At 38.0% G+C, this 42,664-nt stretch carries 40 protein-coding genes, 1 tRNA gene, 1 pseudogene and 1 riboswitch; of the genes and pseudogenes, 26 read left to right on the top strand and 16 right to left on the bottom strand.

From position 1 onward, the window contains the following. Positions 1-350 precede the first annotated feature (350 nt). The 7 genes from ACR65M_RS15550 to ACR65M_RS15520 all read left to right on the top strand — a co-directional run bounded on the left by ACR65M_RS15550 (position 351) and on the right by ACR65M_RS15520 (position 9,460). Positions 351-1,619 (top strand): mechanosensitive ion channel family protein, encoded by a 1,269-nt coding sequence (locus ACR65M_RS15550; protein WP_341332649.1) that lies wholly within the window; start codon positions 351-353, stop codon positions 1,617-1,619. A 348-nt stretch (positions 1,620-1,967) separates the two neighbouring features. Beyond that, positions 1,968-3,149, top strand: coding sequence for an amidohydrolase (locus tag ACR65M_RS15545; protein WP_440273751.1), 1,182 nt, complete (start codon positions 1,968-1,970; stop codon positions 3,147-3,149). A gap of 31 nt (positions 3,150-3,180) precedes the next feature. Then, positions 3,181-4,707, top strand: a complete 1,527-nt coding sequence (locus ACR65M_RS15540; protein ID WP_440273750.1) for an AbgT family transporter — start codon at positions 3,181-3,183, stop codon at positions 4,705-4,707. A 198-nt stretch (positions 4,708-4,905) separates the two neighbouring features. Then, the gene (locus ACR65M_RS15535; RefSeq protein ID WP_440273749.1) at positions 4,906-5,784 is read left to right on the top strand and encodes a DMT family transporter; all 879 of its coding nucleotides are present in this window, start codon (positions 4,906-4,908) and stop codon (positions 5,782-5,784) included. 111 nt (positions 5,785-5,895) lie between these two features. After that, positions 5,896-5,997: riboswitch (SAM riboswitch) on the top strand. Positions 5,998-6,115: 118 nt separating this feature from the next. Continuing rightward, positions 6,116-7,219: a 5-methyltetrahydropteroyltriglutamate--homocysteine S-methyltransferase gene (locus ACR65M_RS15530; RefSeq protein ID WP_440273748.1), complete on the top strand. Its 1,104-nt coding sequence runs from the start codon at positions 6,116-6,118 to the stop codon at positions 7,217-7,219. A 126-nt stretch (positions 7,220-7,345) separates the two neighbouring features. Then, a complete protein-coding gene (locus ACR65M_RS15525; protein WP_440273747.1) occupies positions 7,346-8,110 on the top strand; it encodes an SDR family NAD(P)-dependent oxidoreductase in 765 nt (254 codons plus the stop codon). Between the two features lie 33 nt (positions 8,111-8,143). Beyond that, entirely contained in the window at positions 8,144-9,460 is a 1,317-nt protein-coding gene (locus ACR65M_RS15520) for a Na+/H+ antiporter NhaC family protein (protein WP_440273746.1), read from the top strand. Between the two features lie 68 nt (positions 9,461-9,528). Here ACR65M_RS15520 and clpP read toward each other — a convergent pair whose 3' ends face one another. Continuing rightward, positions 9,529-10,131, bottom strand: coding sequence for an ATP-dependent Clp endopeptidase proteolytic subunit ClpP (gene clpP / locus ACR65M_RS15515; RefSeq protein ID WP_440273745.1), 603 nt, complete (start codon positions 10,129-10,131; stop codon positions 9,529-9,531). 4 nt (positions 10,132-10,135) lie between these two features. Then, the gene (locus tag ACR65M_RS15510; RefSeq protein WP_440273744.1) at positions 10,136-10,852 is read right to left on the bottom strand and encodes a sigma-70 family RNA polymerase sigma factor; all 717 of its coding nucleotides are present in this window, start codon (positions 10,850-10,852) and stop codon (positions 10,136-10,138) included. 182 nt (positions 10,853-11,034) lie between these two features. Here ACR65M_RS15510 and ACR65M_RS15505 point away from each other — a divergent pair, with 182 nt between their 5' ends. After that, positions 11,035-11,772, top strand: coding sequence for a pirin family protein (locus tag ACR65M_RS15505; RefSeq protein WP_440273743.1), 738 nt, complete (start codon positions 11,035-11,037; stop codon positions 11,770-11,772). Positions 11,773-11,839: 67 nt separating this feature from the next. Here ACR65M_RS15505 and ACR65M_RS15500 read toward each other — a convergent pair. Further along, positions 11,840-12,759: pseudogene (locus ACR65M_RS15500) on the bottom strand (DsbA family protein). Positions 12,760-12,937: 178 nt separating this feature from the next. Here ACR65M_RS15500 and ACR65M_RS15495 point away from each other — a divergent pair. The 5 genes from ACR65M_RS15495 to ACR65M_RS15475 all read left to right on the top strand — a co-directional run bounded on the left by ACR65M_RS15495 (position 12,938) and on the right by ACR65M_RS15475 (position 16,981). Further along, on the top strand, positions 12,938-13,516 hold the full coding sequence (locus ACR65M_RS15495; RefSeq protein ID WP_440273742.1) for a TetR/AcrR family transcriptional regulator: 579 nt from the start codon (positions 12,938-12,940) through the stop codon (positions 13,514-13,516). A gap of 82 nt (positions 13,517-13,598) precedes the next feature. Further along, complete coding sequence (locus tag ACR65M_RS15490; protein ID WP_121448858.1) at positions 13,599-13,823, top strand: DUF378 domain-containing protein; 225 nt, start codon at positions 13,599-13,601, stop codon at positions 13,821-13,823. A gap of 175 nt (positions 13,824-13,998) precedes the next feature. Next, positions 13,999-15,054: a C45 family autoproteolytic acyltransferase/hydrolase gene (locus ACR65M_RS15485; protein WP_440273741.1), complete on the top strand. Its 1,056-nt coding sequence runs from the start codon at positions 13,999-14,001 to the stop codon at positions 15,052-15,054. 230 nt (positions 15,055-15,284) lie between these two features. Then, the gene (locus ACR65M_RS15480) at positions 15,285-15,833 is read left to right on the top strand and encodes an NADPH-dependent FMN reductase (protein ID WP_440273740.1); all 549 of its coding nucleotides are present in this window, start codon (positions 15,285-15,287) and stop codon (positions 15,831-15,833) included. A 152-nt stretch (positions 15,834-15,985) separates the two neighbouring features. Further along, positions 15,986-16,981: an MsnO8 family LLM class oxidoreductase gene (locus tag ACR65M_RS15475; protein WP_440273739.1), complete on the top strand. Its 996-nt coding sequence runs from the start codon at positions 15,986-15,988 to the stop codon at positions 16,979-16,981. Positions 16,982-17,062: 81 nt separating this feature from the next. On the opposite strand, the gene ACR65M_RS15470 is transcribed toward ACR65M_RS15475, so the two are convergent. Both ACR65M_RS15470 and ACR65M_RS15465 read right to left on the bottom strand, forming a co-directional pair. Next, positions 17,063-18,274 (bottom strand): amidohydrolase family protein, encoded by a 1,212-nt coding sequence (locus ACR65M_RS15470; protein WP_341332630.1) that lies wholly within the window; start codon positions 18,272-18,274, stop codon positions 17,063-17,065. 6 nt (positions 18,275-18,280) lie between these two features. Next, a complete protein-coding gene (locus ACR65M_RS15465) occupies positions 18,281-19,363 on the bottom strand; it encodes a hypothetical protein (protein WP_341332629.1) in 1,083 nt (360 codons plus the stop codon). A 139-nt stretch (positions 19,364-19,502) separates the two neighbouring features. Here ACR65M_RS15465 and ACR65M_RS15460 point away from each other — a divergent pair, with 139 nt between their 5' ends. After that, positions 19,503-19,937, top strand: coding sequence for a DUF2383 domain-containing protein (locus tag ACR65M_RS15460; RefSeq protein WP_341332628.1), 435 nt, complete (start codon positions 19,503-19,505; stop codon positions 19,935-19,937). 97 nt (positions 19,938-20,034) lie between these two features. Here the strand turns inward: ACR65M_RS15460 and ACR65M_RS15455 are convergent, their stop codons facing one another. The 4 genes from ACR65M_RS15455 to ACR65M_RS15440 all read right to left on the bottom strand — a co-directional run bounded on the left by ACR65M_RS15455 (position 20,035) and on the right by ACR65M_RS15440 (position 21,932). Then, positions 20,035-20,400: a carboxymuconolactone decarboxylase family protein gene (locus tag ACR65M_RS15455; RefSeq protein WP_341332627.1), complete on the bottom strand. Its 366-nt coding sequence runs from the start codon at positions 20,398-20,400 to the stop codon at positions 20,035-20,037. 25 nt (positions 20,401-20,425) lie between these two features. Next, a complete protein-coding gene (locus ACR65M_RS15450; RefSeq protein ID WP_165918263.1) occupies positions 20,426-20,572 on the bottom strand; it encodes a hypothetical protein in 147 nt (48 codons plus the stop codon). A gap of 89 nt (positions 20,573-20,661) precedes the next feature. Then, complete coding sequence (gene splB, locus ACR65M_RS15445; protein ID WP_341332626.1) at positions 20,662-21,687, bottom strand: spore photoproduct lyase; 1,026 nt, start codon at positions 21,685-21,687, stop codon at positions 20,662-20,664. Beyond that, the gene (locus ACR65M_RS15440) at positions 21,684-21,932 is read right to left on the bottom strand and encodes a transcriptional regulator SplA domain-containing protein (protein WP_099353271.1); all 249 of its coding nucleotides are present in this window, start codon (positions 21,930-21,932) and stop codon (positions 21,684-21,686) included. The genes splB and ACR65M_RS15440 overlap by 4 nt, the downstream gene beginning before the upstream one ends. A gap of 242 nt (positions 21,933-22,174) precedes the next feature. On the opposite strand from ACR65M_RS15440, the gene ACR65M_RS15435 reads away from it, so the two are divergent. After that, positions 22,175-22,600, top strand: coding sequence for a YugN family protein (locus ACR65M_RS15435; protein WP_440273738.1), 426 nt, complete (start codon positions 22,175-22,177; stop codon positions 22,598-22,600). Positions 22,601-22,666: 66 nt separating this feature from the next. Here ACR65M_RS15435 and uvsE (ACR65M_RS15430) read toward each other — a convergent pair whose 3' ends face one another. Both uvsE (ACR65M_RS15430) and uvsE (ACR65M_RS15425) read right to left on the bottom strand, forming a co-directional pair. Further along, positions 22,667-23,632, bottom strand: a complete 966-nt coding sequence (gene uvsE / locus ACR65M_RS15430) for a UV DNA damage repair endonuclease UvsE (protein WP_341332625.1) — start codon at positions 23,630-23,632, stop codon at positions 22,667-22,669. A 58-nt stretch (positions 23,633-23,690) separates the two neighbouring features. Beyond that, positions 23,691-24,644: a UV DNA damage repair endonuclease UvsE gene (uvsE, locus tag ACR65M_RS15425; RefSeq protein WP_341332624.1), complete on the bottom strand. Its 954-nt coding sequence runs from the start codon at positions 24,642-24,644 to the stop codon at positions 23,691-23,693. Positions 24,645-24,853: 209 nt separating this feature from the next. On the opposite strand from uvsE (ACR65M_RS15425), the gene ACR65M_RS15420 reads away from it, so the two are divergent. From ACR65M_RS15420 to aac(6'), 5 genes are all read left to right on the top strand, one after another. Further along, the gene (locus tag ACR65M_RS15420) at positions 24,854-25,687 is read left to right on the top strand and encodes a hypothetical protein (RefSeq protein ID WP_341332623.1); all 834 of its coding nucleotides are present in this window, start codon (positions 24,854-24,856) and stop codon (positions 25,685-25,687) included. A 182-nt stretch (positions 25,688-25,869) separates the two neighbouring features. Then, positions 25,870-29,112 carry a chondroitinase family polysaccharide lyase gene (locus tag ACR65M_RS15415; protein WP_440273737.1) on the top strand — a complete coding sequence of 1,081 codons (3,243 nt, stop codon included), beginning with the start codon at positions 25,870-25,872 and terminating at the stop codon, positions 29,110-29,112. A gap of 121 nt (positions 29,113-29,233) precedes the next feature. After that, a complete protein-coding gene (locus tag ACR65M_RS15410; RefSeq protein WP_341332621.1) occupies positions 29,234-30,247 on the top strand; it encodes a macro domain-containing protein in 1,014 nt (337 codons plus the stop codon). Positions 30,248-30,330: 83 nt separating this feature from the next. Next, positions 30,331-30,969, top strand: a complete 639-nt coding sequence (locus ACR65M_RS15405) for a vWA domain-containing protein (protein ID WP_341332620.1) — start codon at positions 30,331-30,333, stop codon at positions 30,967-30,969. 24 nt (positions 30,970-30,993) lie between these two features. Next, entirely contained in the window at positions 30,994-31,431 is a 438-nt protein-coding gene (gene aac(6') / locus ACR65M_RS15400) for an aminoglycoside 6'-N-acetyltransferase (protein WP_341332619.1), read from the top strand. Between the two features lie 54 nt (positions 31,432-31,485). On the opposite strand, the gene ACR65M_RS15395 is transcribed toward aac(6'), so the two are convergent. Further along, positions 31,486-31,935 (bottom strand): nucleoside deaminase, encoded by a 450-nt coding sequence (locus ACR65M_RS15395; protein ID WP_341332618.1) that lies wholly within the window; start codon positions 31,933-31,935, stop codon positions 31,486-31,488. 45 nt (positions 31,936-31,980) lie between these two features. Beyond that, a complete protein-coding gene (locus ACR65M_RS15390) occupies positions 31,981-32,811 on the bottom strand; it encodes a hypothetical protein (protein ID WP_341332617.1) in 831 nt (276 codons plus the stop codon). 165 nt (positions 32,812-32,976) lie between these two features. Here ACR65M_RS15390 and ACR65M_RS15385 point away from each other — a divergent pair, with 165 nt between their 5' ends. Continuing rightward, positions 32,977-33,507, top strand: coding sequence for a DUF6241 domain-containing protein (locus tag ACR65M_RS15385; protein WP_341332616.1), 531 nt, complete (start codon positions 32,977-32,979; stop codon positions 33,505-33,507). Positions 33,508-33,684: 177 nt separating this feature from the next. Here ACR65M_RS15385 and ACR65M_RS15380 read toward each other — a convergent pair whose 3' ends face one another. Both ACR65M_RS15380 and ACR65M_RS15375 read right to left on the bottom strand, forming a co-directional pair. Beyond that, the gene (locus tag ACR65M_RS15380) at positions 33,685-34,017 is read right to left on the bottom strand and encodes a metalloregulator ArsR/SmtB family transcription factor (RefSeq protein ID WP_121448829.1); all 333 of its coding nucleotides are present in this window, start codon (positions 34,015-34,017) and stop codon (positions 33,685-33,687) included. A gap of 21 nt (positions 34,018-34,038) precedes the next feature. Beyond that, entirely contained in the window at positions 34,039-35,796 is a 1,758-nt protein-coding gene (locus ACR65M_RS15375; RefSeq protein WP_341332615.1) for a SulP family inorganic anion transporter, read from the bottom strand. Positions 35,797-36,169: 373 nt separating this feature from the next. Here ACR65M_RS15375 and ACR65M_RS15370 point away from each other — a divergent pair. Then, positions 36,170-36,243, top strand: a tRNA-Gly gene (locus ACR65M_RS15370). A 70-nt stretch (positions 36,244-36,313) separates the two neighbouring features. On the opposite strand, the gene ACR65M_RS15365 is transcribed toward ACR65M_RS15370, so the two are convergent. Then, entirely contained in the window at positions 36,314-36,979 is a 666-nt protein-coding gene (locus ACR65M_RS15365) for a B3/B4 domain-containing protein (RefSeq protein WP_341332614.1), read from the bottom strand. Positions 36,980-37,079: 100 nt separating this feature from the next. Here ACR65M_RS15365 and queG point away from each other — a divergent pair, with 100 nt between their 5' ends. The 4 genes from queG (at position 37,080) to ACR65M_RS15345 (ending at position 42,500) form a co-directional block, all read left to right on the top strand. Further along, positions 37,080-38,213 (top strand): tRNA epoxyqueuosine(34) reductase QueG, encoded by a 1,134-nt coding sequence (gene queG / locus ACR65M_RS15360; RefSeq protein ID WP_341332613.1) that lies wholly within the window; start codon positions 37,080-37,082, stop codon positions 38,211-38,213. 500 nt (positions 38,214-38,713) lie between these two features. Further along, positions 38,714-39,598, top strand: coding sequence for an amidase domain-containing protein (locus ACR65M_RS15355; RefSeq protein ID WP_341332612.1), 885 nt, complete (start codon positions 38,714-38,716; stop codon positions 39,596-39,598). A 40-nt stretch (positions 39,599-39,638) separates the two neighbouring features. Further along, entirely contained in the window at positions 39,639-40,112 is a 474-nt protein-coding gene (trmL, locus tag ACR65M_RS15350) for a tRNA (uridine(34)/cytosine(34)/5-carboxymethylaminomethyluridine(34)-2'-O)-methyltransferase TrmL (protein WP_341332611.1), read from the top strand. A gap of 492 nt (positions 40,113-40,604) precedes the next feature. Further along, positions 40,605-42,500 carry a PrkA family serine protein kinase gene (locus ACR65M_RS15345; protein WP_121449546.1) on the top strand — a complete coding sequence of 632 codons (1,896 nt, stop codon included), beginning with the start codon at positions 40,605-40,607 and terminating at the stop codon, positions 42,498-42,500. Positions 42,501-42,664: the final 164 nt, after the last annotated feature.

Genomic DNA, 42,664 nt, shown 5'->3' with positions numbered 1-42,664 from the left:
TTGCCATACAGACACACCTCGTTATAGTTGATATATTTATTATAACAATCTGTGTCTACTTTTTAGTCTAGCATCAAGTATTTAAAAAGAGTTTAACCCACAATATCAAAAAGGGACTTGGCTACTTTTGTGGTCAGGTCTTTTTTTGAGAAAACAATTTAATATATATAGACGTAATTATTTGTTACAATCCGAATAATTTGTATGGTGATTGGTTTATCGAAATCTAATGTGTGTTTATGAAGGAAAGGGAGAAATTATTTGATATAATAAAAAGCATCTCACAATACGTGGTGAACTCATACACCTTAGAAGATAACAGAGAAATTTACATACCATGGAGGAGACAAATGAAATTAATTCAGAAATATCTTTTAGAATATGAATTGGACCCAACAGTAGTTAAGTATCTTTCAACGATAATAATGATTCTCTTTATCGCACTTCTTTGTATTATCGCTAATTTTATTACAAAAAAAGTGATCATTAGGATTATCACAAAAATCGTAACTAGTACAAAATTTACATGGGATAATATGCTTCTTGAGAGGAAGGTTTTCCGCAGACTATCCCATATTGTTCCAGCAATTATCATTCACTTCTTCGCTTCTACCTTTGAGCCGTATGATGATGTTATTAGAATGGCTGCAAATGTCTATATCATTATTGTGGCATTAATGGTTATTAATGGAATTTTAAATGCAATAAATGATATTTATCAAACATATGAAATTTCTAAAACTAGGCCAATAAAAGGATATGTTCAGGTTGTGAAAATTGTCGTAATAACCCTTGGATTCATCCTGGTTATTGCAAACTTAATGGGGAAGAGTCCTTTTATTCTTCTCAGTGGGATTGGTGCACTATCAGCTGTATTCTTGTTGGTATTTAAAGATTCATTATTAGGGCTTGTAGCAGGAATTCAGTTGACCTCCAATGATATGGTTCGGGTTGGTGACTGGATTGAAATGCCAAAGTACGGCGCAGATGGGGATATTATTGACATATCTCTAGTTACAGTTAAGGTGCAAAATTTTGATAAAACGATTACGACAATTCCAAGTTATGCTCTTATATCCGATTCATTCATCAATTGGAGAGGAATGCAAACATCCGGTGGACGACGAATCAAGCGATCATTATTTATTGATTCAACGAGTATTTCATTTTGTACGGAAGAGATGATTGAGAAATTTAAAAACATCCATTATCTAGCGGATTATATTACAAAAAGAGAACATGAAATTGAAGAATACAACATGAAGCATGATATTAATCGTAGTAATCCAGTAAACGGCAGGGCTTTGACAAATGTCGGTGTATTTAGGGCTTATATTAGCAATTATCTTCAAAAACATCCCGGTATCAATCAGGATATGACATTGATGGTACGGCAATTGGCACCTACGGAGAACGGATTACCACTGGAGATATATGCCTTTACTAATGATGTAAGATGGGACGTATACGAAACGACTCAGGCTGATATTTTTGACCATCTTTTTGCAGTTGCTCCAGAGTTTGGAATACGCTTATTCCAAAATCCATCCGGTCATGATTTTAAGTCGATTGTGGCTGAAAATGGAGAGGATACAATGTTCAGAGAACGGGAAAATTGATATATTACAATAATTGAAAAAAAGGTAATATATTAAGTTAGGTATAACGCACATAAATAGAATTCTAACAAAAGATATAGTTATTAAAGGTAATATCCTATAGGGTATTGCCTTTTTGTTTTTTGAAATAGGATTTATTCCGCAAAACACAGGGTAATTCAGGCGCTGTGTACTCGTATTAAGACGAAAAACAAAATGAAACTATTAATTCAGAAAAATATTAATATAATTTTCCATTGAAATAGTTTGTATATTCTTATATCATATTAACGTACTAAAGTATTTTTCTAAGAAACTATATATCAGATCTGCTCTATAAAAATTACTTAAGAAATGGGAGATGTTACTATGAAAAAGAATGAGATCCTTCTACAATTAGATGATGTTTACCAGGATGTAATCGAATGGTGTCGTTATTTACATCAAAACCCGGAACTTTCTTTTCAAGAGGATCATACCTCTCAATTTGTATATGACCTTCTTGAAAGCTTTGGTGGTTTTGAATTATCAAGACCGACAAAAACAAGTGTAGTAGCCCGTTTAAAGGGATCTAAGCCAGGAAAAGTCATTGCTCTCCGTGCAGATATGGATGCTTTGCCTATTAGAGAAGAAACTGGGCTTCCGTTTACTTCAACGAAAGATGGTGTCATGCATGCTTGTGGACACGATGGTCATACATCGATGTTGTTAGGAGCAGCTAAGATTTTAACGGAGCATAAAGAAGATTTAAGTGGAGAAATCGTCTTTCTTTTCCAACACGCAGAGGAACTACCTCCTGGAGGCGCACAAGAGATGGTTGCCGCTGGGGTACTTAACGGAGTTGATGAGGTTGTCGGTGTCCATTTATTTTCAACAGTTCCCTTTGGTACGATTCACATCCGTTATGGAGCTTTAACAGCAGCAAGTGATGTGTTTGAGATTTCATTACAAGGTAAAGGGGGACATGCTTCAACTCCTCAATTAACAATTGACCCTCTTGCGACTGGTGCACAAATTGTTACTGGCCTTAATCATATAGTCTCACGGTCCATTGACCCACTACAACCGAGTGTAGTGTCTGTGACTAAATTCAAAGCTGGTGGGTTAGCGTTGAATGTCATCCCAGATACTGTTGAAATTGGTGGATCCGTTCGAACATTAAGTCCTGAAGTACGTGAACTTGTAAAAAATCGTATCATTGAAATTACTGAAGGGATTGCAAAAGCAAACGGTGTTGAAGCAAAGGTAAACTATACGTATGGATATAGTTCGGTAATGAATGACAAACACGTAACAGATGAAGTTGTACAGGTTCTTGAAGAGTTCTTACCTGATCGAACACTTGAGTGGGTTGATCCTCTTCTTGGTGGAGAAGATTTCTCTGCATTCAGTAATGAAAAGCCTGGTTGCTTTGTCATTATTGGTGCAGGGAACGAAGAAAAGGGAATCACGTATCCACACCATCATCCGAAGTTTGATATTGATGAACAAGCATTGAAAGACGGATTACGATTCCATGTCTTTACAGCATTAACTTTAACCCAACAATAAATAAGCATATGCACCAATGAAGGGAGATAGTATGTCGCAAACTACAACGAAAAAAAATAATACCTTTTTTAATCGAATGCTAGATTCGATTGAGTACGCAGGGAATAAGTTACCTGATCCAATCGTATTGTTCATTATTCTTTGTGCCATTACTTTGATTTCATCTTATATTGCATCGTTATTCAATGTATCAGCAACACATCCCACGACAGGGGAAGCAGTGGAGGCAATTAATCTCGTAACTGGTGATGGTCTAGTTGCAATTTTACTAAATTCAGTAACGAACTTTACCTCTTTTGCTCCACTTGGTATGGTTCTTGTTATGATGATTGGGATTGGAATGGCTGAAAATAGTGGATTCTTCTCAACGATTATGAAGCGTGCGGTCTTAACGACTCCCAAAAAGCTAATTATTCCAATCATAATTTTAATTGCGATTGTAGGGAACGCAGCAGGGGATGCAGGTCCAATCGTATTGCCGCCACTTGCAGCAAGTGTATTGATGGCTTTTGGATATCATCCGCTTGTCGGACTCGTTATGGCGTATGCCTCTACTCTTGGGGCTTTTGCTGCGAACTTCATTATCGGGATGTCAGATACACTAGTTGCTGGCTTTACTGGTCCAGCGGCTCAAACTGTAGATCCTAATTATGCGGCAAATCCTGCAATGAACTATTATTTTATAGTGGTATCTGCCATTGTCCTTTTATTTATTTCTTTATGGGTTACACATAAGTTCACGATTCCAAGATTCGGGGAATATACAGGTGAAATTGAGGCAATTGAATCAATTTCACAAGAAGAAAGTCGTGGACTAAAATGGGCAGGAATATCAACAGCTGTCTATGTGATTGTTTTATTGGCATTAATTATTCCTGAAAATGGCATTTTACGAAATCCGGAAACTGGTTCAATCATCGATGGTTCACCATTAATTTCAGGGATTGTACCAATTTTAACAATCTTCTTCTTTATTCCTGGTTTCTTCTATGGACTGGGTGCCAAGACAATTACTAGTTCAAGAGATTTTGGAAATATCTTAGGTAAATCGATGAGTACGATGGGACCATACATTGTTTTAGTGTTCTTTGCTGCACAATTACTTTCATTCTTTAGCGAGAGTAATCTAGGTCCAATCATTGCGATTAAAGGGGCTAATTTCCTGAATGATATAGGAATAACAGGTGTTCCATTAATTGTTCTGTTCATTATTTTTGTTGCTTTTGTAAATCTACTAATTGGAAGTGCATCAGCAAAGTGGGCGATCCTTGCTCCAATCTTTGTACCGATGTTTATGTATTTGGATTACCACCCGGCGTTTACACAAGCCATTTACCGAGTTGGGGATTCCATTACAAATCCTATTACACCGATGCTTCCTTATTTAGTACTGCTATTATCTTTTGCGAAAAAATACGATAAAAATATCGGGTTAGGTACATTGATTTCTGGACTGTTTCCATACACAGTATTCTTCGGTATATTCTGGATCATAATTGCTGTGGTTTGGTACCTAATCGGTGTTCCAGTTGGACCACAGGGACCGATTCATTTATAGAGGAAAAGATTACGAGACTTTTTACGTAATAGATTCCGAAAATGAAAATATAGGCTGACAATTTAAATAAAGCAATGTAACATGTGAAACAGAGAATCTCATAAATTGAGGTTTTCTGTTTCATTTAGTTTTAGGACATTTTGCGCCTGCCCTCGTGTCCTATAGGAAGAGGGAGAGGCCTATAATAGGAGAAGGGTAATGAAGGCAAAGTTTATTTTTATAGTAGTGATGCTGATTTTTGGCAGTATAGGGTTATTTGTGAAGAATATTGATCTTTCTTCGAGCGAAATGGCTTTATTTCGTGGAACAATTGGAAGTTTGTTTTTAATTGGTGCTAGTTTTTTAGTTAAGCAGAAGTTTTCATTGAAAATGTCAAAACGGAACCTTATCTTACTACTTTTATCAGGGGCCGCGTTGGGCTTTAACTGGATTTTTTTATTTGAATCTTATCGGTATACAACTATTTCAAATGCTACGCTAAGCTATTATTTTGCCCCAGTGTTTGTTATGATTTTGGCTCCATTATTACTGAAGGAAAAATGGACATGGATGAAGGGGATTAGCATTGTATTCGCCTTTGTAGGTTTACTTTTAGTTGTTAATCCAGGTGCTGAAACAACGGTTGGAACATACAATCATCCTGTAGGCATATTGAACGGATTATTGGCTGCGGCGTTTTACGCAAGTATGATTCTCATTAATAAGTTTATCAAGGGCCTATCAGATTTTGAAACTACAATTATGCAACTTTCAATGGCCTCAATTGTATTGTTTCCTTACGTTCTAGCAACGCAAAGCCTGAATTACTCAGGACTTGATCTACAGTCAATCAGTCTATTATTGATGGTGGGGATCATTCATACAGGGGTAGCGTACCTTTTATATTTTTCTGCAATAAAAAAATTAAAGGGCCAAACCATTGCCGTGTTAAGCTATATTGACCCCATTTCCGCCGTAATCATGGCGGCCATTATCTTAAATGAAAGTATGAACCTAATACAAATTGTGGGTGGCATCTTAATCTTGGGATCTACCTTTATAAGTGAGATTAATTGGAAAAACGCTAGAAAGTCATAGGGAGTAAGAAGAACACAAAAGGTCGATACTATAATTATTTATTTAAAAATTAGTGTTGACAATTTTTACAAATGAGCGTAAAGTTTAATTCATAATTTAATATTTTGAATTTTCTTATCCAGAGAGGTGGAGGGACTGGCCCTTTGAAGCCTCGGCAACAGACTTTTTAAAGTACTGTGCCAATTCCAGTAGCAACAAGCTAGAAGATAAGAAGAGCGGGACTTCATATGTCTTTCCAACCCTCTTCTTATTTCCAAGAAGAGGGTTTTTTGTGTGGGATGGAGGGACAGGTCCCTTGTCCCAAATTTTAAAAGGTAGGAGAGGTTTTAAAATGACAAAAACGTTAGTAAAGGCTCCATTTCGTTCAGATCATGTAGGAAGTTTATTACGTCCAGAAGTAATTCATCAGGCAAGAAAGGATTTTCAAGCAGGAGCAATTTCAGCACAAGAACTTCATGACATTGAAACAGAAGAAATTAAAAAGATTGTGGATAAACAAATTGAAATCGGCTTACAAGCCGTTACAGATGGTGAGTTCCGCCGCAGATTTTGGCACACAGATTTCTTAGAGCATTTAAATGGAGTAGAGGGCTACGTTCCAAACCATGGTTTTAAGTTCAAGGGAGAAGAGACCGAGAGATACGACGTGCGAGTTATTGGGAAGATTTCCTTTAATCCTGATCACCCACATGTTAAAGATTTCATTGAATTTAAAGAAATCGTGGGTGACCGTGCGGTAGCAAAACAAACCATTCCAAGTCCGAATCAATTGTTTAATGCTGGAATCCGGAACAAGGAGATCTATCCTGACCTTGAGGAATATGCGAATGATATTATTCAAACATATCGAGATGCCATTAAAGCCTTTTATGAGGCAGGTTGCCGCTATTTACAACTAGACGATGTTTACATAGCAGGTCTCAACGCACCGGAGATTCCTTTTAATGATAGTGGTTCAACACGTGAAGAATTAATCGAATTAGCGTTAAAAGTTGCTAACGGCGTATTAGAGGGAAAGCCAGAAGATTTAACAATCACCACCCACCTTTGTCGTGGAAATTACCGCTCTAACTGGGCATTCGAAGGCAGCTATGCAAAAATTGCTCCTACTCTTTTTGCGAAAGAAAAAGTGGATGGCTTTTTCCTAGAGTATGATGACGATCGTTCGGGGGACTTCACTCCATTAGAGCATATCCCAAATGATGGCCCTCGCGTTGTTCTTGGTGTATTTACATCAAAGCGTGGAGAATTAGAATCTAAAGAGAATATTATCGCACGTGTAAAAGAAGCATCACAATTTGTACCACTTGAAAATTTATGTATCAGCCCGCAATGTGGTTTTGCTTCGACTCACCACGGAAATATTTTAACTGAAGAAGAGCAATGGGCGAAATTGAAATACATTGTAGATATCTCCAAAGAAATTTGGGGATAAGGGAAACAGGGACGGGTCTCCCGTCCAACTGCAATAGCAGGTGGGACGGTGTACCTGTTTCTTTTACAGGATAAAACCAAGTAATCAGACATGAATACTTTTTGTGAAGGCATGGAGGATATTAAAATGTATTGCATGGATTTAACAGGAAAAGTAGCCATTGTAACAGGCGGTGCCCAAGGAATCGGAAAAGCGATTGTGGACGCATTTTTGGAGTGTGGAGCTAAAGTAGCTGTAGTGGATAGAGAATGGAATACGGAAAAGCCCAATGAAAAGTTAGTTTACTTCCAGGCAGACGTTACAATAGCCGCACAGGTTGAAAAAGCGGTTCAAGAAGTAATGGAGCATTTTGGGCGTTTAGATATTTTAGTGAATAACGCCGGAATTTCAAAAATGGATTACTCCGTGGATATAAAGGAAGAAGACTGGGACCTTGTGATGGACGTGAACGCAAAAGGAGTATACCTGTTCAGTAAAGCTGTCGCAAGAATTCTGAAAAAGCAAGGGCAAGGTGGGAAGATTATCAACATTTCCTCGCAAGCGGGTAAAAATGGGTACCGATTAATGGGAAGCTATGTTGCTTCCAAACATGCTGTATTAGGCTTTACAAAAACTATGGCAATTGAATTGGCTCAAGATGGAATCAATGTGAACGCGGTTTGTCCTGGAATCGTAGAAACTGACATGAAGCGTAAGGAAAGAGTAATAGGCGGTGAATTAAGAGGGCTTACTGCTGAGCTAATAAGACAGGAGGACTATTCTCAGGTTCCGCTAGGTAGAACGGCTGAACCTAAAGATATCGCAAATGTTGTAGTGTTTTTAGCCTCAACATACTCGGATTATATGACGGGGCAAGGGATTAATGTTACGGGTGGAATGACGATGCATTGATTTAATCTTTTAAAACGAAAGGAGTAGGTAGAAATGGAAGATGTAAAAAAAGGAAGCTTCTCTGCGTTGTTTCCATTATTAATTTTTGTCTTATTATTTGTCGGCACTGGAGCTATTTCCGGTGATTTTTCAAATATGCCACTAAATGTTGCGATTATTATTGCTTCTGCCGTTGCATTAATAATGAATAAAAAGGAAAAATTATCTAGGAAAATTGATATATTTACAAAAGGTGCTGGACACCCCAACATTATGCTATTGGCGGTTATCTTTATTTTAGCAGGTGCATTTGCTGAAACTGCAAAAGGTATGGGGGCAGTTGAGTCTACCGTAAATATGGGGTTAACCTTTATTCCTAGTAATCTATTAATGGTCGGATTATTTGTTGTCGGTTGTTTCATTTCTCTATCCATGGGAACGTCAATGGGAACGGTCGCTGCACTTGCGCCAATTGGCATTGGCATTGCAGAACAAACTGGGATACCGCTGGCTTTAGCAATGGGGACGGTAATTGGTGGAGCGATGTTTGGAGATAACCTCTCGATGATATCTGATACTACCATTGCAGCGGTTCGAACACAGCAAACGAAAATGAGTGACAAATTTAAAACCAATTTTCTGATTGTGTTACCTGCCGTTATCGTATCTGCAATCATTCTTTGGTTTGTTACTGCTGGTAATAGTGTAGAAACTTTGGGCGATTACTCATATGAGTTTATTAAAGTAGTTCCATACCTAGCCGTTCTAATTGTTGCTTTACTGGGAGTGAATGTGTTAATTGTTCTTCTAGGTGGGACCATTTTTGCAGGGATTATTGGTTTAGTTGATGGTTCTTACACTTTGACTGGATTTATAGAAGCTGTTTCCCAAGGTGTTATTAATATGGAGGATTTAGCCATTGTTGCGATTTTAATCGGAGGTATGATTGGCATTATCCAGCATAACGGTGGTATCCAATGGCTTCTAAACTTTGTAACGAGTAAAATTAAAACGAAAAAAGGGGCAGAGTTTGGAATTGCTGGATTGGTTAGTGTGACAGATTTAGCTACTGCTAACAACACAATTTCTATTATTATCACTGGTCCATTGGCTAAGAATATTGCTGATGAATACCAAATTGATCCACGAAAATCTGCAAGTATTCTTGATATATTTTCTAGTAGCTGGCAAGGTCTTGTTCCATATGGAGGACAAATGCTAGTCGCATCAGGGTTAGCGGCAATTTCGCCATTAAGCATTTTGAAATATTCCTTTTATCCAATCGCAATTTTAATATGTGGTATTATTGCTATTCTAATTGGATTTCCTAGATTTGAACGAAATAAAAGTAAAAAAATAAAGGCTGCATAACAAATCATGATAAAGTAATAAGCGAATACCATTTGAGAGTGGTATTCGCTTTTTTTATAAAAAGATGGTTATTTAATGATTCCATCAATAATCCCGTATTCCTTTGCTTCTTCTGCACTCATAAAATAGTCTCGATCGGTATCCTTTGCTACCTTCTCAACAGGTTGACCTGTGCGTTCCGAAATGATTTGATTGATATGTTCTCGAAGCTTAAGAATTCGTTTTGCAGAGATCTCAATTTCAGTGGCTTGCCCACGTGCTCCACCTAGTGGCTGATGGATCATGATTTCACTATTTGGAAGGGCGAATCTTTTTCCTTTTGTTCCGGCTAGCAAAAGCATGGCACCAAAGGATGCAGCCATACCTGTACAAATGGTCCTGATATCTGGTTTGATATATTGCATCGTATCAAAAATGGCAAATCCAGCAGTTGTTGAACCTCCAGGACTGTTGATATAGAGAGAAATATCCTTTTCAGGATCATCAGCGGCTAAAAATAATAGCTGCGCAACGACACTATTTGCAACAGCATCATTTATTTCGTCACCAATCAAAATAATACGATCTTTTAATAACCGCGAGTAAATATCATACGATCGTTCCCCACGACTGGATTGTTCAATTACATATGGTATCGAATTCATCTTATTTTCCTCCTTATTCGCTTGCATCTAATTATGCAGCCATAGAGACAGTACTTGAAGGAAGTTTGTAGAGACGTGATTTATGCTTCATGCAAGTAGGACTTGAATTTTTGGTGATTGAATGGATAAAAGGAATAGTCTTGATTATGATGGATGGATCTTGAGTCCTAAAGGATTCATGAAATACTTTTTTGAGTTTCTCACGGTCTTGATCTGACCAATACATATTTATTAATGGGTTATTTTCATTATCCTCATTGTTAGTCATTCTCTGTTTCGCTCGATAGATTGCAGATTTAACAGCCGTTTCGTTTATTTTTAGAATTTCGGCTATTTCAGATAGTTGGAATTGGAATCCTTCTTTTAAGACAAACATAACAGCTTGTTTCGGTGTTAACTTATGAATCAGTTGTTGAACTGCTTCAAACCGGTCTTCAATCAGAGGTGTTTCATGGTAAGCATGTTCCGGAATAGCTTCAAGTGACTCTTTGCTTCGTTTGCGGATTGTGTCAATCCATTCATTTCGAGCAATCTTATTCAACAAAGCTGTTGAAACAGTCTTATGCTTGTAATGGTTCCAAGCCTTTATCAAAGATTCCTGAACGAGATCTTCTCCATCCCAGCTGTTTTGGGACATAAATTGACAATATCGTCGAAGCTTAGGATATAGTTCATCAAGCTGTTCCTCAGAAAAATTATCCTCATGACCTTTGAAATCCACAGATTTATTAGAAAGCCTACTATGCAAAACAATCACTCCTTCAGCGCGTCTCTACTTTATAAACGAAAAAAAGGGTATGAAAAGATACGGGGCTAAAAAAATTTTCAGGGATTACTTAGTTTCCATTATATGCAAGGTGAAAGTCCTGAACAAGAAACGATTAGCAGGGTTTGTTATAATATAAAAAAAAGACAAAAGGTGACCTTCTAATGTTACAAAAACTTTCTGCTGAGAAGCATTGGCAACCATACAAGGGTCCATTTACAATCACAAGAATTCAGCCTGGCGATATTTTAGAGGAGAATAAAGATTTTGCGTTCGGCCCATTAAGTATCATTGATCATGCTGTCATGAAAAAAGGATTAACGATAAAGATGCATGAGCATGTGAACGATGAGATTTTAAGTTATGTATGGTGTGGCATAATGCATCATAAGGATTCAACGGGTATAGAGGTGCCAATAACGACTGGTCACTTAATGATGATGAGCGCTGGTCGGAGCTTTTGGCATGAGGAAAAAGTGAAAAATGATCATGTCGAGATGCTCCAAATTTTTGTTCGACCTTATGAAACCGATCTAGAACCAACGATTCATTTTCATGAAAAGCCCATCCGAAACCGGGATTGGTATCTCATGGTAGGACCTAAAGAAAGTAAAGCGCCACTAAAGATTAGACAAAATGTCTATATTCATGATGCACACCTGAGGCAAGGGGAGCAATTAGAAATACCAGTTTATCAAGGTTTATTACCATTTTTATATGTTGTAGTTGGTGAGCTTGCTGTTGGGGACATTCAGATTGAAAAACTGGAAGCTGTTACGGATTTAGAGGAGCCACTACCTATAATAACTGCAGTATCAGATACAACAGCTTTATTATTCTATGTCGACATGAATGCACAAATGTCGATGGAGGGAACGATCAGTGGTAAAAGGGCGTATTAGTGGGACGCGGGGACAGGTCCCGCGTCCCAAATTTTTTCTGGGACAGTGTACCTGTCCCTGTGTCCCATTATTTTTTCACAAAGTATTTTTCGCCAAGGAGTTCTTTTTCTTCAAACGTGCCTGGCTTTAACTGGTTCTTAACGAATGCTTGAAGTGCAGCAGGTTCCAAATCGTACATAACTTCAATTTCTTTTGCAAATAGAATTTCTTTTTCAAGCAAGTCAGAAAGCGCAGGTTGCTGATTTGCTTGTAGTGTATCTTCACCTGTAATTTTCGATAGTCCGGAAATGTAGTAATCTAATGGACGGCTACCTACAATTTTAACCCCTTTATTTTCTTCATTCACCATAATAATTGTTGGAAAGCCTCTGGCACCAAGTTTTGCTGCAAGAGCAAAGTCTTCATTTAATAATTGTTGGCCAACTTCCGATTCGGCTTCGTTTACGATTGCTTCTCCGTCTAATCCTAAATGATTCACATTTTCAATCATTACAGATTTTTCAGCGATGTTGTTATTGAAGGCAAATAGTTCTTCTCTAGCATGCCGTAAGTATTGATTTGCTTTGTCATCACCATGATTTTTTTGAATGATTTTATACACACGAGATGGTGGGAAGAAGATTGGACCGGATTGTCAATCATCAATGATCCATCAATCGGCATACGTGAATATTCCCCAACTTCTCTCCAATGGCCAGCAACATCTGCAGGACCATGAATTCCGTTTGCCGGATCAACAGGCCCGCCATGCCATTTTTCAAGTAATCCACCTAGGACGGTGTGGAAATTGAAATAATGTCCATATTGCTCTTTGAAACGACGAAAAGTAGGTTCAAGCGCCCAGCAATGTGAGCAGATTGGATCTGTCACATAATATAAATCAATTGTTTTCTTTGGTTGGTTAAACTCAATTACTTCCATGTCATCGTCACCTGCTACACCACAAATACCAGTTTCCAAATCACACATTAAATTGTTGTTTGTCATATGAAATCCCTCACTTTTTGTTTTTTGAGTCTGGGACGAGCTCCTTCGTCCCAATTTGTTTGCTTTGTACTTTCAATATAGTGGATAATGAAAAGTATATAAACCAATAGATGACTTGATTTGTCGGATATCCAACACATCACAAAAATTGTTGGAAAAGTGGGAGGGGGAGAATGAAATGACACAAGAAAAAACTGACCCGCGAGTCTCACGTACGCGAAAGTTAATTATGGATTCATTCATTGAGCTTTCAGGGAAAAAGGAATTTAAAGACATTACGATAAAAGACATCACTACGGAAGCCATGATTAATCGGGCAACTTTTTATTATCATTTTGAGGATATTTATGATCTGTTGGAAAAGGTATTATCTGAAGTTTTGCTCATAAATTTAAATAGCGAGTCCTATCAACAAAGTGAATTAAATGAAGAAACATTTATAGGTATCTTTAAAGCAATTACTACTTTTCAACTGTCATTATCAAATCGATGTCACCGTGGGTATGAAGATACGATTGCACGTATTATCCGGGATCAGCTTGAAGTCATTTTTTATAAAATGTTAAAAAAACAGCAACCTACAGATGACGAAAATACATTGAAAATTACATCGGTCATGTTAAGTTGGGGAATGTACGGGGTTTCCGTAGAATGGAGAAGAAATCCGAATAGTGTTAGTCCAGAAGAAATGATTAAATTAGTTATTCCTTATCTAAAGCACGGGATAAAATTGAAGGAGAAGAAAGATGCGCACTAAGGCAACTTTTTATAGAACATGTGTGTATATTTTTATTTTTTATTGCAAAACCTATTATTACTAAAATTAAGGGGCGATAAATATGAATGGATTACAACGTCTAGCTCTAGCTTTAGTAATAATTGGTGCAATAAATTGGGGACTTATTGGGTTTTTCCAATTTGATTTGGTAGCTGCAATCTTTGGAGGCCAGGATTCCATTTTATCAAGGATTATATACAGTTTAGTTGGATTAAGTGGTTTATACAGTCTTGTGCTTCTCTTTAAACCTGACAGAGAAACTGTCCCTGAGACTAGCAGAACCTAAGCAATCAAATTAAGTATACTCCCGAAAAAAAAGGTCAAGCCAAAGGGTTTGATCTTTTTTTACGTTTCTGTAGTGCAGTCTTTTTTATTTAGGGGATAGATGGGAAAATAAGATACATATCTTGTCCTGCCGGATTTTAAACAGACAATGGGCATGTCAATGAGGAGGAATAAATATGAAGAGAATTTTTGCGGATGTGATTCAGTTTCGGGGTAGTCATTATGATTTTGGTTTTATGCAAGGGGAGCTTTTGAGGAATTCATTTTTGGTGATGAATCGGGAGCAACAGTGGAAGCTGAGAAAACCACAATTTAAAATTGACATTGATGAGACGAAACAAGTATTTGAGCGGTTGGCCCCTTTTATTTGGAATGAGTTTTTGGGGCTGCAGGATGCTTTGAAATGGTCACTGGATAAGGTCTTAATGGAATTTGGAGGCTACAGGGTCAATATCCGACCATCAGGTTGTTCAATATTAGTTGGGGAAGATTATATGATTCGAAATTATGATTACCATCCGAAGACATACGATGGCCGTTTGGTTACTTTTCAACCAACAGATGGCGGTTATGCAACACTTGGTTTAACACAAAAAATTACAGGCAGATCTGATGGCATCAACGAGAATGGGTTAACGATGGGATATACTTTTATGAATCGAAAACGTCCGGGGAACGGATTTGTTTGTTATATGATTGGAAGACTGATTCTTGAACTTTGCTCTAATGCAGAAGAGGCCGTCCAGTTGTTACAAGAAATTCCACACCGCGGATCGTTTAGTTATGTCTTATTCGATTCAACCTGTGAGATGCCATTTATTGTCGAAACATCACCAAGAAGAGTAGGGGTACGGCGGGGATATAATTGTACGAATCATTTTAAAATCCTAACAGAAGAAAATCGCCGAGTCCTAGATGATTCCAACAAAAGGCTGCAGGCTATAGAAGAGAAAAATCATTTAAATGGGCTGGAGGCGTTTCGACTTTTAAATGATACGGATAAAGGAGTTTTCTCTAAGCTCTATGGAAGCTGGGCCGGAACCATACATACCTCAGCTTATTTTCCAAAGAAACTTGAAGCCTGGTGCGCACTCGGTGGAGACCAAGAACCCACCATATTTAACTTTGCCGAATGGTTAAATGGCGCTGATTATTCACTTGCAAAAATTGAAGGGGAAGTTGACACAGATATCCCATTCGTAAACATGGAAAAAGCAGATTGGTTCAAATAAGGAGGAGCACTCTGGGACAGAGGGACAGGTCCCTGTGTCCCACCAGTCTCTTACCCTACGACGGGGGGAGGGGCTGGTGTTTTTTTTGTGCTTTTCTGGGAGGCAGAACGCTTTTTTGTCAAATTGGCTAATGTTTTGGTTAATGCTTGCAGAGCAATGTGTTTGAAAAATGGGACAAATTACTATAATGTGAAAGTGTTAATGTTATTAATTCTTGGGAGGTAAAAGGAATGAACATCGTAACACTCGTAGGAAGCTTGAGAAAAAATTCATTTAATATGCAAGTCGCTAAAACCATGCAAGAACGATATAAGGATAAATTGAACATGCAAATACCTGACATCGGTGCTTTACCTCATTTTAATCAAGATGATGAATTAGATCCGCCACAGGTTGTAAAGGATTTTAAAGCAGCCATTGCCAATGCGGACGGTGTTATTATTATTACACCTGAGTACAACTGGTCGGTTCCTGGTGTATTAAAAAATGCCTTAGATTGGACTTCACGCGTGGAGCAAGTATTCATCGGCAAACCGGTCATGACACTTGGAGCTACTCCAGGGATGATGGGAACGATTCGTGCTCAATTGCATTTACGTGATATTTTAGTTGCCCCAGGTATCCAAGCAAATATTTTACCTCCAGGTGCTAATGAAATTCTAATTAACACTGTACAACAAAAAGTGGATGAACAAACTGGACAACTCGATGACGAGTCAACACTAAGCTTTTTAGATAGTAAAATTGAAGCATTTCTCGATTTCGCAAAAACAAACTAAATCAAAAATGGTGCTAGCCCCTTGAAGGATGCTGGCACTTTATTTTTAGAGACAGACAAATTGGGACAGAGGGACAGGTCCCACGTCCCACCATATTTTTCCTGACAAGACATGGATTCCTGTTACCATTACATAGAAAGGAGTATTCTGAAATGAGATTAAGTGTTCTTGATCAAGCGCCGATTACTAAAGGAAATTCTCCTGCGGATGCGTTGAAGAAAGCTGAGGAACTAGCAATCTTGGCTGATGAATTAGGATACCATCGGATGTGGATGGCTGAGCATCACGGAACCGGCTCATATGCTAGTTCTGCTCCTGAGATTTCTGTAGCACATTTGGCGGCGAAAACAAAGCGGATCCGAATTGGAACAGGTGGAGTCATGATGATGCACTACTCCCCATTAAAGCTTGCCGAGGTGTTCAAAACATTAAGTTCATATTCTCCAGGAAGAATTGATTTTGGAGTTGGGCGTGCACCAGGTGGGGATCAATACGCAATTTATGCATTATCTGAAGGTCGCCAACCAATGATTAATAATATGTACGAAAAATTCGACCAAGCATTGTATATGATCAAAGACGAAGTACCTGACCATCCACTCTATAAAAATACAATCGTAACCCCTTCTCAAGTTGTACTGCCTGAAGCATGGTTATTAGGTTCAACAGGAAACAGTGCTGTCATGGCAGGAAGAATGGGTGTTGGTTATTCCTTTGCACAGTTTTTCAGTGGGGAGATGACTAAGGATATACTAGGATTGTATAAAGAAGAATTTAAACCAACCGTCTTCATGGAAAAGCCACAGATTACAGTTTCCTATATGGTTACCACTGCAGAGACAGAAGAGGAAGCTGAGTTTGAAGCATTGCCACATGACATAGCGCGACTATGGTTGATGAGAGGTAAGCTTGGACAGGTGTTAACTCCAGAGGAAGCACAAGATTATCCGTTAACCGAAGTGGAACGGATGACGATACAAGAAAATCGCAAAAAACTTCACTTAGTTGGATCAGCTAAAGCAGTAGCTGAAAGACTTCGTCAAGAGCAGCAGGTATATGGCTTTGACGAAGCAATGATTTGTAGCATCCCGCATTCACAAGAAAAACGACTAAATGTATACAGATTACTTGCTAAAGAATTAATATAATCGGAAAGAGGGCCCCTAGTTCCACCATATATTTACAGGGACAAGGGACCTGTCCCCTTGACCCACAACCCTACGACCCACTCAGCCTCGTTCAATTACTTTGATTCCTTTATAGTAGATTTTTTTAATTTGTTCTACATCTGTTATTTCCAAACCAGGTATGCCCTCGGCGACTAGGAAATTGGCTTCGAGTCCTGGTTTTAACATCCCGAAATGTTTTTCTTTACCTAGGATCCTAGCTGGATTTGCAGTTAATAATGCAAGAATATCGTTTTCATTATAGTTCTCCTTTAAACGTTTCATAGCAGGCCCAGCAATTAGCATCAAAGAATCGGGCCCTTTTAAAGAGCAATCCTGAAACGGCAGCCATGGAACCCCAGGATAAGGTGGCAAGTATGCGTCTGTTGAAATAGACACAGGAATCTGTTTCTGTACCAACTTCTTAATTTCCGCAGGTGAGTTCGGTGGTAGATGTGTTCCGCCCATAGGAGTTGCCACAATTTGTATTCCTTTCCCAGAAGCCTGATCAATCTGCTCATCTGTAATCCCGTGGGCATGGTGCAAGACATCAAATCCTGCTTCGAGGGTCAGATCAATCCCTTTTTTACCGGCAACATGGCAACCAATTCTCTTACCCGTTTCATGAAATAGAGTGACAATTTCCTGCAGCTGTTGACTGGTATAAATGATTTCGCCTGCTTTTGGTACTACATCCTCTGTAAAATTAGCTGGGGTGGCATTGATAAATATATTTTCACCTGGATAATCACTGTTTTCGGCTATTTTTTTTACAAGAGTGGATGAAGTTAAGTCAGCTAGTGTAACGGCCGTTGATTCGGTAATTGATGTGAAATGGGCAAGTTCTTCAAAGCCGATGGAGATGCTTGTCGTTGCAAACGAGATATCCATTGGAAAATCAGCCACTGCTTCACGATAATCACTTATAGAAAAATCACATAGTGGATGACCACATATTTGCTCACCTATTGCCGTAATCCCAGAGGATAAAGCTTTAAAAAGAATTCCTTTTCCGGCAATAAAATGGGTCTCAGGAGTGACCGGATAAAGCGAGGTGGGCGCAAACTCAAGTAAATGGGTATGACAGTCAACAAGCGATGGTGTAATCACATGCTTTGAACAATCAACCACCTCTACATCAGGGTATTGAGTTATTAAATCATTCCAGGTACCTACCACTTTAATTAATCCGTTTTCGACCAACATTCCACCATTTTCAATCGTCCCCGCTTCTGAAACTGTAATGAGTTTTTTTCCGCGAATAATATATTTCATCGACCATCACACCAAAAATGGAGTTAGCCAGTAGCCGAGTACACAGGCTGTGGCAATGCGGATAATCAGTCCAATTACGGCTGCACCAAGTGCTTCTCTTTCAGTAAGGTCTGAGGTTTCAGCCCAAGTGACAGGAACCTGACCAAAGATGACAGATAATGGCAATCCTGAATTGGCAAGAACAAACGAACCAACAATTAATCGGGGATCAATGGTTGCAGCAAGGTCAGCAAGTTGAGCAACTGCCAATGTTGGTGCAGCAAGTACGGAAACGATTCCAGTAGCAGGTTCGATACTTAGAAACGTTAGACTTGAAGAAAGACCTGATTCAATGAAGCTCCAGACACCCGCAAATTTTAATGCGCCGATGAAAAAGAATACAGCAGCTACAGCAGGGATGATAATAAGAAAGAGAAGTTCTGCACCTTCTTTAGCTGATGCAAAAATCGTGTTTAAAAACCGTGTGTTGGGTGTAAAACGTGGTAACTCGGTAAGTTCTACTTTTTTTGTATCTCGATATATCGTTCTTGATAGAAGGAGTGGAACAATCACAATTGGAACAAAAATAGATAAAATTACTAATGGAAAGGCATTTATTCCAAAAACGGAAAGAGCAATCAGTCCAAGAACAAAGGTAGCAAAGGATTGGGGTGATTGAATCATGGTTGCAACGGCAATTTTTTGTTCAGCCTTTGTAGCGTTTGCCTTTACTAAAATCGGTCCAGAAATTTTTCCAGCTGCATTTATATCTCCAAGAATATTGTATACACTGGGAATGATGACTGAAGGATTGATTTTAAACCACTTCATAATGGGGACAAAAATCCGAATTAACCCGTCTGTAAAACCTAATCTTTCTAGTATCCTACCAACGATAACGCTTACAATAATAGCGATACCAATTTCACTTGTGAGGAAAATATCTACAACAACTGGTTTTACTTCTTGAATGATGGTATCGAAAAGCGTAGACATAGAATTAGGAGAAAGTAATAAAATAAGCAGTAAGCCAAAAACTAAAATAACCCCGATGATTTCCCACAAATGCCAATTTGCTCTTGCGGCTTGTGGAGTTTTGTTCTTCTCCATGCTGAGTCCTCCCGACATATAGTTATCATTATCCAATTTATGTCTAAAATTAGGATAGGTGCATGTATAGTGGTTTCCTCTTCATGCATAATTTCTTTTCGATTCTTCATAATAAGGGAAAAAGGAATAGTGTGAGAATATGAATAATAACGAAATCGTGGTTGAGGAACTAAACACTTTATTAAGAGGATGTTATATGGGCATTCGTGCATTTGAACATCATATTCAAAATCTTAACGATCCTGTGTTAAAACAGAGGTTCCAAGCGATGCAACAAGAGACAAAGCAAAATGCTCAAATAATCGCTGAAAGAATCCAGAATTTAAATGGTGTGCCTGCGAACAACGAGGGTCTTTCAGGAAGAATCCACAGTTCCATGCATAAAATGATACTTTCCGACGATCCAGTAGATATTATGGAAGATGCTATAAAAGGGCTAGATAAATATGGAGTTGAATATTCAGAGGAACTTGTTAAGGGAGACCTTGATCCAGAAAGCCGGAAAATAGCTAAAAAGGTAATCGATACAAGTCGGAGACATGCAGAAGAGATAAAAGCCTTACTTAATGGATGAACTCTAAATCATCGTATGACACACTCATTAACACTTAAGGGTGTGTTTTTTAGTGGAAAAAAGACAGCCTAAGAAGACTGTCTTTGGGTTAAAAGATTTACTGTTTTAATTGGTTCAATTCTTCAATACTATCCTGAACAAGGGTAACGGCTTGACTCATGGTTGCTCCTCCACCAAACGCAGCGGTTACACCGACAACTTCGAGAATTTCCTCTTCAGAACAACCTTGATCTAAACAGCCTTTTGTATGGTAGATGATACAATATTCATCTTGTGAATACAGACTTATTCCTAAAGCAATAAGTTGTTTTTGTTTTTGAGATAATACTCCCTCTTTAAAACATTCCTCTGTAAAAGCATTATATAATTCAGCAAGCTTTGGCATTTTTTGAGTAAAAGTACCAATACCGGTCTTGTAATCAAGGAGGGCAGCCTCCGTTGAATTTCTCGCTTCAAAATCCATAATATTGATTCCTCTTTTCGAAAGCTTATTTGTATCCCTTTGCATTTGGGTCCATGCTATTAGCACCATAATCTGGAACATGGCTCGCATGTTTTTCATGGTATCTTGATCCTGAACCAACATCATTATTTCTTTGTTGTTTCGCGTTGTTATTTCCTTTTTGCTTTGCCATCATTTTCACCTCTGCATTTTTTTGGGACGATGGACCTGTCCCTTTGTCCCTGACAAGGATACCTTGTCCAACGGTATTGTTACCTTGATTTATGTGAAGTATTCTAGTTTTGCGTTAGGGAAAAATTTTTCCATATACGAATAGAGGTGTTTTTTAATATCCTCTTCTTCATCCTTCTGATAGATGTATTTCCCGATCCCGTATTTACCCCACTTATACCTTCTTTTTTCTTCGTCCAGTTCCAATTTAGTCATTGGGTAATTTTTTTCGATAACCCTTTTTGCTGGCTTGGTAAATCGGTGCTGAATAAATTCAAAAGTTAAGTCCTTTTTGGCTTCTGGTGGTAATTCTGCCTCTAAACGCTCGAACATCTTATAGTATCCATCTTCCCATCCATCATGGAGGTAGATAGGGGCTATAATGAACCCAAGAGGATATCCAGCCCTTGCAACTTTACCTGCAGCCTCAATTCTTTTTTCTAATGGGGATGTTCCAGGTTCAAAGTTTTTTACAATATAATCAGCATTCATACTAAAGCGAAACCTAGTTTTGCCGTTGTGTTTGGCATCTAATAAATGATCGACGTGATGAAATTTTGTCACAAACCGTAGTTTGCCATACTCTGATTCACCAAAATGTTCGATCGCTCTTTTTAGAGTATGTGTTAAATGATCAATCCCTACAATGTCAGATGTACAGGATGCTTCAAACCTCGTTATTTCTGGGGCGCGCTCCTCCATATATTGATCAGCGGCTTCTAGAATTTCATCGACATTTACATATGTACGAATATATGGTTTTGATCCCATTGTTGTTTGTAAATAACAATAGTGGCAATGCCCCATACAGCCTGTTGCGAATGGAATTGCATATTCAGCAGAAGGCTTTGAGGTGTCAAATTTAAGTGTTTTTCTTATCCCCACTACAAGAGTTGATTTAGCGACACGGTATTTTTGGAAGTCGTTATCGCCAGGTAAGTTTCTTACCTGATTGTGTGATGTGGTATATCGAATCTCAACATCCATTTTTTCAAATTTTTCGAGGAGCTGTTTTCCTAACGGATAATCTAATGCTTTCGGTTCAAAATAGATGAGCTTTGGGTTAAATGGCTTCATTCGAAAGTCCCTTCTGAAACATCCCCATAGTAATACTGATAGGCTTGGTTTGCTTCTTCTTCTGTTGAATAAACAGCAACCTCATTTGATAATGGATAATACGTTTCATATAGAAACAGGGCCAACTCATTCGGTCTTTCTGGGTGATTTACAACAGCTGCTGCTTGGATATTAGCTACGTCTTGAGTATGGGGATTTCGATAAAATACATAAACAACATCACCAGCCTGATACATTTGTTCCATAACATCACCTTTACAGTGGGACAGAGATTCTTCGTCCCAAAATTTGTATTAGCTTGGACAACGAACTTGTGCCTGTGTCCTTATAAAAAAGGATAAATCCTTTTTACTCATTTTTGCTATTCATTCCCAAAGTTATGTCTGTTTGATTATGGAAAAAGAAGAGGTTTCATGCAACCATGTATGTTCCTATCCCATTTTGAAAATACTACCAATAGTAACTATGATTAGTAGAGGTGAATAGTGTGATTGCATTAAATTCAGTAATCGATGGGAAAAAAGCAAACTTTGGCGCGGTCAGAGATATATTTGATTCCCATGGATGCAGTTTTTGTAGTAATTTTGAATACGATCAAGGAAAGTTTGATGCGGTATTATCGCGTGAAAATGGAGAAACGATTTATTTACGGGTTCCTTTTTTCGTTGTGGAAGGGATGCTGGATCATTCGAGTGCCCAAATTCAATTTGGAACACCATATGTCATAAAGCATATTGTGAATTTTGGTCTTGACCATGATGAAAACTCATTTGTCACTGCAACAACTGGACTTGATCAATTCCAAGAGCCGCTTGATAAGGATGGGCGTATATCCGATAAAAGCAGATGGGAACAAGCTGGTGTTGAAATAGTAGAACGCATATATAATTCCATGAGAGACTTAGTATCCTAATGGGAAAGGGACAGGTTACCTGTCCCATTTTTATTTTGGGACAAGGGACCTGTCCCTGTGTCCCAATTATTTTAAATAGAAGGAAGAGCCGTCGATTATTTCTATGTCATCCCTCGTTTTGATTTCTTCTATTAGTTGAAAGAGTGCAGCGTCTTTTTTCTTTGCTTCGATCATGCAGTCGATTTGTGGAACACTCCCTTTAATTTCTTTTAAAAATGTAAAGAACATCTCAATATCGACGAAATCTGAATGATGACGAAACGCTTCCTTGCTTTTTGGACTTGAAATATGCATTTTGATTGGGAGCGGTGAATGCTTCCATGTTTGCACAATCCTATCCCAATGCATTTTCCAATTAGGATTCTCATGGTGGGCAAGATGATGATGATAATCAAAAACAAGTGGAATATTTAATTTTTCACATAAGTATAGGGTATCTTCTAGAGTAAATGATGTATCATCATTTTCGAGCATAATCATCTTTTGAATTTTTGCCGGAACCTCCATCCAATTGGTAACAAAACGTTCAAGCGAAACATCGGTTTCTTTATAATTGCCTCCGACATGCATAACACAACGATGAGTGGGATCTAGCCTCATAGCCCTTAAGAGAAGATAGTGGAGCTTTAGGGTGCGCACTGAATTTTTAAGAATGTCCACTTGAGGAGAATTAATCAGAACAAAGTGATCTGGATGAAAATCCACCCGGATATCATGTTCTTTTACAAAATCTCCTATTTCTCGTAGACTTGCCTTTAATGGTTTCATATAATTCCAATCAAGCAGTTCTTCATGATTGGCTAAAGGAATGAGTCGAGAGGTAAGCCGGTAAAAATGAATGTCAGATGCCGCATTATGCTTTAGTAGTCTAAGTGTATTATGTAAATTGGAAAGGGCAATCCTCTCCAATTTGCGAATCGCAGCCTCTCTGTCCTCTATTTTTTGAAATTGGGCATATGTCATTGTTTTTGAAGGGGAAGCATTCTTAAGTTCTGTACTCATTGCCACGTAGCCAAGACGTACCTTTGTCACAATCATTCACCTCACATATTTCTTCATGTTTACAAGTGAGACAAGGGGCTGTTTGTCCCTACCACTCCACAGTTGAACTAGATGTTCGCTTTACTCCTCTAATTTTCGATATTTCTTCAACAAGTTTGTGCATGGCAAGGTTTTTTTGCTTCGCTTCGATCATGATATCCAAATCTTCATTAAGTTCCTTAGCCATTATTAAAAAAGGCATGACAAAGTCTAATGACACAAAATCAGCGTGTGAACGGTAGGCATTATCTGATTTGGGTGATGAAATATGCACTTTTGGTACAGTCACCCTGTCATTCCAAGTATTGAAAATACGTTCCAAATAAAGAGAGAGGTCGACGTCTCCTATATTTGCCATATAGTGATGGTAATCGAGGACCATTGGAATGTTTTCTTTTTCACAGGTAATCAGTGTTTCTTCTACATCATAGGTTTTATCATCATTTTCAAGTGTCATTTGTTTTTTAATTTCATTTGGTAGTTGTTTAAGGTTTTGATGAAAACGTGATAATGATGTTTCCTTATCACCATATGCACCACCAATATGTATATTAAGAACTCCTTTATCAAGCGCATCTAATGCTTTAAGCATCTTGAAATGGAATTCCATATCGCTTACAGCGTTCGTCGTGACTTCATCTCTTGGACTTGTAAAAAGGGTGAACTGATTCGGGTGAAAGCTCACCCTCATATTAAATTGTTGGATAAGGCGCCCAAGCTCGTCCCATTCATTCTTAAAGGGAGTGATGAAATCCCACAAGACCTCAGGATGGGTGGCCAAGGGGACAAGTGAGCTTGAAAGCCGGTAAACCTCAATTTCATGTGCGATATTATAATGCAGAATCCTCTTTGTATGGAGTAAATTCTGTGCGGTCACAAATTTTAGCTTATCCATACGTTCATCTTTAGGAAGTGCTGCATACCGTGTGAAAGTTAATGATTTAGAAGGACTTGAATCCCATAAACCTAATGCATTTGCCACATAACCAAAACGAATTCTCATTTTTACCCTCTTTTGGGACGGGGGTTCTCCAGTCCCTTTTTTATTTGCAGTGGGACAAGGGACCTGTCCCTGTGTCCCAGAATTTTGTTATATTTAATGTAAGGAGAATATGATGTTATTATGCGGAAGTTTCTATTTTTTATGGGGAGATGATGGGGATCGAGCGAAATTTTAGGATTTTTGTGGTGCTGGCTTTGGTGGGGAGTTTGGTGTTAAATTTTACATTAGTATCGAAAGTGAATCAGCTTGAGGGGCAGGTAAGCAATTTTTCGAACTTTCAACATGATATTATCTCTAGTATTGATGGGCAGGCAAGTCAGGTGTACAGTGCTTTAGAAGAATTTAAGAATGAACAGAGCTGGATTAGTACGGTTACGATGGAGATTGATAACAACGCAGTAACAAATGGCCAAGCGAATGCAATTTTTAATTGGCAGGTCAAGGAGTTACAAAAAAATTCAGACGTTGTGTTTCATTACACCTTTAGTGAGAGTGAGGAATATAAAGCTCTCCCTGCAAATGAAATGCAAAATGGTCTTTTTCAGGTAAAAGTACCTTTTAGATTTGATAAAGAGCCGCAATGGCATGTTGGACTGATTACTTCAGATTCCTATCACAGTGAAGAGGCATCAGAAAAAGAAGCTATTGATGGGAATGATATGATTCATTTTTATGTAACGGTTTCTTATGATGATGATTTAGTAAAAAGTAGCGTGATTCAGAATGAATTTTTAGGGGATTTGAGAACGAGTTATTACGGAATTATCCAGACAGATGTTCATATTTTTAAATCAAAATTAGATATTACGTTAATTAATTATCAGATTGATGAAAAATCTGTATATGTAGAAAAAGCAACCCTTCTAAAATATAAGGGAGATACCTTAATTGGAGAAGAAGAATTGCAAATGGTCAAAGAAGACTCACCAGATTATAGTGAACATTTTTTCAACATCCATCAAGTTGAACAATATGAAAATATCAGACTAGTGATGAAAGTCGAATATAGTAACGGAGATAGCTTTGAAAAAGAAATCTATTAATAGGACAGGGAGCCCATTCCATAGGTTGGGATTCCTTGTCCTTGTTTTTTTATCATTTCAGGAATATATACCTATTCTTTTTGGCGGGGGTATAATCTTTTCACCTTTTTTTATTTTCTTTTTTAATTAACATTAATAAATGTAAGCGTTTTACACGTTAGCGTTGAAAGGGGAGAGTATGGGTGAAGAAATCAAAGAATGACCACCAGGGACAGTTTCAGCGAGAAATAGACAAGCTGACGGGACCTACCTTAACAAAGGGAGGGTATGGGAAAAAAATCATCGCGTTATCGTTAACAGCTACTTTGGCGATGCCACTTGTCGTCATTGGGACACAACCACAGGCTTCAAAGGCACATGCCGAAGTGATTCAGGAGGAATCAAAACAAGAGGATATAGTAAAAAGGGCTTACCAGATGGAACAGGATGCTAAAGCACACGGGATTCCATTATTTTTGTTCGAAGATGGTGTCCCTAAGACCTTTACTTCCAAAGAGGGAACACTTGAAACCACAGATGAGCATTCGAAGGATGGACGTCAGGCATTGAAATGGAAATTTCAGAATGGTTCAAGACTCACAGTAAAAGAAAAAATTAACTTTAAACCGTATGTTGAAAATAATCAGGACCAATCGATCGATACCTTTGTAGTCTGGGTCTATAATGAAAAACCCGTTAATGATGTAGCCACCTTCCAATTTGGCAGAGGAAATAAAGTGGATAGCTGGTTTGAAATGGATCTAAATTTTACAGGCTGGCGTACTGCTTGGGTTTCCTTTGAACGTGATATGGAAGGGACGCCACATCCTCAAATGAATCGGATGACGATTGTTGCACCAGAATCTACATCAGGCACATTATATTTTGACTCCATGATGCTTTCCACACCTCTTGACCCACGTCATCACACACCAGACCGGCAAGTACCGTTTGTGAATCCAACTGTTATGGAAGCCGCAAATAGTCACTGGCTCGGCTTGCTGCACTATTCGAGATTAACACCACCAGAACCTCAATCGGAAGTTTCTGATTCTGCAATAGCAGGTATTCGAGCAATTGATGAGAAGTTTACAGAACTAGTTTTTAAAAAGCAAAAAGTAACAGAGTCACTAGTAAATGATATTCGTGGTGAATTTGCCACATTCGGCATCAAACGAAGCGATGAAGGAGGTATCAGTGGGGGCTCCTTGTTTATGCCGCATTTTGACCAAATTCCTGCACCATTAAAAGAGGACTTCAAAAACTTAAACAATACAATTGACCTTAGAAAATACACTGATTTTATGCAAGTAGTAGCGAATGCGTACCTCTCTACAGAGGACGATAATCAAAAAAGTGAACTAAAGACAATGTATATCGATTTAGTAGATCATTTAGCAGATCAAGGCTGGAACGATGGCAGTTCACAGGGAACTATGCATCACCTTGGTTATAATATTCGTGGATTCTATACTTCCGCTTTTCTCATGCGTGACGTGTTACGTGAAGCTGAGCGATTAGACCGAACCCAAAAAGCATTATTTTGGTTAAGTGGTGCAGGAAAAATATATACTCCCGAGGAAGAAGTAGTAGGGAATATTGATATCTTAAACACAACCCTGAATGGTATGCTTGCTAGTATTCTAGTTCAAGAGGATACTGTGGAGAAGATACGAGATATGGAGAGTTTTTCAGCTTGGCTATCTCAAGGACTTCGACCTGCGAAAGGGTTAGATGCTGCATTTAAGAAGGATGGCTCTGCTTTTCATCATGCGAATCATTATCCTGCATATGCGAATGATGCTTTCAAAGGTGTTACTCCAATCATGTATGTTCTTTCAAATTCTCCTTTTAGAGTTGCAGAAGATGCTCATGAGACACTGAAAAAGGCCTTGCTGTCGATGCGCTTATATTCGAATAAAACACAATGGCTAATTAGCGTTGCGGGACGTCACCCAACTGGTACCCAAGGCTTGGTCTTGCCGCCTTATAGATATATGGCATTAGCAGGAACACCTGATGGAAAAGAGGAAATTGATCGAGAGGTTGCTGCTGCATATTTGAGACTTTCTGATAAGGAGGATGCTACGGTACGTGAGTTCAAGAAGGTAGGAGTTTCAGCAGAGGCAGATCCAAATGGATATTGGTCGATGAACTATGCGAATCTTGGTATCCACAGACGAGATGATTGGCTTGTAGGGGTTAAAGGCTATAGTCGTTATTTATGGGGGAATGAAACCTATCAAAACGCCAATCTATATGGCCGTTATATGTCTTATGGGCATATGCAAATAATGGGTTCATATAATCATAAGGATAGCGGTTATGTCCAAGAAGGTTGGGATTGGAATCGTTGGCCTGGAACAACAACGATTCATTTGCCACTTGATAAATTACGTTCAGATGTACGAAACGTTGATAAATTTAGTGGGTTTGAGGAAATGTTGTTATCTGACGAAACGTATTCGGGGAGCCTCAGTTTACAAGGGCAAAACGGTATGTTTGCGATGAAGCTCCATGAGCATCCAAAATATGATGGGACTCATCGTGCACGAAAATCTTATTTCTTCTTTGACAATCGGATTGTTGCACTTGGATCTGACATTGAGAATGAGAATAGTGAGTATCCGACAGAAACGACGCTTTTCCAAAATCATATGCAAGCAAACACTGAACCAGTTTGGATGTCATCGACAGGGGAGATTACTGAATTTCCTTACCAGGAAAAACTTACTCTCTCAGATGCAGCATGGATGATTGATAATAAAGAGAATGGATTCTATATTCCTGCAGGACAAACACTTGCAGTTAGTCGTTCAGAACAGCAGTCTAAGGATCAAAAAGATGGTTCGGATACATCAGGTACATTTTCAACAGCATGGATTGACCATGGTCATGCTCCTAAAGATGGAAAATATCAATATGCTGTCCTGGTTAAAACGAAAGCTGAGGAAATAAAGGCATTTGCTGAGGCCATGGAAAACGCTGATCTAGCTCCTTATCATGTTCTACAACAAGACCGGAATGCACATATTGTACATGATCAAGCAACTGGAATCACTGGATATGCGTTATTTGAGGTTAATCATGCTGTTGAGCATGGAATGGTGAAAGCTGTTGATACTCCATCCATGGTAATGACAAAAATGGAAGGCGATAAGCTTATCTTAAGTGCCGTTGATCCCGACCTACGTCTCTATGAAGGGATTGAAGAGGATCAATATGATGAAAATGGCGTTCAAAAAGAAGTAAGTATTTATTCACGGACTTGGCGCCATTCCGAAAGTAAGATGAAGCAAATGAGGATAACGATTGAAGGTGAATGGCAGTTAGGAACAACCGATGCCCGAATTCGTATCATATCCGCTACCAATGGAAAAACCGTCATAGAATTTGATAGCAAAGACGCAGAGCCAAGGGAAATACAACTACTGCCTAAGGAATAACATTTATAGTAAAATAATGGGACAGAGGGACAGGTACCTCGTCCCATTTTTTATTTATTGGGACAATGGACCTGTCCCCGTGACCCACAAACCGGTTTCCAAGAGAAAGGAGCAGATACTCATGCCTTTGGAGATTGTTCGGAATGATATTACGAGGATGAAAGTTGATGCGATAGTGAATGCTGCGAACACAGAGCTGAAGATGGGTGGGGGTGTGTGTGGTGCGATATTTCGTGCTGCTGGTGCTGAAGAACTCCAAACTGCTTGTGATGAAATTGGTAACTGCCCGGTAGGAAATGCAGTTATCACTGATGCTTTTATGCTGCCTGCAAAATATATCATCCATACTCCTGGTCCGATTTGGCAGGGGGGTTCTAAGAACGAGGCAAAGCTCTTACAGTCCTCTTATATACAATCATTGGAACTTGCTTATCAGCATAAATGCAAATCCGTCGCATTTCCACTGATATCAACAGGCATCTATGGTTACCCAAAGGAAGAGGCTCTGCAAATCGCGGTATCGACGATTAGCTCATTTTTGATGGACCACGAGATGGTTGTCTATCTCGTCGTTTTTGATAAAGCATCATTTGGTGTTAGTAAAAAGTTGTTTGCTTCCATAAATCAGTATATAGACGAATATTATGTAGATGAAATAGAAACGACATTTAGCCGTGCTAGAAATATTGAACACTATCATGCTGAACCAATGGAGGAAACGGACGAACTCGAACTCTACGAAATCGAGGAAAGCCTTCAGGTCGATAGCAGTTTAGCTGATATCGTCAAGCAATTAGATGAATCATTTTCTGAAAGACTTCTTCGTTTAATCGATGAAAGAGGATTGACTGATGCCCAAACGTATAAGCGTGCAAATATTGATCGTCGATTGTTCTCCAAAATTCGTAAAGATGCTGGTTACACCCCTAAAAAGAAAACAGCGATTGCCTTTGCGATTGCATTACAATTGGATGTTGAAGAAACCATTCATTTATTGTCCGCTGCTGGTTACACATTGACCCATAGCAGCAAATTTGACATTATTATTGAATTTTTTATTAAACAAGCAAAATATAATATTCATGAAATCAATGAAGCTTTATTTATGTTCGACCAACCGTTATTAGGTGCATAAAAAATGTCGCTTTTGAAGCGACCTGCACTGTTTTTAATCTTGTTATCCTTACAATGTAATCAAATTTGAACGGAGGATAACAGATGAAAACAGAATTAGTGTTTATTTTAGATAAGAGTGGATCCATGGCAGGACTTGAAGCCGATACAATTGGTGGTTACAACTCAATGCTAAAGAAGCAAAAGAAAGCGGAAGGGGAAGCAATTGTCACAACCGTTCTATTTAATCACCATTATGATATATTGCATGACCGAATTAATGTGAAAGGAATTTCACCAATCACCGAAAAAGATTACGCGGTTAGTGGTACCACTGCATTATTAGATGCAATCGGTTTTACGATCCAAAAAATAAACAATGTACAAAAACACACGAGTCATAATGAACGAGCTGAAAAAGTACTATTCGTAATTACAACAGATGGAATGGAAAATGCAAGCCGTGAATTTACAGCAGAAAAAATTATAAAAATGGTTCAAAACCAAAAAGAGAAATATGGATGGGAATTCATGTTCTTAGGTGCGAATATTGATGCCGTATCAACAGCTGCGCAATTTGGAATTGATGAGGATTTTGCCGTTGACTACCATGCTGATGAACAAGGGACACAATTGAATTATCAAATGGTAAGTGAGGCTGTCACAAATCTGCGCAGCGGGAAGAAAATAGACCGAAGCTGGAAGGAAGAAATCGAACGCGATTATAGCCGACGTTCAAGATAGTAGAAACTATTTTAGGAGGAATTTATGGAAATAGTAAAGGCTATTAATAATGATGTAAAAGCAATTACGAAACTTGCATTACGGTTATGGCCAGATAATGTAGAAAGTGAACTTACTAGTGAGTTTTCTGAGCTGATTCTGGACCAAAAGGCGATCATTTATTTAGCTAAATCAGAGAATGATACAATAGGTTTTGCTCAATGCCAATTACGAATGGACTATGTTGAGGGAACTGAAAGCAGCCCGGTAGGATATCTTGAAGGTATTTTTGTAAAAGAAGAATACAGGAGGATAGGAGTTGCGAAACAGCTATTATCTGCTTGTGAGAAATGGGCGAAGAGTAAAGGGTGTAAAGAATTTGCAAGCGATGTGGAACTTGAGAATAATATAAGCTTGAATTTTCATTTAAGTAATGGGTTTCAAGAAGCGAATCGGATTATATGTTTAACTAAAAAACTTTAAAAATAGTATGCCTGTTTGCCACTATAATTCGGGGACAGGCATAATCTTAATTTATCATTTTTGCTTCCAATGTAACATGGGGTTTTCTTGCCCCTCCAATAATTTCATCTGTGTCATTTGGAGAGTGCGTTCTTCTCTCTTTTTCTTTAATTCATTATAAATAAACGTGGACTTCCCTAATCCTACCTCTACAGCTTCAGCAGCTGATTGACAAAAATAAATATTTTCAATACCTGCAAAGTATATTGCCGTCAAACACATCGGACAGGGCTCACCACTAGCATACATGGTAAAGCCAGAAAGGTCATTCGTTTGTAATTTTTCTTGTGCACGACGAATGGCAAGCAATTCGGCATGTCCGCTGACATCATGTACTTTATGCAATTCATTTACACCTTCAGATACTATCTCATTATCCTTTACAAGAACTGCACCAAAAGGCTGTCCACCTTCATTTACATTTTGTAAGGCTAGATTAACTGCCCTTTTCATGAATTGATCCAACTTTTTCTCCTCCAAGCCTTTTTATCTATTGTATCAAATCCCAGACTAGGTATCCTTTTTAAGGTTTTTTATTTTTCGATCTGCATACCTAACAAAAAGATATCCGAGGAAGAAGGAGAGAAAGCTTAATGGATAATCTAGAATCGTATGTTTAGCCTTGAAAACACCGGTCGTTTTCAACACTATATCGTAAGCAATATATGAAACAATCATAATAAGATACCAGCCATTCCTTGCATTAACTACACTTAAATAAGCAAGTAAAAAAGCAAAAATAAGACCCGTTACCGTTGTTATGGCAGAACTACCTCGATGTATTTGCTCCAGCCATTCAATATGGTAGGTTCTTATGCCAATAACTGCATGGAGCAGATAATGTAGGGGTATAAATATACCATAAAATGATAAAAGTAACGATCCAAAGTGAATCCATTTCTTTTTTAAATGTACCCACCACAGTCTTGCAATAGGAAAATAAATAACTAAACCAACAACAGTATACCAGGGGCTCCACCAATTAGTTTCAAAAATTCCCCATCTAGTAAAAATGAGTTCAATTAAGGTGAAAAATAAAGCTAACGGAATGCTCCAATACCACCTACACCTCAAAACGACAAATAAAGCTGCAAACGCAGGGAGCACAAGGCCATTAACCATTGCACCTAAATGTGAATCTAATTCATTGTCTAACACACCTAATTTATAAACATAAGCTTTTCCCCAAAGATAGACGAAGTAATCAAATAAAAGAGTGGTACCAGTGACGGTAAAATAAAGAATAAAAAGACGACCCGACCTAACTTTCCAATATACAATTGTTAAAATCGCTAATCCTAAAAGAAATAATACTAGATAGGCCCATAATCCCAAACTCAATAAAATAAACCTCCGACTTGTTTGTAGGTATTTTTACCTAACTTTATCCTTAAGATTCGTCACTTAAGCAAATAACGCTATTTAACCATTTATTTTATGCTAATATGAGAAATGGATACATAATACTTAAAAGTAAGAATATGGTGCTTTTTAGAGGGGGAAATGATGAAATATTGGATAATAGGTTTTGTGCTTTTAATAGCGGTTTCAGTAGGTTTGATGTTCAGTGTTTTTAATGTGTTCGACAGTGCTGATAATCAAAAAGTAGTCTCTTCATCGAAGCAGGAATCCAGTAATGCGAATGATTTTAAAGAGCAGACTAAGAAAATTGGTGGCATTACATATGATTTAAAGTTAAGCCAAACACCAGATGAACATGAAGTTATCAAAGTGATGCATCATATGACCCATCAAAAGGTGAAAGCCGAAGATAAATGGGGTGCAACACCGATGATTCCCGATACCATCCATGAGATTTATGATATCATTTCCAAAAGCGATTTTTCTAGAAAAGAAGATCTCTTAGAAATTGCTAAACGCTGGAAAAGTGGTGATTTCAGCAGAGCTGATGATGACCACAATTATTTTTGGAACTACCAAAACGGAACGATAGGAAAGGCGTATGGGTTAATGAATGAAGCTGAAGAAAGAAGATTTATCATCAATAATTTTGGTGAGGAGTTTTTACCAGATTAATGGTTAGTTCAAAGTATGACCAACCTGCAATGAAGAACAAAAGATGCAAAAACGTCCAAAAAGTAACGATATCACTGCCGGAAATGGTGATGACATTGCTTCAGGATTCGGCTTCCCACTAGTAAAGTAAACGAATAAAACGGCTAAAATGGTTTCAATCATTTTAGCCGTTTTCTATTAGTTTTCATTTTCCCCGATTTTATCAAGTAGGGAAATGGTATTTACAAGATGATTATTAAAAATTTGTTTTGCCACCGAGAGAAGTTCGACAATCATTGGGTCTCTTAGTGAGTATATAACACGATTACCGTCTTTCGTTCCATAGACAATATTTTTAGCACGGAGTACAGTTAATTGCTGGGACACGGCTGACCCTTCACTTCCAATAAGGGTTTGAATTTCATTCACGTTTTTATCCCCCTCAGCAAGAAGTTCTAGGATACGAATCCTTAATGGATGTGCGAGTGCTTTAAAAAAGTCAGCCTTGAATTGTTGCATTTCTAAATTCACTACCTTACCTCACTTTCTACATTAACTCATAGAAATACCTCTGTTTTTCACTACTTTCTCATGGACTCCGGAGAGAGCCTGACATTCTTTAAAAGCAAAGTGTCTGCAACCCAAACATTTATTGTTGTTAATCTGGGTAAGGGCATAATCAATGGCATCACCTGTATGTTCAAAAAAGTTTTCCTCACCGATTACCTCATATAACCCGGTTTTATGAAGAACGCTTTTTGGTTGTGGTTTGATCCCTGAGATTAAAACAATACCTTGCTTTGAAAAGTCCTGAACAATACTAGCTAATCGCCCTTCTCCTGTTGTATCCATGAAAGGTACCCTACTTAAACGTAGGAGAAGAACCTTTGGTTTGTAATTGATTGAATTCATAATCTGTTGTTCAAAAGCCTGAGCAGCCCCGAAAAACAGAGGACCTTCCACATTATAAATACTTATTTGCGGACAATCATGAGAATCAGTCACAACACGACTATCTACTTTTTCATGTTTAGATTCTGGGTTTGGTAAAGCTTTTTCCGTTACTATTATATCACTCATTCGCTTAGTAAAAAGTACAACTGCTAAAATGAGTCCTACCTCCACCGCAACAGTTAGATTCATAAAGACGGTGAGTAGAAAGGTGACAACAAGTACAAGAGAATCTTCCGTTTTTGTTTGTAACACATGATAAAAAACACGGCGCTCACTCATGTTCCAAGCAACTAGCATAATAATTGGGGCCATACTTGCTAAAGGAATTTTTGAAGCATACGGTGCAAATAAAAGTAAGACAAGCAAAACAACGACACCATGTATAACACCAGAAAAAGGTGAAACAGCGCCTGTTTTAATGTTGGTTGCCGTTCTTGCAATGGCACCAGTTGCTGGAATCCCACCAAATAAAGGGGTAACCATATTAGCAATTCCCTGTCCAACTAATTCACGGTTACTATTATGTTTACTATTTGTCATACCGTCTGCAACAACAGCAGAAAGAAGAGATTCAATTGCTCCTAACATTGCAATCACAAATGCCGGTTGAATCAACTGTTTAATTCGTTCAAATGTGATCTCAGGAAATTGAAAGCTTGGTAGTTTGCTAGGAATATCCCCAAATGTTGACCCAATCGTAGCAACTTGAGTTGGGTAAAAAATAGTCGCGATACCAGTAGAAATAAGCAAAGCGATTAATGAACCGGGTACTTTCGGAAAGAACTTTGGAGTTAACAGCAGTACAACTAAACAAATCGTAGCCGTTAGAATGCTATAAATATTAATCTCTCGAATATGAAATATAATCTCTCTCATATTATCTATAAATAGTTCATGTTTCTCAATCTTATCAAGACCAAGAAAATTTGGTACCTGCCCAACAAAAATAATAATTGCAATTCCTGATGTAAATCCAATGGTAACAGGTCGTGGAATAAATTTGATTAAAGACCCAAGTTTAAAAAGACCCATTAAGAATAGAAGAACACCCGCCATAAAACCAGCAATTAATAAATTTTCAAATCCATAAGTTGCAACAATCCCAAATAGAATCGGAATAAAAGCACCAGTCGGTCCACCGATTTGGTATTTGGAGCCTCCAAAGAGTGAAATAAGAATACCCGCGATGATGGTCGTGTAAATCCCATATTCTGGTTTGACGCCTGAAGCAATCGCGAATGCCATTCCAAGAGGAATTGCTATAATCCCAACAACGACGCCAGAAATAAGATCCTTTTGAAAAGAATGAACCGAATACCCTTTAAATCTCCCTGAAAAAGCCCACCTATGTAGCATTTTTATCCTTCCTTCTGAATAATAGAATATCTGATTATTTGAATATATATATGAATCTACTCCTAATAATCTATAAAGTCAAAACAAATTTATGAAAAGAGAAAGGGCTGCCATGAAGAAATCAGGCAGTCCCTTAGAATGATTATTATATTGATAAAGGTTAATTTTATGATGTTTTGTATTAATGATGTAAGTAACGTGAATATATTTTTAATATTACTATTTCAAAATAATGATGAGGTATGTATAATAAATCAAGTAGTCAGCCGATAAAAAAACTTCGACAAAAAGTTACAAAACCTATTGCACTTCATTTACAAACTTGTTATAATAATCACATAATTAATTAATGAACTTCATACAGATTTTATATGCGGGTGTAGTTTAATGGTAAAACCTCAGCCTTCCAAGCTGATGTCGTGAGTTCGATTCTCATCACCCGCTCCAATACATATATAACGCAGTGTTTCGTTTCTTAGATAAACGAGGTGTTGCGTTTTTTTATTTTATAAAGATTTTACAGAACTAAAAAGGATTTAGCCGAGCCACCATGTACTTGTGTGAACATCGCACCAAGAGAAGTCAGTAGTTTTTCACAGCTTTGATTTTGTAAAGATGGCTTCAAATACACAATTTGAATGGCATGTTTGGTTTCAGTAGTTACAGCGGTTCTTTCGGAATCGACAAAAGGGCTTCCAAAGGCTCCCGTCTCATCACTGGATAAAATTTTATCCTCCATCGAAATGTTTCTACCATTAATTCCTAAATACTCATCACCTAGTTGTCCCACACGAATTTCAATATTACCGTTAATTTTATTTGTATCATAAATCCCTATTGGTATTTCATACTGCATCGAAAAGAAATTGTTTAAGTCTGCAGCGGAGTGTATTGAGTTCAAATAGTTTTGCTTTTGTATCCGACGATAGATTGCCTCAACAGACGGACGATATCGATTGGGATCTGTACCAACTTGTTTAAAAATATCTCTCCACTCAGCGATTCCTTGAAAATCTGTAACATGCTTGTCTTCTAAATCAAAAAAGAGCGATTCTTGAAAGGTCTGTAGTCTGCCACGAATCATTTGTGGAGAATCGCCAACTTCGATATGATTGTATTGTATAATTCCTACTTTAAAATTAGGAACAAGTTCCTTTAAATGTGGCGAAATCTTAATTTCCATCATTTATCCCTCCAAAAATTATTGTAAATAGTGTACCATAAATCCTAGTAATTAAATAAATAGAACGGCTTACAAGTCCTAAGAAGGGAGGTTCCAAGACTTGGACACTATACAACTTCAACAAAAAATCATTGATTATAGTAAAACGATTGGAATTGATAAAATTGGCTTTGCGAGTGCTTCGCCATTTGAAGAATTAAAATCTAGATTATTAAGGCAACAGGAATTAGGCTATCAATCGGGATTTGAACCAAAAGATATTGAAAAAAGAACAAATCCAGAGTTCCTTTTACCTGGTGCGAAGTCTATTATTGCAATAGCACTTGCTTATCCATCAAAGCTAAAGGATGCACCAAGGAGCACACGAAATGAACGTCGAGGTTTGTTTGCACGTGCTTCCTGGGGAGAGGATTACCACCATATATTACGGGACAGGCTACAAAAGCTTGAGGCGTTTATCATAGAAAAGTTACCTGATGCTAAACTTCAATCAATGGTTGATACAGGTGAATTATCGGATCGTGCAGTAGCTGAAAGAGCAGGTATCGGTTGGAGTGGAAAAAACTGTGCCATTATTACACCAGAATTCGGATCGTATGTATATTTAGGGGAAATGGTTACGAATATCCCTTTCGTACCTGATTCGCCAATTGAGGATCAATGTGGTTCATGTCGAGCATGTCTTGATGCTTGTCCAACCGGTGCTTTGGTGCAGGGGGGACAAATCAATGCACAAAAATGTGTTAGCTTCTTAACGCAAACAAAAGACTTTTTACCGGACGAGTTTCGTACCAAAATTGGAAATCGACTGTATGGCTGTGATTCCTGTCAGACAGCTTGCCCGAAAAATAAAGGAATTGATTTTCATTTTCACGAGGAAATGAAACCGGAGCCCGAGGTTGTTAAGCCATTACTAAAACCGATTTTATCAATTAGTAATCGTGATTTTAAGGAAACATTCGGATCACTGTCGGGGTCTTGGAGAGGGAAAAAACCAATCCAACGAAATGCGATAATTGCACTTAGCCACTTTAAGGATACTAGTGCGATTCCTGAATTAACAAAAGTCCTAAAGGATGATCCAAGACCAGTACTGCGTGGTACTGCTGCATGGGCTTTAGGCAAGATAGGCGACGAAAGTGCAATTGAAATTTTAAAAGAAGCAAGTCTGAAAGAAAAGGACGAGCAAGTTCTGCAAGAAATTGAAAAGGGTTTGAATATGTTAATCAACTAAAAGGATGCGATGACGCATCCTTTTTTGTATTAGTGGCGCAATTTTTTTGGATTATGCATGATTTGAACACTAAGACCTTTATGGTACTGATAGTTGTCCGAATGATGAGGTAATTTTGATAGAAGGTTAGAGAAAAAAAGTCAGTGTCCGAAAGAGGAGCAGATTCTGATAGGAGAGGCGAGTAACCCCAAAGTCAGAGTCCGAATGTAGGGTTGATTCTGACAGGAGAGGCGAGTAACCCTAAAGTCTGAGTCCGAAAAGAGGGTTGATTCCGAAAGAAGAAGCGGGTGCAGCCCTAGTCAGAGTTCCTATGAATATGGAAAAAAGTATAAGGTCTACCAAAAAAGATTGATGATGAAATACTTAAACACTCCCTACCTTTAAAAACGCTAATATTAAAAATACAAATCCTAAACTCAAGTCTAGTTCACAAACAATAAAATATTTTCCCGAATTACTACATATGGTGTAATATCACAACCTGAAGGTGGTGTCGGAAGTTGAAGTCGACTTTAGCAAAAGTAATTGAGGCTAAGGCACAATTACTAGTTGGGAATCGAAGAAGTGTTCCTTCTGTTAGTTTACCAGTAAAGGATCTTGAGTTTATTCAGAGGAAAAAAGAGCTTTTAGATAAACGTTCTGCAGAAATCGTTAAATGCAATACAAACGGCCAAATCATCAGTAAAAATGAAGTGGATGGAAAGGTCCATCTCAATTATATTGTTCATTCCCAATATTTAATTCGTCAGAATAAAAATCTCTACATTGAAGAGCACTGTGAAGAAAGAAAGGCTGTATTTACATTAAATAAATTAATTAGTGATGAAGAGGTTCCAAAAGAAATAGACACCCATCATGAAGTAATGGATCGTGAAACCCAAGAAGAACGCAATCTGGATTTTAAATATAACCGACTTGCTGCGGTTCAATACGCGGAGCGGTGGTGGAATGACTACAACCCCAAATACAAAAAGTTCGAAGATAATTGTACAAATTTTATTTCGCAATGTCTCCGTGCTGGGGGCGCACCGATGTATGGATATCCGAATCGTAATAAAGGTTGGTGGATGCAAAATAATAATTGGAGTTATAGCTGGACTGTTGCCAATGCCTTGAGATTGTATTTAAGTGGATCACAAAAAGGTCTTCAAGCAAAAGAAGTTTCCTCGCCTAGAGAGCTTTTATTGGGTGATATCATTTGCTATGACTTTGAAGGAGATGGGCGTTTTAATCACAATACAATCGTTGTGGCGAAGGATATTACAGGTAATCCACTTGTTAATGCACAATCACAAAACAGTAGGATGAGGTATTGGTCCTATTACGATTCAACTGCCTATACACCGAATATTAAATATAAGTTTTTTCATATCATAAATAACTAATTTTCTCTTTTTGGTATAATAACGATTGAGGTGAAAGAAAGTGGGACTACACGTCGTATTATACCAACCAGAGATTCCTGCAAATACAGGGAACATCGCGCGTACATGTGCAGCAACAGGGACGACTTTACATTTAATTCGCCCCATGGGATTTTCAACTGAGGACAAAATGCTTAAGCGTGCTGGTTTAGATTATTGGGAGTTTGTAAAGATTCATTATTATGATTCTTTAGAGGAGCTTTTTGATAAATACCAGGATGGAGAATTTTATTTTATTACAAAGTTCGGACAGAAAGAATATTCATCCTTTGATTATAGTGACATACAAAAGGACCATTTCTTGGTATTTGGTAAAGAAACAACTGGGCTACCAAAGGAGCTCATCGAAAAAAATATGGAACGGGATATACGACTGCCAATGACAGAAAATGTCCGCTCTTTAAATTTATCTAATACCGCAGCAGTTCTAGTATACGAAGCTTTAAGACAACAAAATTATCCTGGACTAACTTAACACAAAAACGACCTCTACCCATTGGCAGAGGTCATTTTTTTATTATTTTTTGTTTATGCTTGGCTTATCTTCATAGCCACCTGTAAAAATAGCTGCTAAAAATGTAACAATAACACCTAAAATTAACAATAATTTCATGTGTTTTTCCTCCTTTATGTATGAAGCTCAAAAAATAAACTTCAAAAAAGATACCTAGGTGTATTATAACCTAATTTCAATTTTGTGTGAATGTTATCTATGGACAAATTGTAAACATTTTCGAACCTTATAAAAATAGGCACATATACTGTATAAACTCCTTTTACATTGTATCCCCATATTTTTTCTAAATTATTTTCATTTTGTCCAATCAAGAATATCAAGGGGATTTTTCTTATAATTCAGAATAGGACATGTTGAATTTTGTAAGATTAAAGCATGTTAAAGGACATCCTCGCATACATTTTATTAAACCGTGCAAGAGACAACAAAGATGGAGGAGGCCCCTAATTAATGGATATCTTAAAAAAGATAGAACAATTTCGTGAAGAGGAACAACGTTTGAAGTGGGAAGGAACCTTCGCTGATTATTTGGAAATTTTAAAGGAAAAGCCATGGGTTGCTCAGTCTGCTCATTCCAGAGTATATAATATGATTAAAGATGCAGGGATTGAAGAAGAAAATGGAAAGCGCAAATATAAGTTCTTCGACCACCAACTATTTGGTTTAGAAGAAGCACTAGAGCGATTAGTCGAAGAATATTTTCATCCAGCAGCAAAACGACTTGATGTTCGTAAGCGAATTTTGTTATTGATGGGACCTGTTAGTGGTGGTAAATCCACATTAGTTTCAATGTTAAAAAGAGGTTTAGAGACATATTCACATACTGAAAGAGGCGCGGTTTATGCAATCAAAGGCTGCCCAATGCATGAAGACCCACTGCACCTTATTCCTCATCATTTAAGAGAGGATTTCTTCGATGAGTACGGGGTTCGAATTGAAGGTAATTTATCTCCACTAAACATGATGAGATTGCAGGAAGAGTATGGAGGCAGAATTGAGGATGTTAGAGTTGAACGAATATTCTTGTCCGAGGATAAGCGTGTAGGGATTGGAACCTTCAGTCCTTCAGATCCTAAATCTCAGGATATTGCTGATTTAACTGGAAGTATTGATTTTTCAACAATTGCTGAGTTTGGTTCAGAATCAGATCCACGTGCCTATCGATTCGATGGTGAATTAAACAAAGCGAACCGTGGAATGATGGAATTCCAAGAGATGCTAAAATGTGATGAAAAGTTCCTCTGGCACTTACTATCTTTAACACAAGAGGGAAATTTTAAAGCGGGAAGATTTGCGTTAATTTCAGCAGATGAGCTGATCGTCGCACATACGAACGAAACAGAGTATCGTTCCTTTATTTCGAATAAGAAAAATGAAGCGTTACATTCACGTATCATTGTTATGCCAGTTCCTTATAATTTACGTGTTTCTGAGGAAGAGCGTATCTATGCAAAGATGATAAAGGAAAGTGATGTGCGCGATGTTCATATTGCACCACATACCTTTAGAGTGGCAGCCATGTTTACGATATTAACTAGATTAAAAGCCCCTAAAAAAGGCGATATTGATATTATTAAAAAGATGAGATTGTATGATGGTGAAAGTGTAGAAGGTTTCAATGCAATTGATGTGGAGGAGCTTCGTAAAGAATATCAAGATGAGGGTATGAGTGGTATTGACCCGCGTTATGTAATTAACCGGATATCATCCACGATTATCCGAAAAGAAAACCCATCAATTAATGCATTGGATGTATTGCGTTCCTTAAAGGATGGCCTTGAACATCATCCATCCATTTCGAACGAAGATCGTGAACGCTATTTGAACTTCATCTCAATTGCGAGACGTGAGTATGACGAAATTGCGAAGAAAGAGGTCCAAAAGGCGTTTGTTTATTCGTATGAAGAGTCTGCGAAGACATTAATGGATAACTATCTAGATAATGTTGAAGCATACTGTAATAAAAACAAACTTCGCGACCCGTTAACCGGAGAAGAAATGAATCCAGATGAAAAGCTAATGCGTTCAATTGAGGAGCAGATTGGAATCTCTGAAAATGCAAAGAAGGCATTTAGAGAGGAAATCCTTATTCGTATCTCTGCATATGCCCGTAAAGGAAGAAGATTTGATTATAATTCACATGAACGTCTTCGAGAGGCAATTCAAAAGAAATTATTTGCGGACCTAAAAGACGTCGTAAAAATCACTACTTCTACAAAAACACCTGATGAGCAACAGCTGAAGAAGGTTAATGAGGTTGTGGCAAGATTAATTGACGAGCACGGTTATAATTCAACATCTGCGAATGAACTGCTACGTTATGTAGGAAGCTTATTGAACCGATAATCTAGAAAATTGGGGTTAGGCCAGCATGATGGTCTAATCCCTTGTTTTTCAAATCAGTCGGATCTATCTATTGGCTTATGAAGAGGAGTCTGAATAAGGAATCCACTTATAACCCCTTTCATTGCACTTATGAAGAGAAATTCGAGCGAGAAATCGACCGCCAA

The sequence above is a fragment of the Ferdinandcohnia sp. SAFN-114 genome (assembly GCF_059415045.1).
The sequence above is the reverse complement of the archived record's forward strand: the minus strand, read 5'-3'. Positions and strand labels throughout refer to the sequence as shown.

Bases quoted from the DNA above. Each gene is read 5' to 3' on its own strand.
- ACR65M_RS15480 (WP_440273740.1), top strand. From the start codon at position 15,285: ATGAACATCGTAACACTCGTAGGAAGCTTGAGAAAAAATTCATTTAAT.
- ACR65M_RS15540 (WP_440273750.1), top strand. From the start codon at position 3,181: ATGTCGCAAACTACAACGAAAAAAAATAATACCTTTTTTAATCGAATG.
- ACR65M_RS15365 (WP_341332614.1), bottom strand. From the start codon at position 36,979: ATGGAAATTAAGATTTCGCCACATTTAAAGGAACTTGTTCCTAATTTT.
- ACR65M_RS15410 (WP_341332621.1), top strand. From the start codon at position 29,234: ATGCCTTTGGAGATTGTTCGGAATGATATTACGAGGATGAAAGTTGAT.
- ACR65M_RS15545 (WP_440273751.1), top strand. From the start codon at position 1,968: ATGAAAAAGAATGAGATCCTTCTACAATTAGATGATGTTTACCAGGAT.
- splB (WP_341332626.1), bottom strand. From the start codon at position 21,687: ATGAAGCCATTTAACCCAAAGCTCATCTATTTTGAACCGAAAGCATTA.
- ACR65M_RS15455 (WP_341332627.1), bottom strand. From the start codon at position 20,400: ATGGATTTTGAAGCGAGAAATTCAACGGAGGCTGCCCTCCTTGATTAC.
- ACR65M_RS15405 (WP_341332620.1), top strand. From the start codon at position 30,331: ATGAAAACAGAATTAGTGTTTATTTTAGATAAGAGTGGATCCATGGCA.
- ACR65M_RS15465 (WP_341332629.1), bottom strand. From the start codon at position 19,363: ATGGAGAAGAACAAAACTCCACAAGCCGCAAGAGCAAATTGGCATTTG.
- ACR65M_RS15520 (WP_440273746.1), top strand. From the start codon at position 8,144: ATGGAAGATGTAAAAAAAGGAAGCTTCTCTGCGTTGTTTCCATTATTA.
- ACR65M_RS15485 (WP_440273741.1), top strand. From the start codon at position 13,999: ATGAAGAGAATTTTTGCGGATGTGATTCAGTTTCGGGGTAGTCATTAT.
- ACR65M_RS15450 (WP_165918263.1), bottom strand. From the start codon at position 20,572: ATGGCAAAGCAAAAAGGAAATAACAACGCGAAACAACAAAGAAATAAT.
- clpP (WP_440273745.1), bottom strand. From the start codon at position 10,131: ATGCAAGCGAATAAGGAGGAAAATAAGATGAATTCGATACCATATGTA.
- ACR65M_RS15550 (WP_341332649.1), top strand. From the start codon at position 351: ATGAAATTAATTCAGAAATATCTTTTAGAATATGAATTGGACCCAACA.
- ACR65M_RS15345 (WP_121449546.1), top strand. From the start codon at position 40,605: ATGGATATCTTAAAAAAGATAGAACAATTTCGTGAAGAGGAACAACGT.
- ACR65M_RS15490 (WP_121448858.1), top strand. From the start codon at position 13,599: ATGAATGGATTACAACGTCTAGCTCTAGCTTTAGTAATAATTGGTGCA.
- ACR65M_RS15375 (WP_341332615.1), bottom strand. From the start codon at position 35,796: ATGCTACATAGGTGGGCTTTTTCAGGGAGATTTAAAGGGTATTCGGTT.
- ACR65M_RS15440 (WP_099353271.1), bottom strand. From the start codon at position 21,932: ATGGAACAAATGTATCAGGCTGGTGATGTTGTTTATGTATTTTATCGA.
- ACR65M_RS15470 (WP_341332630.1), bottom strand. From the start codon at position 18,274: ATGAAATATATTATTCGCGGAAAAAAACTCATTACAGTTTCAGAAGCG.
- ACR65M_RS15385 (WP_341332616.1), top strand. From the start codon at position 32,977: ATGAAATATTGGATAATAGGTTTTGTGCTTTTAATAGCGGTTTCAGTA.
- ACR65M_RS15495 (WP_440273742.1), top strand. From the start codon at position 12,938: ATGACACAAGAAAAAACTGACCCGCGAGTCTCACGTACGCGAAAGTTA.
- ACR65M_RS15525 (WP_440273747.1), top strand. From the start codon at position 7,346: ATGTATTGCATGGATTTAACAGGAAAAGTAGCCATTGTAACAGGCGGT.
- uvsE (WP_341332624.1), bottom strand. From the start codon at position 24,644: ATGAGAATTCGTTTTGGTTATGTGGCAAATGCATTAGGTTTATGGGAT.
- ACR65M_RS15460 (WP_341332628.1), top strand. From the start codon at position 19,503: ATGAATAATAACGAAATCGTGGTTGAGGAACTAAACACTTTATTAAGA.
- ACR65M_RS15530 (WP_440273748.1), top strand. From the start codon at position 6,116: ATGACAAAAACGTTAGTAAAGGCTCCATTTCGTTCAGATCATGTAGGA.
- ACR65M_RS15505 (WP_440273743.1), top strand. From the start codon at position 11,035: ATGTTACAAAAACTTTCTGCTGAGAAGCATTGGCAACCATACAAGGGT.
- ACR65M_RS15475 (WP_440273739.1), top strand. From the start codon at position 15,986: ATGAGATTAAGTGTTCTTGATCAAGCGCCGATTACTAAAGGAAATTCT.
- ACR65M_RS15535 (WP_440273749.1), top strand. From the start codon at position 4,906: ATGAAGGCAAAGTTTATTTTTATAGTAGTGATGCTGATTTTTGGCAGT.